Source organism: Paenibacillus sp. 23TSA30-6 (assembly GCF_014858585.1).
Lineage (GTDB): Bacteria > Bacillota > Bacilli > Paenibacillales > Paenibacillaceae > Paenibacillus.
On sequence record NZ_SLTL01000011.1, the window covers coordinates 57,672 to 115,342 of the forward strand.

50 protein-coding genes, 4 pseudogenes and 1 CRISPR repeat array (2 of these 55 cut by a window edge) are annotated in these 57,671 nt (G+C 46.1%); of the genes and pseudogenes, 16 read left to right on the plus strand and 38 right to left on the minus strand.

The window, feature by feature from the left end; translation table 11 throughout:
• The 6 genes from E0698_RS12325 to E0698_RS12350 form a co-directional block, all read right to left on the minus strand.
• Positions 1 to 381, minus strand: partial view of a hypothetical protein gene (locus E0698_RS12325; RefSeq protein ID WP_134914512.1) — the 5' portion only. 297 nt of this gene lie to the left of the window's left edge; the window shows 381 of its 678 coding nt (coding positions 1–381); the start codon lies at positions 379 to 381; its stop codon lies beyond the left edge, outside the window.
• A gap of 95 nt (positions 382 to 476) precedes the next feature.
• On the minus strand, positions 477 to 1,700 hold the full coding sequence (locus tag E0698_RS12330; protein ID WP_192511746.1) for a stalk domain-containing protein: 1,224 nt from the start codon (positions 1,698 to 1,700) through the stop codon (positions 477 to 479).
• Positions 1,701 to 2,054: 354 nt separating this feature from the next.
• Positions 2,055 to 2,540 (minus strand): cytochrome c biogenesis protein CcdC, encoded by a 486-nt coding sequence (locus E0698_RS12335; protein ID WP_134911530.1) that lies wholly within the window; start codon positions 2,538 to 2,540, stop codon positions 2,055 to 2,057.
• Positions 2,541 to 2,591: 51 nt separating this feature from the next.
• Positions 2,592 to 3,359, minus strand: coding sequence for an ABC-2 transporter permease (locus tag E0698_RS12340; RefSeq protein ID WP_192511747.1), 768 nt, complete (start codon positions 3,357 to 3,359; stop codon positions 2,592 to 2,594).
• Complete coding sequence (locus E0698_RS12345; RefSeq protein WP_192511748.1) at positions 3,356 to 4,069, minus strand: ABC transporter ATP-binding protein; 714 nt, start codon at positions 4,067 to 4,069, stop codon at positions 3,356 to 3,358. Before E0698_RS12345 ends, E0698_RS12340 begins: the two co-directional genes overlap by 4 nt.
• Positions 4,066 to 4,479, minus strand: a complete 414-nt coding sequence (locus E0698_RS12350; protein ID WP_134911533.1) for a GntR family transcriptional regulator — start codon at positions 4,477 to 4,479, stop codon at positions 4,066 to 4,068. The genes E0698_RS12345 and E0698_RS12350 overlap by 4 nt, the downstream gene beginning before the upstream one ends.
• A 213-nt stretch (positions 4,480 to 4,692) precedes the next feature.
• Between E0698_RS12350 and E0698_RS12355 the strand changes: the two genes are divergently transcribed.
• Both E0698_RS12355 and E0698_RS12360 read left to right on the plus strand, forming a co-directional pair.
• Complete coding sequence (locus tag E0698_RS12355; protein ID WP_192511749.1) at positions 4,693 to 5,232, plus strand: hypothetical protein; 540 nt, start codon at positions 4,693 to 4,695, stop codon at positions 5,230 to 5,232.
• 215 nt (positions 5,233 to 5,447) lie between these two features.
• Positions 5,448 to 5,930, plus strand: a pseudogene (locus E0698_RS12360) (GNAT family N-acetyltransferase); the annotation flags it as partial.
• Positions 5,931 to 6,015: 85 nt separating this feature from the next.
• Here the strand turns inward: E0698_RS12360 and E0698_RS12365 are convergent.
• On the minus strand, positions 6,016 to 6,330 hold the full coding sequence (locus E0698_RS12365; RefSeq protein ID WP_134911535.1) for a hypothetical protein: 315 nt from the start codon (positions 6,328 to 6,330) through the stop codon (positions 6,016 to 6,018).
• A 187-nt stretch (positions 6,331 to 6,517) separates the two neighbouring features.
• On the opposite strand from E0698_RS12365, the gene E0698_RS12370 reads away from it, so the two are divergent.
• On the plus strand, positions 6,518 to 7,339 hold the full coding sequence (locus tag E0698_RS12370) for an alpha/beta fold hydrolase (protein WP_192511751.1): 822 nt from the start codon (positions 6,518 to 6,520) through the stop codon (positions 7,337 to 7,339).
• Positions 7,340 to 7,467: 128 nt separating this feature from the next.
• On the opposite strand, the gene E0698_RS12375 is transcribed toward E0698_RS12370, so the two are convergent.
• The 5 genes from E0698_RS12375 to E0698_RS12395 all read right to left on the minus strand — a co-directional run bounded on the left by E0698_RS12375 (position 7,468) and on the right by E0698_RS12395 (position 12,906).
• A complete protein-coding gene (locus E0698_RS12375; RefSeq protein WP_044646459.1) occupies positions 7,468 to 7,683 on the minus strand; it encodes a cold-shock protein in 216 nt (71 codons plus the stop codon).
• Between the two features lie 131 nt (positions 7,684 to 7,814).
• Positions 7,815 to 8,015 carry a cold-shock protein CspD gene (gene cspD / locus E0698_RS12380; RefSeq protein ID WP_013308356.1) on the minus strand — a complete coding sequence of 67 codons (201 nt, stop codon included), beginning with the start codon at positions 8,013 to 8,015 and terminating at the stop codon, positions 7,815 to 7,817.
• A gap of 403 nt (positions 8,016 to 8,418) precedes the next feature.
• Positions 8,419 to 10,857 carry a family 43 glycosylhydrolase gene (locus E0698_RS12385; protein WP_192511752.1) on the minus strand — a complete coding sequence of 813 codons (2,439 nt, stop codon included), beginning with the start codon at positions 10,855 to 10,857 and terminating at the stop codon, positions 8,419 to 8,421.
• Positions 10,858 to 11,379: 522 nt separating this feature from the next.
• Positions 11,380 to 11,838, minus strand: a complete 459-nt coding sequence (locus tag E0698_RS12390) for an SRPBCC domain-containing protein (protein WP_192511753.1) — start codon at positions 11,836 to 11,838, stop codon at positions 11,380 to 11,382.
• A 111-nt stretch (positions 11,839 to 11,949) separates the two neighbouring features.
• Complete coding sequence (locus tag E0698_RS12395; RefSeq protein ID WP_192511754.1) at positions 11,950 to 12,906, minus strand: helix-turn-helix transcriptional regulator; 957 nt, start codon at positions 12,904 to 12,906, stop codon at positions 11,950 to 11,952.
• A gap of 212 nt (positions 12,907 to 13,118) precedes the next feature.
• On the opposite strand from E0698_RS12395, the gene E0698_RS12400 reads away from it, so the two are divergent.
• From E0698_RS12400 to E0698_RS12425, 6 genes are all read left to right on the plus strand, one after another.
• Positions 13,119 to 13,463: a DUF805 domain-containing protein gene (locus E0698_RS12400; RefSeq protein WP_192511755.1), complete on the plus strand. Its 345-nt coding sequence runs from the start codon at positions 13,119 to 13,121 to the stop codon at positions 13,461 to 13,463.
• A 153-nt stretch (positions 13,464 to 13,616) separates the two neighbouring features.
• Positions 13,617 to 15,212, plus strand: a complete 1,596-nt coding sequence (locus E0698_RS12405) for a spore germination protein (RefSeq protein ID WP_192511756.1) — start codon at positions 13,617 to 13,619, stop codon at positions 15,210 to 15,212.
• Between the two features lie 38 nt (positions 15,213 to 15,250).
• On the plus strand, positions 15,251 to 16,453 hold the full coding sequence (locus E0698_RS12410; protein ID WP_192511757.1) for a Ger(x)C family spore germination protein: 1,203 nt from the start codon (positions 15,251 to 15,253) through the stop codon (positions 16,451 to 16,453).
• Between the two features lie 290 nt (positions 16,454 to 16,743).
• A complete protein-coding gene (locus E0698_RS12415; protein WP_192511758.1) occupies positions 16,744 to 17,895 on the plus strand; it encodes an endospore germination permease in 1,152 nt (383 codons plus the stop codon).
• Positions 17,885 to 19,006, plus strand: coding sequence for a GerAB/ArcD/ProY family transporter (locus E0698_RS12420; protein WP_202894879.1), 1,122 nt, complete (start codon positions 17,885 to 17,887; stop codon positions 19,004 to 19,006). The genes E0698_RS12415 and E0698_RS12420 overlap by 11 nt, the downstream gene beginning before the upstream one ends.
• A 256-nt stretch (positions 19,007 to 19,262) precedes the next feature.
• Complete coding sequence (locus E0698_RS12425; protein ID WP_134911545.1) at positions 19,263 to 19,661, plus strand: hypothetical protein; 399 nt, start codon at positions 19,263 to 19,265, stop codon at positions 19,659 to 19,661.
• Between the two features lie 293 nt (positions 19,662 to 19,954).
• Here E0698_RS12425 and E0698_RS12430 read toward each other — a convergent pair whose 3' ends face one another.
• Together E0698_RS12430 and pyk are read right to left on the minus strand one after the other, a co-directional pair.
• Positions 19,955 to 21,529, minus strand: a complete 1,575-nt coding sequence (locus tag E0698_RS12430) for a GmrSD restriction endonuclease domain-containing protein (protein WP_192511759.1) — start codon at positions 21,527 to 21,529, stop codon at positions 19,955 to 19,957.
• Positions 21,530 to 22,071: 542 nt separating this feature from the next.
• On the minus strand, positions 22,072 to 23,487 hold the full coding sequence (gene pyk, locus E0698_RS12435; protein ID WP_044646452.1) for a pyruvate kinase: 1,416 nt from the start codon (positions 23,485 to 23,487) through the stop codon (positions 22,072 to 22,074).
• A gap of 202 nt (positions 23,488 to 23,689) precedes the next feature.
• On the opposite strand from pyk, the gene E0698_RS12440 reads away from it, so the two are divergent.
• From E0698_RS12440 to E0698_RS12450, 3 genes are all read left to right on the plus strand, one after another.
• Entirely contained in the window at positions 23,690 to 24,478 is a 789-nt protein-coding gene (locus tag E0698_RS12440; protein WP_192511760.1) for a helix-turn-helix domain-containing protein, read from the plus strand.
• 296 nt (positions 24,479 to 24,774) lie between these two features.
• Positions 24,775 to 26,020: direct repeats of the CRISPR family, unit length 32 nt; unit sequence GTCGCACTCTATATGAGTGCGTGGATTGAAAT.
• Between the two features lie 235 nt (positions 26,021 to 26,255).
• Positions 26,256 to 27,674 (plus strand): tetratricopeptide repeat protein, encoded by a 1,419-nt coding sequence (locus tag E0698_RS12445; protein ID WP_192511761.1) that lies wholly within the window; start codon positions 26,256 to 26,258, stop codon positions 27,672 to 27,674.
• Between the two features lie 360 nt (positions 27,675 to 28,034).
• Positions 28,035 to 28,346, plus strand: a complete 312-nt coding sequence (locus E0698_RS12450; protein ID WP_192511819.1) for a hypothetical protein — start codon at positions 28,035 to 28,037, stop codon at positions 28,344 to 28,346.
• Positions 28,347 to 28,399: 53 nt separating this feature from the next.
• Here the strand turns inward: E0698_RS12450 and E0698_RS12455 are convergent.
• The 8 genes and pseudogenes from E0698_RS12455 to E0698_RS12490 all read right to left on the minus strand — a co-directional run.
• Positions 28,400 to 29,221, minus strand: a pseudogene (locus E0698_RS12455) (PTS transporter subunit EIIC); the annotation flags it as partial.
• Between the two features lie 245 nt (positions 29,222 to 29,466).
• Positions 29,467 to 29,823: a hypothetical protein gene (locus E0698_RS12460; protein WP_192511762.1), complete on the minus strand. Its 357-nt coding sequence runs from the start codon at positions 29,821 to 29,823 to the stop codon at positions 29,467 to 29,469.
• 41 nt (positions 29,824 to 29,864) lie between these two features.
• A complete protein-coding gene (locus tag E0698_RS12465; RefSeq protein WP_192511763.1) occupies positions 29,865 to 30,449 on the minus strand; it encodes a hypothetical protein in 585 nt (194 codons plus the stop codon).
• Positions 30,450 to 30,959: 510 nt separating this feature from the next.
• On the minus strand, positions 30,960 to 32,378 hold the full coding sequence (locus E0698_RS12470; RefSeq protein ID WP_192511764.1) for a sucrose-specific PTS transporter subunit IIBC: 1,419 nt from the start codon (positions 32,376 to 32,378) through the stop codon (positions 30,960 to 30,962).
• Between the two features lie 69 nt (positions 32,379 to 32,447).
• Complete coding sequence (locus tag E0698_RS12475; RefSeq protein ID WP_192511765.1) at positions 32,448 to 33,923, minus strand: glycoside hydrolase family 32 protein; 1,476 nt, start codon at positions 33,921 to 33,923, stop codon at positions 32,448 to 32,450.
• A 184-nt stretch (positions 33,924 to 34,107) separates the two neighbouring features.
• Positions 34,108 to 35,139 carry a LacI family DNA-binding transcriptional regulator gene (locus E0698_RS12480; protein ID WP_192511766.1) on the minus strand — a complete coding sequence of 344 codons (1,032 nt, stop codon included), beginning with the start codon at positions 35,137 to 35,139 and terminating at the stop codon, positions 34,108 to 34,110.
• A 169-nt stretch (positions 35,140 to 35,308) separates the two neighbouring features.
• Complete coding sequence (locus tag E0698_RS12485; protein WP_192511767.1) at positions 35,309 to 36,151, minus strand: aldo/keto reductase; 843 nt, start codon at positions 36,149 to 36,151, stop codon at positions 35,309 to 35,311.
• A gap of 24 nt (positions 36,152 to 36,175) precedes the next feature.
• Positions 36,176 to 37,381, minus strand: a complete 1,206-nt coding sequence (locus E0698_RS12490) for an MFS transporter (protein ID WP_192511768.1) — start codon at positions 37,379 to 37,381, stop codon at positions 36,176 to 36,178.
• Between the two features lie 145 nt (positions 37,382 to 37,526).
• Here E0698_RS12490 and E0698_RS12495 point away from each other — a divergent pair, with 145 nt between their 5' ends.
• Entirely contained in the window at positions 37,527 to 37,892 is a 366-nt protein-coding gene (locus E0698_RS12495) for a winged helix-turn-helix transcriptional regulator (RefSeq protein ID WP_044644945.1), read from the plus strand.
• Positions 37,893 to 38,010: 118 nt separating this feature from the next.
• Entirely contained in the window at positions 38,011 to 38,853 is an 843-nt protein-coding gene (locus E0698_RS12500) for a carbonic anhydrase (protein WP_192511769.1), read from the plus strand.
• 123 nt (positions 38,854 to 38,976) lie between these two features.
• Here the strand turns inward: E0698_RS12500 and E0698_RS12505 are convergent, their stop codons facing one another.
• Positions 38,977 to 40,263 (minus strand): Gfo/Idh/MocA family protein, encoded by a 1,287-nt coding sequence (locus tag E0698_RS12505; protein WP_192511770.1) that lies wholly within the window; start codon positions 40,261 to 40,263, stop codon positions 38,977 to 38,979.
• A 137-nt stretch (positions 40,264 to 40,400) separates the two neighbouring features.
• On the opposite strand from E0698_RS12505, the gene E0698_RS12510 reads away from it, so the two are divergent.
• The gene (locus E0698_RS12510) at positions 40,401 to 41,258 is read left to right on the plus strand and encodes a helix-turn-helix domain-containing protein (RefSeq protein WP_192511771.1); all 858 of its coding nucleotides are present in this window, start codon (positions 40,401 to 40,403) and stop codon (positions 41,256 to 41,258) included.
• On the opposite strand, the pseudogene E0698_RS27670 reads toward E0698_RS12510, so the two are convergent.
• The 8 genes and pseudogenes from E0698_RS27670 to E0698_RS12545 all read right to left on the minus strand — a co-directional run.
• Positions 41,248 to 41,358: pseudogene (locus tag E0698_RS27670) on the minus strand (carbohydrate ABC transporter permease); the annotation flags it as partial. The gene E0698_RS12510 and the pseudogene E0698_RS27670 overlap by 11 nt on opposite strands.
• 18 nt (positions 41,359 to 41,376) lie before the next feature.
• Positions 41,377 to 42,480, minus strand: a complete 1,104-nt coding sequence (locus E0698_RS12515; protein ID WP_192511772.1) for a hypothetical protein — start codon at positions 42,478 to 42,480, stop codon at positions 41,377 to 41,379.
• Between the two features lie 301 nt (positions 42,481 to 42,781).
• Positions 42,782 to 43,510, minus strand: a complete 729-nt coding sequence (locus E0698_RS27470) for a LytTR family transcriptional regulator DNA-binding domain-containing protein (RefSeq protein WP_192511773.1) — start codon at positions 43,508 to 43,510, stop codon at positions 42,782 to 42,784.
• 318 nt (positions 43,511 to 43,828) lie between these two features.
• Positions 43,829 to 43,975: pseudogene (locus E0698_RS12525) on the minus strand (sugar ABC transporter permease); the annotation flags it as partial.
• Between the two features lie 39 nt (positions 43,976 to 44,014).
• On the minus strand, positions 44,015 to 45,313 hold the full coding sequence (locus E0698_RS12530; protein ID WP_192511774.1) for an extracellular solute-binding protein: 1,299 nt from the start codon (positions 45,311 to 45,313) through the stop codon (positions 44,015 to 44,017).
• 241 nt (positions 45,314 to 45,554) lie between these two features.
• On the minus strand, positions 45,555 to 48,227 hold the full coding sequence (gene ppdK / locus E0698_RS12535) for a pyruvate, phosphate dikinase (protein WP_192511775.1): 2,673 nt from the start codon (positions 48,225 to 48,227) through the stop codon (positions 45,555 to 45,557).
• Positions 48,228 to 48,497: 270 nt separating this feature from the next.
• On the minus strand, positions 48,498 to 49,055 hold the full coding sequence (locus E0698_RS12540; protein ID WP_192511776.1) for a GNAT family N-acetyltransferase: 558 nt from the start codon (positions 49,053 to 49,055) through the stop codon (positions 48,498 to 48,500).
• Between the two features lie 119 nt (positions 49,056 to 49,174).
• The gene (locus tag E0698_RS12545) at positions 49,175 to 50,209 is read right to left on the minus strand and encodes an iron chelate uptake ABC transporter family permease subunit (protein ID WP_192511777.1); all 1,035 of its coding nucleotides are present in this window, start codon (positions 50,207 to 50,209) and stop codon (positions 49,175 to 49,177) included.
• Between the two features lie 118 nt (positions 50,210 to 50,327).
• On the opposite strand from E0698_RS12545, the gene E0698_RS12555 reads away from it, so the two are divergent.
• On the plus strand, positions 50,328 to 51,056 hold the full coding sequence (locus E0698_RS12555; protein WP_238353977.1) for a hypothetical protein: 729 nt from the start codon (positions 50,328 to 50,330) through the stop codon (positions 51,054 to 51,056).
• A 70-nt stretch (positions 51,057 to 51,126) separates the two neighbouring features.
• Here E0698_RS12555 and E0698_RS12560 read toward each other — a convergent pair whose 3' ends face one another.
• The 7 genes from E0698_RS12560 to E0698_RS12590 all read right to left on the minus strand — a co-directional run.
• A complete protein-coding gene (locus tag E0698_RS12560) occupies positions 51,127 to 51,582 on the minus strand; it encodes a hypothetical protein (protein ID WP_192511778.1) in 456 nt (151 codons plus the stop codon).
• Between the two features lie 48 nt (positions 51,583 to 51,630).
• A complete protein-coding gene (locus E0698_RS12565; protein WP_149095464.1) occupies positions 51,631 to 52,614 on the minus strand; it encodes an ABC transporter ATP-binding protein in 984 nt (327 codons plus the stop codon).
• Positions 52,595 to 53,623, minus strand: a complete 1,029-nt coding sequence (locus E0698_RS12570; protein WP_192511779.1) for an ABC transporter ATP-binding protein — start codon at positions 53,621 to 53,623, stop codon at positions 52,595 to 52,597. The genes E0698_RS12565 and E0698_RS12570 overlap by 20 nt, the downstream gene beginning before the upstream one ends.
• Before the next feature lie 68 nt (positions 53,624 to 53,691).
• Entirely contained in the window at positions 53,692 to 54,537 is an 846-nt protein-coding gene (locus E0698_RS12575; protein ID WP_149095463.1) for an ABC transporter permease, read from the minus strand.
• 4 nt (positions 54,538 to 54,541) lie between these two features.
• A complete protein-coding gene (locus tag E0698_RS12580; RefSeq protein WP_192511780.1) occupies positions 54,542 to 55,492 on the minus strand; it encodes an ABC transporter permease in 951 nt (316 codons plus the stop codon).
• Between the two features lie 73 nt (positions 55,493 to 55,565).
• Positions 55,566 to 57,185 (minus strand): ABC transporter substrate-binding protein, encoded by a 1,620-nt coding sequence (locus tag E0698_RS12585; RefSeq protein WP_192511781.1) that lies wholly within the window; start codon positions 57,183 to 57,185, stop codon positions 55,566 to 55,568.
• A gap of 159 nt (positions 57,186 to 57,344) precedes the next feature.
• Positions 57,345 to 57,671, minus strand: the 3' portion of a protein-coding gene (locus E0698_RS12590; RefSeq protein ID WP_192511782.1) for a DUF1304 domain-containing protein. It continues 36 nt past the right edge of the window; only the last 327 of its 363 coding nucleotides appear in the window; its start codon lies off the right edge, out of view; the stop codon is at positions 57,345 to 57,347.

A 57,671-nucleotide genomic window follows, 5' to 3' on the forward strand; every position in this document is an offset into this window, starting at 1 on the left:
CGTTCCCTCTACAGTAGCCGGATTCGTAAATACCAAGGTCCGTGGCAACAGATCATCGCATATCTCATGGAAAAAGGGCTCATCCAGCGTTATCACGGGTGTAGGTATTGTCAATTGAACCTTTTCCGCCAAGACTATATAATTCGTGCACGTAATCAAAATTACATCTACGCCGCTTTGGCCCATCCATTCCAGCTGCTCTTCTACCTTCCGACTGGCATCCGCTGCCGAGAAGTCTGGATCAGATGAAACTCTGTACATGAGTGCAGGGTCCACAAAATGCTCCAGCTCCACCTCATAAAGGGCAAAAGCCCGTTCCACATAGGCAATGTTCGAGTGATGCGCATGCAGGCAGCCTACCCTCTGTTTAAAACTTCCCATCATCCCATCCCCACTCATCATGTTTCCATCATTTTAGCAGGGATAGGGTAGTTGGGGAACCACCTTAAGTATCAGTCATGCCGTGAATGTCGTTTTTAAAATTTTCCGTTCGTATTTTTCCACTCTGCTTTAGCCGGAATGTCCTGAACTACATCCCAATGCTCTGCTACTTTGCCGTTCTCTACACGCCACATATCATAGACAGCAGTCATGTTCCCCTCAGGCGATTTGGTCTCGCTCACAGCCAGTACGAAGTTCCCTTCTCCAATGACCATATGCACCTTATCGTATCCAGAGGAATTTCCCTGGTTTCCATTTGCTGCGGGGAATAGTTGCTTCAGAACGGAAACACCGTCGCCAAAAAAGGGATTATGCTGAATGTAATGATCACCATTATAATAGCTTTCCAGTGCAGCGCGGTTCTTGCCAACCAGAATATCATCGACAAACTTGCGGATCAACTCTTTGTTCTTCTCGGTTTGGTTGCGATCTGTGATTTGTGTTGCTCCGTCAATCATCGTACGTCCGCTTGGATTGGCTGGAGCCGAATCCTGAATGTTGTCCCAATGCTCAACGATTTTACCATTGCTATCGAAGCGGAAAATATCAAAGACAATGCTCGATTTCCCTGCAATTGTCGTTTTATAATGAACCGCTACAAAATTCCCATCCTGAAGCACACGATGGATTTCAATCTTTGTATTAGCTTCCTTTAATTGGCTTATTCCTTTCAGCAAGGCATCTCTCCCGCTGGCAAAGCTCAGATTGTGCTGAATGTACTGATCCTTGCTGATCCAAGTCTCGGCCGCTTTCGTATCTCCGGTTTCAAAGCTTTTCAGGATTTCAACGACCTTATCCTTATTACTCACCCCGATTTGCACCGTTTGGCTGGCCGGGTCCCAAATCACTTGCTTGCCCCACGCTTCTTTGACAACATCGACCGGAACATAGGTTACCCCTTGTTTCGTCAAGATGGTCGAGGTGGACAGCGGTACCTTAATCCCATTGATCTGCGCTTCCGGACTGCCCGACACCAGTACAACCGTCGCCTGATCATACCGAATGGTCGTGCTTTGACGGGCCGTATTGAACGTAATATGCTTGGAATCCAGCGGAATCCCCAAACTGGAGGCCAATTGTCTCAAAGGAATTAAGACCTGCTTATTTCTCACGATAGGCGCAATTTTGTAAGCCTCCTTCTTGCCATCTACCCAAACCTGAATACCTGTAGCGGGTTTTGCTTCGGCCGCCAAGGTCGGTACAGCAGAAGATAGCACGAGCAAGCCAGCGAGTGCGGCAGTAACCGTATGTTTTTTCATGAATGTAAGCCCCTCTCAACATAAAAAAATAGAATATTGAAAACAATTTTCCTTTTATGTAACTAATTAAGTTACACCTAATCACAAAAAATGAACTTTTTATGTCCCGCCTTATCTTTAACCCTCATCTGAATCTCTTGAAACTTCAATGCCCCTCCTTTCAAAATTTTATATGCATAGCCCGTTATGCAGCAAGCTACAGCCTTAGAATAAAGGATATGGGGACTAATAACAATGTATGCTTATGGTCTTACAAATGAATTTATGATGAAACCACAAAAAAAGCGGCTCCTATCGCCAAGCGAATGAACGCTTTTGAACAGAAAACCCGCTTCTTTACACGACATATACCCTTTAGACCGATAACGTTCTCCGAAACTTAATGAAGCTCCCAATTCGCCAGATGGAGATATAGACGAGCGCCATCGTAATCGCCAATACACTAATCTCGGACGTACCTAAGCTGCTGAGATACTGGGTCAAAATAATGCGAATCAAGATAATGGCAATAATAATGTATTTAAAATATTTGTTCGGCTTGGGATAAATATGGCCGTCGTCCCGTCTCTCATATGCCGTATGCATCAGAATGACGTAACCAAACACCGCACCTAACAGCCCGGCAGCCAATAGCTCCCAAAAGGCGGGAAGCGCATGCGTTTGGCCGGGAATATGCATCAATTGGTACACAGACATCATCATGAGTGGGAATGCGATAAATAAGGGTAGCAAAAGACGGACTCCGTTTCCTTTTACCGGTCCCCCTCGTCTTTTGGTTCTCAACCAGATCATCAGCCCCACCAAAACAGCCAACAATGCATAGATGAATATCGTCGTCATGATGAAACTCCTTTCCTATATATATATATATATATATCTTTTGAGACGATGCTAAATCGACAGTTTTTTCTCCAGCAAATAAGCGTTCAGCCGGATTATTGCATATGCAGCAACCCAACTGATCAACACTGCAACCGGGAAATGCCAAGTAAAAGGAAACCATTGTCCTGTCTGAACATGGTCAAACTGCTTATAAATCCCTTGATCGCTTGACCAATAAAAGACGCTCCCTCCACCCATCAACACAATCCAGAGAATCGGGCTGATCGGTCTCCATGTGCTGAATTTTGTACTAACTGTAAGCAGACCAAGCGCAATAACAAACGGGGTGAACGCGATAATCATCACAAACCAGTTAAATCCGGCGATGACAAAGGACGCTGCATCCGCAAACGTGTAAGGCTGTATGGTCGATGAGATGAACAGCGCGTACAGGGAACCCACCACAAACAGGAGCAATATCACGACAATAGTTTGTAAAATAGTAGCAATCCATTTGGCGCTAATCAGCCACATGCGCGGATAGGGCAGGGTTAGCCACCATCCGTAGGTGTCATTTTCCCATTCTCTTCTCAGACTTCCCACACCCATGAAAATGATCATATACGGCAAGCCCAGGGTGACATACCACAGCCTTGTCAATTCGAGTTGGTTGTGAAGCGCGAAATACAAGGAAATAACGAACGCCACAATTAGAAATAGTGAGAAATATACAAGTCTCCACGGTCTGGGCAGTCGATTGCGGCTCTGCTTTCTCCAGCTTCCTTTATTTCGAAATTCATGGCGTATCAAATCTTTGAACAGCCCTGTTGAATTCACGCCTTCCACTCCTTTTTGTACAAATTGCGGAACACCTGATTCAGTGATCCATGCTCTCCACGTAGATCATCCGAATCACCGGACCATATCACCCGCCCGCGGTCCATCATCACCGTGTAATCAAATAAGCCTTCCACTTCCTGAATATCATGCGTACTCATAAGTATGGATTGCTGTCGATCCTCCAAATAATCAATAATACCAGCCACGATTGCTTCTCTGGAAAGGACATCAATGCCGGCAAACGGTTCATCCAGAATCATAAGCGGAACCTCACGCGCCAGACACAGAATCAGCAGCACACGTGCCTCCTGCCCGCGGCTCATCCCGGCCATTTTCAACTCCAGCTCCACGTCCATATGATCAGCCAGCTTATGCGCATCCTTCATATTAAAGCCGGGCAAAAAGGACTGTCCCCACTCCAACGTCTGCTGAACCGTATGATTGGGGTACCAGCGAGCCCGGTCAGGCAGGTAGGATATGCCACGGTTGGTTTCCCAGCCGGGCTTTTGCCCCAGCACCTCAAGACTGCCCCCATCTGGCTGAATCAATCCGGTGATCGCCCGAAAAAAGCTGGACTTACCGCAGCCATTGGGCCCAAGCACCCCTACAATACGTCCTGCCGGAATGACGACATCTAATTGATCCAGTGCTTTTTTACTGCCGTATTGCTTCACCAGATGATTCGCAACCACAACAGACTCCGTCATGCCTTATCGCCTCCTTCCTTGTCATTTCCGTTCTGTTTGCTTGCTATATACCGCTGTACATCCTTCCATGACAGCCCCAGACTGCTCATCTGTCCCAGGAACTGATCTATATACGTCAGGGCCAGTTGTTCCCGAAAATTGTCTACCCGCTCACTGGACGACGTAACATAGGTTCCCAAGCCGCGCCGCTTCTCGGTCAGTCCGTCCCGCTCCAGCTCCTGATAAGCCCGCATCACTGTATTCGGATTCATACGCAATTCCTGTGCCAGATCACGAACGGACGGCATTTTGCTTCCCATTTCAATCTCCCCTTTGGCAATGGAGCTTCGTACCTGATTTAATATCTGTTCATATAATGGCTGGCTAAAATCAATTAAAAACCGAAGCGAGCCAACCCGTTGCTCTTCCATGGGTGTTTCCCCCTAATCCGCTGCATCTATCGTGCATTCAGTGTATTATATCACTTAATACACATAATACAAGTATATTTTTAGTTGAAATTTTAGTCATGCCGTTCAAAACCTATTCAGCAAATGCTCAGCTTGCGCTCAGACAGCATTCAAGTTCATATCTTATGATAAGTCTCGTACCAAACAAACCATAACCGAAGGTGGAAAATGAAGATGAAGAACACCAAGAAAGCGATTTTGGCAGGAACGATGGCATTGGCATTTTTAGGAGGTGGAGCACTGTACTCCACTGGCGCAGCCCATGCTGCTTCAACTACACCTGAGAAGGCTCCAATTGTAGACAAAACTCAGGCACCTAAAGGTAACCCTGGCGACGCTAACGGTCCTGCCATCGTAGGGGGAAATTTTGCTGAGAACAAGGCTCTTCTGAAAGTGTTGAAATTGTTCTCCAGCGAGTTGAATACACAGTTAAAATCAGGCAAGACACTCGCAGCAATTGCTAAAGCACAAGGCGTAAGCGTAGAATCTGTTATTGATGTGCTTGTTTCGGATCTGAAAGCGAAACTGGCCACTGAAAAACAAAACAGCAAAATTACAGCAACTGAATATGACCCACGTGTCTCCAACCTGAAGAAAATGGTTACGGATTTGGTAAACGGCGTTAAGCCGTCCAAGCCACCAGTAGAAGCAGGTAAAACAGATGCAGCCAAAGCTCCTGTTAAAGCTGAAGCTAACAAGGCTCCAGTTTTCTAAAAGGCTTTAGCTCAATAATTCACATTCATAGAACCCATTTGTTAATCAAACATAGCCACCCCATGTTAAATAAATCTCCATCCGGCTTCCCTGTACGGATAGAGGAGTAGATAAGCCTGTCCCCCTGCTGCTATGCGGCAGAAGGGGACAGGCTTATTTTTCTTTTACCAAGACAATATGTGGTAGACTAGCTTGGTCAAGAGGTAGCATTACAGGAATTTGATGTGAAGAGTTTGTCTGAAATCCGGTTGCAGATTGATGGAGAGACTGAAAATTTAGACAGAGAACAAGGCGAGGCCTTCATAGATACACCCGGTTTTGAACGGCTCATTGAAACAGATACCCGGAATAGCCGAAATCTTTTTTTAGTCGCTGTAGTTCATGATAAAATCGTTGGATTTTCAAGATGTGAAGGACATTCTCTGAGCAGAACCTCTCATAAAGTAGAATTTGGAGTATGCGTTCTAAAGGATTATTGGGGTTACGGGATTGGGAGAAATCTTTTAAAGAAATCTATAGCTTGGGCTGACTCCAACGACATCAAGAAAATAAGCCTACATGTTTTAGAAACCAATGATAAAGCTATTGAACTCTATAAAAGGTTTGGTTTTGAAATCGAAGGTATATTAAAAAATGATAAATTTCTTGCTGACGGTAAATACTACAACACCATCATCATGGGGAGATTTAGGGAGTGAGATTCGGTTCCAATAACAGGGTGTGCATAATAAAAAAAGATCCTGTATTATCAGGATCTTTCATCATTTCATTGCCGGGTGTAACTTAGTAGCGATAATCATCATAGGAGTTACGGTCTTGTTGAGCTGCTGTAACCATCAAAAATATACCTGAAAGCAAATGCATCAACCATCCCACGAACGGAATCCATCCGACAACAGAGGTCACAATGCCCAAGATAGATCCATAATAGGCCTCCTTGTTTACCACAGATAGCACTAATGTAACGATATGGAAAATCATCATAAAGAACAACACGGTATACACGGAGTTTACGACGATGAGTCCGCCCAAAACAGGAATAGCTAAAAATAGCTCTAAACCGCCTGTAATCCATTTTAAAGTTTTTGATGGTGCCATGGTTCCACTCTCCCGTTACTATTTCATCCCATCATTATATCTTATCGCTATGCGGGATGACATACATTTTTTAACAATCAATATGTTTAAATCGCGACTGCTGCTATCCCATTTTCGAATGAGCTAAGCCCTGATCACATATATGTGAGAAAGAACGAATTTTTGTGACTCCAAAGGGGTGAACGCATTGGGATATTATATCGAGGTGGAACGAGGCGTCAATCTGTATGTGGAAGATACAGGAGCCGGCATCCCCGTTCTAATGGTGCATGGCTGGCCGCTGGATCATCGAATGTACGAATATCAGGTAGCTCTGCTGCCTTCCTACGGGTATCGCTGTATTCAGGTGGATCTTAGGGGATTCGGCAGGTCCGACCGACCATGGCAAGGCTACAACTATGATCGACTAGCAGACGATCTGTTGGCTGTCATTCAGGCGCTCCAGCTAAGACAGATACGACTGATTGGTTTTTCCATGGGGGGAGCTATTGTTGTACGCTATATGAGCAGGCACCGGGGATTTGGCGTCGATCAGCTTATTCTGCTGGGAGCGGCTACGCCCCGTTTCACTCCATCCAGCGGCTTTCCTCAAGGCACTCCGGTCACGGAAGTGGATAAGCTCATCAAGCAAGCCTATACAGATCGACCGCAACTGGTCACTTCATTTGGCGAGCTATTGTTTGCCAACCCCGTCAGCCAGAGCTTTCGCGACTGGATACGTGATCAGGGCTTTGCAGCCTCTGTCCATAGCATGGCCTTCACTTTATATTCACTGCGTGATTCTGATTTACGCCCGGATCTTCCGCATATCCGTGTACCTACCTGGATTTTACACGGGAAGCTTGATCAGGTCTGCCCTTTCCCACTGGCTGTAGAAACCCAAAAAGGAATTGCTGGGTCAAGGCTTATTCCTTTTGAACGAAGCGGTCATGCTGTATTTTACGATGCGCTCCCCGAATTTAATTCCACCTTACTGAGCATACTATCTCAACCTTCCCCCATGCCATAATCGGAGAACCAGGACATTCATATGCGCAAAAAAATAGCACCTTGCGGTGCGTTCTCCAAAAAAACAAAAAAGACGCCTCAGCGCCGTTAGCGGCTATGGGGCATCCTTCACTACAAACATATATCCAATTAGGATTGTTTGGTATGATTAAAGCTCGTATTATTCAAAACGGACAGCTTTTTCTCGCCCTTCACCATGGCAGAACCGCAAATGGGGCATGTCGGCTCGACAGAAAAAGCGAAGTTATCCCGCATCCATCCGTTGCACGTATCGCTGGCGCAATTCCAGACAGTTGTAATTTCCTCAGGAATCTCATCCATTGGCTTTTTCCGTGAATTGTACATAAACATCCCTCTTTCTTCATGATTTATAAAGCGATAAGATGTAATCAGTTCAAAAACGGCCTTGTGAACAGATAAAAACAAATGCCCCAAACGCTATGTTCGGGGCATCTGAAGCAGGCTGTAATTTTAAATTACAGTTTTACAACGTTCTCAGCTTGTGGTCCACGGTTTCCTTCAACTACGTTGAATTCTACGCGTTGGCCTTCGTCCAAAGATTTGAAGCCGTCGCCTTGGATTGCGGAGAAGTGTACGAATACGTCGCTTCCACCTTCAACCTCGATGAAACCAAAACCTTTTTCTGCGTTAAACCATTTTACTGTACCTGTTTGCATGGAATTACCTCCAAAATGTATTTATATGACCTTTATTTTTTACAAATAAAAATTCACATATTGCACAAGGTTATTTCAACCTAAAACAATAGCCCTCTACAATATGCGAATCTCAGGTCACAATTTCAATATACTCATATTACCATAAGTGTATTGAAAACGCAAGCACTGGTGAATTTAAATTATGCAGAGTGTGCTCTTGTCCTCTATTTATGTGTCCAAGCTGTATTCATCAGGCGAAAGTCAATCATCAACGCCTACCTAAAACAGTATATCCGCAACTGCTTCTTATTATACCAGCAAATGAAAAATAAATATACAAAACATTATACAGAAGACGAACTTTTTTCTAAAATATGCCCGTCTTCTGCATCCACTCTGTTGCGTTACCTTTTAACCAGCATCAAAGACCTGCCAATGCCTTAATTTCATCTGTTGTCAGCGCTTTGTTATACAATTGAACCTCATCCAGACTGCCATTAAAGTTGGCATCGGCAGCAAAGCGGCTTTTACCGAGATAAGCCTCGCTCGTCAGCAGTTCTCTCGGGTTAAAGGTAACGCTATCATTAACAGCTACCTCTTCACCGTTTACATACAGCTTTCCGGTGTTCCCCTCCAGTGTAACCGCTACATGCGTCCACTGGTTCAAGGGCAGCGGTGCTTTGGAAAGCAAGCTTTGATCTGTACCTTCATGGATCGTAAACTGTAGCACACCGCTTCCTTGGGATGGGGTCAGAAACATATGGCGGCTCTGTCCATTTCCAAAGTCAAAAATCCGCTGCCAGGCTGCGCCGCCCTTCCAGTTTACCCAAGCGGAAAAAGTAAAGTCCTCCGCATCTGTTACCGTACCCGGCAGCTGCACGTAACCATCCTTGCCGTTCAAAACAAGAGCTCCGCCGGACTTCCCATCCTTGTCCCATGTGGCTCCCCCAAATGCCTTGCCATCATAGTTGTTGTATGTGCTGTCCACGACCGTTGTCCCTAGATCCTCACTCCATGAATAGAGTGCGAGCTGCGGACCCTGAGCCTGCTCGGGAACTGTGGCTATAAAGCTTTTCATCGCTGTTGCTTTGTCTTTTTTTATGGTCGCGGTCAATGTGACCGTTGCAGGCTGGGAGCCCGCTTCTGGACGGTACACTTCACCTGTCACGGAAATGTTTCCGGGACGTGAGGACTCCCACGAAATGGTGGTATCTTGTGTTCCCTGAGTAGGAAGCGTCAGATTATAAAAAACGTTGCTCGTATCGCCCAAGCTCAAATCCTTCTGCACCGCTGCTACAATTTTGCTGGCCTTCTGCTCAGGCTTTAGCGTACCCCATACCGCAATACCCTTGGAGGATAGCGCAGTGAAAGCAAACGTCTTGGTGCCCGTATCTGGATCAAGGTGCCGAAGGAAAACACCTTTGTACTTTGTACCATCCACTGTAATCTCCAGCTGGTTACCTGTGCCAAGCTTCCATGTACCGCTCGCGCCGCCAGACAGTTTGCCGCCGCTTTCCAAACTGACGGTCACGGCTTGCTTAATATTGGCCGAAATTTCTTTTCCGTGATTTACATACGAGTATTGACCAAGGACATCCTTTTCCGACAACTTTTTAAGAGAATCCTCATCTCCCGAATAACGATAAGGAGCAACTACGGGCCAACCGTCAGCGTTCATGAACATTTCATGCACGCGTACCTCAAATTGCTCGCCCCGTCCCGGAAAACGGGAATGGAAGATCAGAAAATGCTTCTTGGTCTTGGGATCGTAATAAGCCGAGTTATGTCCGGGAGAAACATAGCCTGTACCCAGTCCTGTACCCGGATCACCGACTTCCCTTGGAATCAGGTAATTCCCTATCAGCTTGACACCGTATGGCTCAATGGAAGCGTCATCAAAAAGAGGTTTGTCAGGGTTCGCCTTGACCTTGATCATGTCGTTGCCCTCAGCATCGTAAAAAGGACCATCCGGTGTTTTGGAGCGAGCCACACGAAGGTTGTATCCGCCATCTGCCGACAAGCCGCCATAAGACAGGAACAGGTAATAATAGTCTGTTTGCGGACTGTACTGTATGTACGGCCCTTCCATACGGGCATGGTTACCGCCTGTCAGCTTTTTCCCGTAGCCTTGTCCGGGCAGCGGCTTCCCTGTTTTCTCATCCATTTTCAGAATAAAGATGCCTCCTGAATAGGACCCGTATACCATCCACAGCTTGCCGTTCTTATCATAAAAAGTATCCGGGTCCACGGCATTCGGATGCTTGGTCGCATCATAGACGGCTCCGTCCTCACTCGGTTGTCCCCACATGCCGGATTTCAGGAAAATCCCTTTGTTCTTGTAGGGTCCTTCGATTTTGTCAGCCACCGCTACACCCATCGCAGAGCGCGGAGAGTCACCTTTGCAGGCATTATAGTACATATAAAACTTGCCGTCCGCCAGTTGAATGACATCCGCTGCCCACAGCGTGTCCGTCTGTGCCCAATCGAGAGCCTCTTTTAGTTCCACTTTGACGTTCGGGATCAATACGTTACCGTTCGCTACTCCTGTAGCAATCGTATCCCAATTCATTAGATCCTTGGACTTGGCAGCCGCCAAATGAGAGCCAAATATATAAAAGGTATCGTTCACCTTCAGAATGGAAGGATCATGCACGGAGGTTTCCTTGAAAGAAGCTGTCACCTTTTTGCTCTGAATTGTAACGTTCTCCAGACTCTGATCTTGAAGTGTAATCTGTCCCGGGTTTTGAACTTCATCTGTACCCGGATGGAGCGTTTGCTCCGCGCCTGCAAAAGAGGCAGGTAACAGCAAAGCACCTGCCAGAGAAACAGTCGTTACTTTGCGGAAAAATAATCGTTTCATTAACTAATCTCCTCTCGATTTGAACAAACCTGGTTAATCAGCGGTCAGGCTTCTATTGTATTTTGATTCGTTTATTTTCCTCTTGAAATAGATACTCATCATCACCCCCGGCAGATATTAAAGCGCTTTCAATTTGTTCAAAAAATAAAAGCCCTTCTCTTAAGAAGGCAGGTTCAAACCTGACGGTGAACCGTACCTCTATATTATGCAATCAATATGGAAAATTCAATACTTAATTTTATATTTTTATGAATTCTTTAATAAAATTATTAATTATATCAATTCATCTATTTGCGTAGTCTCTTCTTCCTCTTATCCCACCTGTAAATTCAATGCTTCCACATGAGTTAATTTCAACTAACTGTTAAAGCAACAAAGGCAGGATGCGCTGAAGCACATCCTGCCTTTGTTATATAAATCTAATGTATTTATGAATCCGGCAATTGAAATCCATACGCTGTTATTCCAGCCAAATTCAAAAAGTACCGACTGCTTCTATTCCTGTTTTCCGTGTTGTCTTTGTTATTTGTTGCCTTCGAAATCAAGCGTGTTTCCAGTCTCTACTAACGTTTTTGTATTACTTAGAATATGCCACCAAGCATTGTCACTCGGTCCATAGGAAGGATCGTCAGGATGCCACTCATCATGGATAAGAGACAACTTCGTGCATCCGCCCACTGGCTCTATCAGCCAGGAAATCCGGGATTCATAGTTCTCTCGCCCTTTCAGGTATGAGGGGCCTACCTTATGCGTAAAACGCAGGGCCTTCAAGGGAGCATACTCCAGCAGCGTCCCGTACACATGAACGGTTTCTTCGCCCTCAGCGCCCGGTCCAACATACTCCAGCAATTCCCCCTCCTTGAAGCTGGAACGGATTATGCTTCCGTAATAGATTTGCTGAACGTACTCCGGAGAGACGAGGCATGCCCATACCTGTTCGGGCGCCCCCCCAATGTAGACCTCATATTTCAGTTCTTTCATGTTTTGTTCCTCCTTAATAATATGTGCTTGTACTTTCTTATACTTAAGACTCGTTTACACTATACAAAAAGGACACTGACAGCTACAGTCAGTGTTCCCAAAGAGACAAAATTAATTTTCGTAATGGCGAGCCATTTCCGAGGCAACCACCATCATCCGCTGCTTCAACGCCGCTGGCTCCCGAATATACAGCGTTTTCCCATAAGGCAACAAGAAATATGGGACATAAGTGAGCAATGAGCTTTCGTCCAGCAGAAACCGGGCCCATCCCTCCTCCCGCTGATCCAAGGTATGCCCGAATAGCCAATGACCGCAAAGATCATTTAATATCATCTCGGATGACTCAATTACCACGGCAACCAACTCCTCTGCTCTTTCCCGGGCAGGAAGCAAGCTCTGCAGGAGAAAATCGCGCGCAGAGAAATCGGCAGGACGTATGAAGCTCGCGCCACTACACCGGAGTCCGATAATTCTGTCGACACGGAAGTTACGGATCTCCTGCCGCTGGTGGCAATACGCGATGCTGTACCACTGCCCCTTCCAAAGTACAAGCCCATAAGGATCAATGGAACGTGAGGAGACCGTTTCTTCATTCCCCTTGCGGTATTCCATGTCCAGAGTGTCTCCGTTGGCTATGCCTGATTCAAGCTCTTGCAGAATTTCTGCCATTGCCCCATTAGACGTATGGAGCGTTTCAATCCCGCGCTCATGGCTCTCCATCCGTTCGATTTGTTGGACGTTGCTGTATCGCTTCAGCTTATCCAGCGCCCGTTCAAGCGCTTGGACATACGGATATCCCGTCCCACGGACGAAGGCGGCTGCTTGGACAAGCGCCTTCTGCTCTTCGGCGTCGAAGAACAACGGTGCTTCGACGAAGTTATCAGGCAGACAGTAGCCGCCACCAGGTCCGGCATCGGCAATAACCGGAACCCCACTGACGCACAACGCATCTATATAACGGTATACCGAACGAACGCTGATTTCCAGCGCATCCGCTAATTCGCCTGCGGTTCGTCTACGCTGCTTTAACATCCAGAGGATGGATAGCATATGGTCTGCTTTGGACATCAAACAATCTCCTCCCTGAACAGTTCAATTACAAGCAGTGTACAGCGAAAACTTTGTATCGCCAACTTACGTGTCGGCAGGGAGTGCAAGTAATGGCAAATAGTATGAAATAAATGTATTACATATCCTACCTTTCCTGCCGATATACCTAAAAGAACAATTTTGAATTACCTTAAAGTAAACCTTTAAATTTTTTGGGGAGGTGAAAATATATGCAATGGTATTTAAATGGATTAAAAAACTATGTAGGATTCCAAGGTAGAGCACGACGTACAGAATACTGGATGTTTGTTCTGTTCAGTACGATCGCCACTTTTATAATCGGTTTGATCGATGGTCTTGTGGGCTTAACTCCGATCTTGACGTACCTTTATTCTTTGGCTGTCCTGTTGCCGTCTCTGGCCGTTATAGCCCGTAGACTGCACGACACAGGCAGAACCGGATGGTGGATTTTGATCGGTTTAATCCCTCTTGTCGGTTCTATTATCCTGATTGTATTCTTATGCCAAGACAGTCAACCCGCTGAGAACAAATATGGAAAAAATCCTAAATTGTAATTGGTGCAGATACCTGAGAACCTCTTTCACTCTTGTGAAAGAGGTTTTTTCATATTCCCCCTCCAATCATCGAAATTCCAATAGTAAGTTTATGGGAAGCCCACTGCGTCCATACTGGATTAAAAAGCATCCGCAAGGAGAGGGCGAACATTCATGCATTTTCGGAAAAGAAGCAGCCACAACAAGTTTAAAAAGCCACCTGTCCAGCACACCGAGAGTAAGCCTGCACATTCAGAGGCGCAGCTCAGTGCAAATATCGGGTCAAATCTTCAGCGGATCAGACAAGCACTCGGTAACAGCACCGACATCATCATAAGAGAAGTTCGTATCGGCAAGGATGGTGAACAAATCATTGCGATCCTCTATACCGACGGTTTGGCGGATAAAAACGTAGTCTCCGACTTCATCATGGAGTCGATGATGCTGGATAGCAGCTTGTCCAGCGACGTGGAGAGTAGTATTCAAACCTCCTCCCATGTTCTGCAGATTTTAAAAGATTACGCCCTGACCATCGGGGGCATCCGGGATGTAACCGACTTTGAAACCTTATATAACGCTCTGTTGTCCGGAGATGCAATCATTTTGGTTGACGGTGAGACGCAGGGAATCGTGGCCAGCGCACGAGGATGGAAAGATCGCGGGGTTACCGAGCCCGCTTCGGAAAATGTCGTCCGTGGGCCACGAGAGGGATTTTCTGAAACACTGCGCACGAATACGGCCTTGATCCGACGTAAGATTAAAGATCCGAACCTGTGGCTGGAAACAAAACAAATTGGCCGCGTGACCCAAACCGATGTCGCAGTCATGTATATCAAGGGAATCGTGGACCATAAATTGGTCGAAGAAGTGCATGAACGACTGAATCGCATTGATGTAGACGGCATTCTTGAAAGCGGGTATATCGAGGAGTTAATTCAGGACGAAACATTTACCCCTTTTCCAACAGTATACAACTCCGAACGCCCGGATGTCATCGCCGCCGAGCTGTTGGAAGGAAAGATCGCGATCCTGGTGGATGGAACCCCGTTTGTGCTTGTCGTACCCGCGCTGTTTGTTTCCTTCCTGCATGCGGCGGAGGATTATTATCAGCGTGCCGATATCAGCAGCTTCATTCGGGTTCTTCGTTACACCGGAGTCTTTATTTCCCTGCTTGGTCCGTCCTTATATGTTGCCATCACTACGTTTCATCAGGAAATGCTGCCAACCTCACTGCTGATCGGTCTGGCGGCACAGCGGGAAGCCGTCCCCTTCCCTGCCTTTATTGAAGCACTCATGATGGAACTAACTTTTGAAATATTGCGGGAAGCCGGCGTCCGTATGCCCAAGTATATTGGAGCGGCCGTCTCTATCGTAGGCACACTTGTGATCGGACAAGCGGCTGTCCAGGCTGGGATCATATCAGCGGCGATGGTTATTGTCGTATCCATTACTGCGATTTCCAGCTTTGTTCTTCCTGCCTATAATATGTCCATTGCTTTCCGTATGCTGCGATTCCCTTTGATGGGGCTTGCCGCTTCATTCGGACTATTCGGGATTTTCGTCGGCGGCATTGCTCTCATCCTGCATATGTGCAGCCTTCGTTCGTTTGGCATTCCCTATATGGCTCCTTTTGCCCCTCTAATACCGTCGGACACCAAGGATACCATCTTTCGGCTTCCTCACTGGATGATGATTACACGTCCCAGATTACTCAATCAGAAGAACGTGAATCGCCGAAACAGCACCCCGCCCCGGAAACCACGGGAATGAAATAGAGAGGACTGGCACAAATGGAAAGGAGGAGCATCGTGAATCGGAAGGCCGCCTGTCTGTTCCTGATTCTTACAATGACCTTGCTTCTGACGGGCTGTTGGAGCCGCAGAGAGTTGAATGATCTGGCCATCGCCGTCGGTATGGGGATTGATAAACAAGGGGATCAATTCCGGGTCTCCGTCCAGGTTGTAGACCCTAGGGCCGTATCGGCCCAAAAAGGGGCAGGCGAGGCTCCAGCCACATTGTATACAGAGGAAGCCGATACCGTACTTGAAGCGATCCGAAAAATAACAACGCTGAGTCCTCGGAAAATGTATTTTTCTCACCTGCGTATATGCGTAATCGGTGAGTCGATAGCGACCGAAGGGATGGCAAAAGCTCTGGATTTACTCTCCAGGGATCATGAGTTCCGCACCGATTTTTATATTGTGGTGTCCAAAGGCACCAGCGCGGAGGATACGCTGAAAATTATGACACCCTTAGATCCGATTCCGGCAAATAAACTGTTCTCCTCCCTGGAATCTTCGGAGAAAAACTGGTCACCCAGTATGACCGTAACCTTGGATGAATTAATTAAAGCTATCACGAGTGAAGGAATGCAGCCTGTCTTGACCGGACTTCGGATCGTTGGCAATAAAGAAATGGGAGAAATGAACAGCAATGTCCAAAAAATCGACCCGCCTGTCCGTTTACAGTATTCCGGGCTTGCTGTATTCAAAAAAGACAGATTGATCGGGTGGCTAAATGAAACGGAAAGCAGAGGCTACAACTTCATTCTCGGCAAAGTGCAAAGCTCTGTCGGCTTTGTAGGCTGCCCCGGAGGCGGCAAAGTTGTCACAGAAATCATTCGGACCCAAACCGCCATAAAAGGGAGCGTTAACAGGGGAGAGCCCCGGATCAATGTTAAAATGCAGGTTGAGGCCAACGTAGGAGAAGTCGAGTGTCAGGGCCTGGATTTGACCAAGGTGAGCACGATTTATGAGGTGGAGAAAAAAGAGGAAGAAAAGATCGAAGAGATCATGAAATCAGCCGTCAGAAAAGCTCAAAAATCGTACAAATCTGACATTTTCGGTTTCGGTGAAGCCATTCACCGCGCTGATCCGAAGACCTGGAATTCACTGAAAAAAAATTGGGATCGTGAGCATTTTGCAGAATTACCCGTAGATATCAAGGTCGATTTCAAAATTCGGCGCTTGGGCACGATTGGCAGCTCATTCCTGAATGATATGAAGGAGTAACCTACCAAAGAAGGTGTTAAAAGATGCTGCCTAAAATAGTGAACGTTCTGGGTATATTGCTGGTCGCTGTTGCAATCAGCATGTTTGAGGTCCCGTACATGCGGAAAAAGGGTTTAAAAAAAGAACTTTGGCTGTTTTACATCCTGCTATTTCTTGGGGTCGGAATCAGCAGTGCCAGGGCATTAAGTGGGTTTATTCCCACTCCTCTGGATTGGATCGCAGCCGTGTATAGGCCATTCAGCGATTTCCTGACCCATATCGGTCTAATAAAATAAGACGAGGTGAAATTGGTGCCCGGGCAGATCAGAATCTCAGCACGTCAGCTTATGATCCTGACAACTTTATATACGGTCGGGAGCGCAATCCTCATCATCCCGTCAGGCATGGCGGAGGTAGCCAAGCAGGATGCGTGGATGGCCGCGCTTGTCGGGGTCGTGGCCGGGCTTCTCGTCTTGTATTTGTACATCAAGCTTGCGTCGCTGTATCCGCAGAAGACCCTGATTGGAATTATGGAAGCCCTGCTCGGAAAGTGGCTAGGCAAAGCTGTCGGTCTTCTGTTTTTCGCCACATTTTTCATCAATGCTCCTGTTCCCGTTTTGTTTTACCTGGGGAATTTTATGACCACTCAAATGATACCGGAAACACCGATGCCAGCAGTAAACATTCTTTTTGCGCTTATTATATTGTTGGCTGTCCGGCTGGGACTGGAAGTGATAGCTCGTTCTGCCGAACTGATGTTTCCGTTATTTATTCTGCTTTATATTTCTTTTACGGGTTTGATAGTGTCCAATATTAAATTGGAAAATGTTCAACCTGTACTGGAGGCTGGAGTCGGGCCTATTTGGTCTGCTGCCCTGTCCTTTGTCAGTACAGCGTTTCTGCCTCACATCATTCTGCTCATGATCTTCCCGGCTTCTGTCAATCGTTTCGACCAAGCCCGTAAAGCTATTTTCACAGGAAGCCTGATTGGCGGATTAATGTTGGTCGTGGTCGTTTCATTGGCTATTTTGGTACTAGGTCCTGATCTAACCGCAAGAAATATATATCCAAGCTATGCGTTAGCCAAAAAAATTAGCATCGGCAATTTTCTACAGCGTATCGAAGCGATCATGGCTACCATGTGGTTTATTTCGCTCTTCTTCAGGATCACGCTGTATATGCACTCTACCGTGACAGCCATAGCGCAAATCTTTCGCTTGAAAAACGACCGCCAGTTAGTGCTTCCTCTCGGCATTCTTTTAGTCGCCTTGTCAACCATCGTATATCCCAATGTGCCTTATCAACAAGCCTATGATACCAAGACGTGGATTCCCTATATATTATCGTTGGGGTTGTTTTTTCCCTTACTGCTGCTCAGTATACATGCCCTGAAAAGGTTGGTGACAAAGAAGAATAACAAGCCGGATGATAAACGTGAAAATAGAGGTGAGGATGGTGCATAAGCAAGTCAAAATCTCCACACGGCAATTATTGATCTTAACGATATTATTTACAGTCGGCACTGCAATCCTCGTCATCCCTTCCGTTATGGCCGCCACTGCTAAACAGGATGCATGGATCGCAGCACTCGTCGGAGTGGGCGCCGGGCTGCTGTTGATATGGCTGTACAACACGATTACCATCCTGTATCCACAGATGACCCTGATTGAAATCATGGAGACCCTTTTGGGCAAATGGTTGGGGAAATCTATTGCTCTGCTGTTTATGATTACGTTTTTTATCAGTGGCCCTGCTGCGGTGTTGTATGATTTGGGGAATTTTTTGACTACTCAAATGATGCCGGATACGCCGATTCAAGCGGTCAACATCCTTTTCGCGCTTATTGTATTGATGGGCGTGCGCCTTGGACTTGAAACGTTGGCCCGTTCTGCTGAGCTATTGTTTCCGTTGTTCCTTCTGCTGTACACGGCTTTTGTCGTTTTAGTAGTATCCAATATCAAACTGGAGAACGCTCAACCGATGCTGGAGAAGGGAGTTGGACCCATTTGGCCTGCCGCTTTATCCTTTATCAGTATTGCATTTCTGAGCCATATTGTTTTGCTCATGATTTTTCCGTTTGTAGATCGCCCCGTTCAAGCCCGTAAAGCCTTTTTAACAGGAGGCCTGATTGGCGGGTTGGTTCTGGTTGTACTCATTGTATTGACCGTTTTAGTTTTTGGCCCTGATTTAACAGCAAGAAATATATATCCAAGCTATTCATTAGCCAAAAAAATAAACATTGGGAATTTTCTTCAACGTATTGAAGCGATCATGGCCGCCATGTGGTTTATTTCGCTCTTTTTCAGGCTGGCTCTGTATATGCAATCGATTATGATAGCGATAAGCCAAATCTTTAATCTGAAAGATGATCGTCCGCTGATCTTCCCTATCGGGATGATCTTGATCGTTATGTCCGTAATCATTTATCCGAATGTCCCGTACCAGCAATCCTGGGATGCAAAAATATGGACATCCTTTGTCTTATCCATGGGCCTTTTTTTGCCTCTACTGCTGCTCTGTATTCACGGGATACGAAAACTCTGGTCAAAGAAAAAAACAGGGTCCGAAGGATAGGTCTTATTCATCCTGTGAGCCATTATGAGCCTCAGTGAAATTTTTTTGCTGTAACCTGTTTACAATGTGCACTTTTAGTTTATTTTAAACGAGTATTAAGCTGGCGCTAAGATTGGGCGTGTATGATGTATTTAAGAATCTGGTAACTACATAAAAACCGGATGTGCTAAAGGCAAGAATATTACTCCCGTTGGATATCCATATACCGTTCCACCCTGTCAGAATTTTAAAGAAATCAAAAGGAGACTTTACTCTTATGAATCGAAAACGAATCATGGTTATCTGCACCTTGTTGCTAGCGTTGTCTATTGGGCAGTCCTCTACATGGGGAAGTCGGGCCAATGCTTCTGCACTAGCTCCAGAGAGAGCCCTTCAGCTACAGGATAGTGAGGCTTCCAAGGATGATGAGTTGCTGGAAACACTGGGTGTATCCTCGGATGAGCAATTGTATGATGCGTTGTATAACGGTCAAACCTTGGCAGATATTGCACAATATAATGAACGGGACGCTCAAGCTGTCGTTGATTTGCAGGTGGCTCAGTTGACAGAGCAGTTAGATCAGCGGCTGGCCAACAAGAGTATTACGCCTGAACAGTACCAAGCCCATAAGGCAGAATTGACGCAGGTCGTTGCCAAGAGTGTGTTTGGACTGTAAAATTGCCTACGACAGGCGAACTTAAAAGCTACCTCTAGTGCCACTGCACAGACGGATGGTGCTTTCCATCGCCACCGCCCCCGGATTTCTGGAATAAAGCCTGTGATCAGCGTAGAAATTCGGGGACAAAAGCGACCGCTTCGCTTGTACAGCACCATTCCGCCTACTCCGTTTTTATGCACAACTTTCGAGTTCAGCTTATAGCAGAAAATTACCACTCATTCATATTTCTCCATTAAAGAAGGGACTGTTCCATAAGTCATAAAGTTAATTATGGAACAGTCCCTTCTATTTTATGATATTAATTCCCCTGCCCTTTTTAATAACAATTTACTTCTTTCACTAACAAACTTATTGAAAGGGAGCTCAAAAGAATTAAGCGGACAAAGCGCTGACTTTAGTACGCTCTCTTTATCGTTAATCAAACTTTGATAATCAAAGGGAGCTTTATCGCTAATTTTTAAATTATCAGCTTTACTTAGAAAACAAAAATTTGCTAAAGCAAAAATATCTTTCTTTTGAATTCCTTTCTTCTCTAAAAACTTATGAGGAAATATATGGTGGAATTCAGTCTTGTATGATTTTCTCAACGTCTTATCTAAATCTACTGTCGTTCCTGATATAAATGAACGGGGATTAGAATTAGCAAGCATTGTTATAAAAGTTTTGGTTGCTATAGTTTGAGGATTAAACTGATTAGATATAAAGAAATCTTTAGAAATATTAGACTCAAACACAAATACAGAAGCATCTGGATCGTTCTTAAGTCTTTCCATATCTCTAATGTCTCTTGGATATTTTGTGTCTATAGCGCTTGAATATCTCTTAGAGAAGCAAGTCTTCCAAAACCATTTAACTAGTTTACTTCTCTGCTTATCATTATAAGAATCCCCCATCTCTCTTTCACTCTCAAAGAACTTTGTTAATGGAATTAACATTGCTGGATAAGGAACATATTTAATGTGATAAATATGAAGTTCCTTTTTCAAAAATTCAATTGCTGATTTAATCCCATTCTCAATTGCATTAAAACGATTACGCACTTCAATTCCGTCTAAGTTAATAATAGCATTGGTTGAAGCCTCTTTTTTAATTACGCTTGTACAGCACTTGAGAAGCAAGTCAATATGTTGAGAGTTTGAACTATCTATTCCAAACGACTCAAGTTCATCAGCAAGTTGTGAAAAGCGATCCTGCAATACAAAATCCTCGCTCCAACTCCAAGCAGAAAGCAACTGGTAATGGTCTAACTCAGTTCCTGCTGTATTTACCCTCTCAAAAACGATTGCAACATGATTCATATTGTCTGTCTTCATTTTTTCAATAGGGATAACAGTTGTTGAAAGATTACGCATGACAATATCAAGTTTAACTGCCTTGTCTTCGTCCAAATCCCTTGTTGCCTTTCTATATTCGACTGAATCCATAATCTTATAAACAGGGAAATGACGGTTAGTAATAACTTCTTCTAATTTTAAAGGACTAAAAAGGCTAGTCTGCCCGTTTTCAGTGCCTTCAAGATCAAAATATATATCAATCCAATCAGCATTGTCTTTGGCAAGTATTTCTCTATTAAATAATGCGCATAAAGATGTGAGTCTTTGCTGACCATCTAAAACATATTGGACTGTTATTTTGCCATCAATATCAGGCAAAGCCATACTTCCTATATTTTTTTCAGACTTTAATTGTCTTGTAGTCTCCCATAAAAGTAAATTACCAATTGGAAAGCCTTTATAAATACTGTCATATAGAAATGCAACTTGATCTGGATTCCAAACAAACCCTCTTTGGAAAGATGGGATACGTATATTACCTGACTTAACATCATTGTATAATGAATCTATAGTTATATGACCTTGTTCCATGATAAATCCCTCTCTTTTAAAAAAGCATGTCTATATAAGCTAAACTCGAAAAGTGTACATAAAAACAGAGTAGGCGGAATGATGCTGTACAAGCGAAGCGATCCCTTTTGTCCTCGGATTTCTACCCTGATCACAGGCTTTATTCCGGAAATCTGGGGCGGGGGCAATGGGAAGCACCATCCGTCTACGTAGTCGCACTAGAGGTAACTTTTAAGTCCAGCTTATATATTGAATTTATTATTCTAAATTAACCATAATCTACTAATTTAATCATGTGATTATACAAACTCTATATCCTTTAAAAAAATGGCTGTTAGATAAAAATTAAATTTCATGGGGAAATCTTCATATTCCTGTAGGATTCACGAAACTAATAAACCTTCGCAAATAAATGCCCGAATAAATTATACTCTGATTTTGGAAAATTATCACTCATTTTATCGAAATACCTTAACATGTATTCAGATACTTATCCTGAATACATGTTAAAAAGGCGCTGAGCCCGTTGGGGATCAGCGCCTTTCTGCTGTCTGTATCTACGCTTACACTTGATGTACTCGAATCAGGTTGGTGGCACCGGCCTCGGCGACAGGAACGCCTGCCGACACGACAACGGTGTCTCCTTTTTGAATATACCCTGCATTCAGGGCGTTGCGGATGGAGGATTCGAACATTTCATCCGTCGTCACTACCTTATCGCCTTTGACCGGGAATACCCCGGATAACAGACAAATTTTAGCGAACACCGTATTGTTCGGAGTAACTGCAATAATTGGAGCCTTCGGACGATATTTGGACACCATACGGGCCGTGAAGCCGCTGGCCGTAGAAGTAATAATCGCTTTGGCATCCAGCTCCAGGGATGAACTAACCGCACCTTGACTGATGACCTCGGTAATGTTCGTGCTTTGGCGTGCTCTGCGCTTATCGAACTGCTCTTGATAATCAAATTGAGATTCAGCTCTGGCAGCTACGGCAGCCATCGTCCGCACGGACTCGACAGGGTATTTACCCGCAGCGGATTCGCCCGACAGCATAACCACATCGGCTCCTTGCATAACAGCGTTAAACACGTCACTAACTTCGGCTCTCGTCGGACGCGGGTTTACCTGCATGGATTCCAGCATGTGTGTAGCCACGATCACCGGCTTGCCAACCAGGTTGCACTTGTCGATCATTTCCTTTTGCATCACAGGTACGTCTTGAATCGGCACTTCGACGCCCAGATCACCACGGGCTACCATAATACCGTCCGAAGCCTTGATAATATCATCGAGGTTTTCCATACCTTCGGCATTTTCAATTTTAGAATAAATTTGTACATGCTCGGCGTTGTGGCCCTTCAAAATCTCACGGATCTCACGAATATCATCGCCTTTACGCACAAAAGAAGCCGCAATAAGCTCGATACGCTGCTCCACTCCGAATTGGATGTGCTTCACATCGCGCTCTGTTACGCCCGGAAGGGTCGTATGAATCCCTGGCAGGTTCACACCTTTTCTCGGTTTCAAAATACCGCCGCTTACAATGGTACAAATCATTTCGGTTCCCTCAATAGAGGCTACAGTCAGATCGACCAAGCCATCATCAATGAGAATACGGTCGCCAGCTTTGATATCCTTTGGCATATCCGGGTAGTTGACCGAAATACGATGCTCGTCCCCCAAAATTTCTTCCGTGGTCAAAATAAGCTGGCTACCTGGCTTCAGCAGACAGGATGCTTCTTTCAGCTTGCCAATCCGTATTTCCGGTCCCTTGATATCCATCATGACGGGAATAAAGGTGTTCAGTTCCTTCGCAGCCTGTCGCACATTTTCAATACGTTTAACGTGATCTTCCAGCTCCCCGTGAGCCATGTTCAAGCGAGCTACTGTCATACCAGCCTGGATCATTTCTTTTAGCAAATGAATGGAGTCGCAGGCAGGTCCCATAGTACAGATAATTTTCGTTTTAAGCATAGTAATGTCATCCTCCTGAATGTCTTTACTGTTTGGTTTCTATTCCACTTTCACTTCAGAATTTTTGCAAAATCCTCAGTTCTCTATCTATTAAACTTCTATGGTTCTATTTTACTTGCACCCGTGCACCAAGACTATGAACTATAGTATGATGAAGGTACTACAGTACAATACATTTTTAAGACATCGGAGAGTGGGCCTCGTGATTACAATGAAGGACATGCGACAGGACCATGGTATAGACTGGTACGAAAAGGCTGGCCCGAATAACAGCGACGATGTCTTACTGTTCATTTTGGTTACCTTTGGAAAATGTGTATATTGGGTGAACGGTTGCAAGTTTATTCTCGGCAAGGGAGAAGCGCTGATTCTGCCCGGACATTTGCCTTACTACGGCAAGAGCATTCCTACACTTTTTCATACCAAGTATGTGATACATTGCCACAAAACATGTACGAACCACGCACTTCCCCTACTGAATACAGATCAGCCGTTGCTGATCAAGCTGGGATGCTACGATATGCTGCATGAACGGATCAAGTCGGTGTACTACCAATGGACGGAGCGTCCGAGCTACTATGCAATGATGGCTGACTGCTTGCTGACCGAGGCGATGATTTATATCAATCAGGAATGGGACAAGGGTGCCGTTTCTTGCGATAAAGAGAAGCATGTAGAGCATATGAAGCAGTATATTCAAAATCATTATCGGGAAAAGGTGACGAAGGAGGAGCTGGGAGACGCCATTCGTAAAACACCCAACTACGCAGCCACACTGCTGCGCGAGGTAACACGCCAAACGATCAGCGAGCATGTACATACGCAACGTATTAAAACCGCCATCTACATGCTGACCGAATCCCGACTGACGATTCGTGAAATTTCAGAGTATGTGGGGTATAGTGATGTTTCCTATTTTCATCGGATATTCAAACGACTGACAGGCTGCTCTCCATCCGAATTTCTGGATGAACGGTCTTCAATTGTCTAGCGTGTCTTGTACAGTGGAAAGAGAAGGCGGAAAAAGACTGGAAAAAGTTGCGAAACTCCGTATTTAAATGTATGTTGGATTCAACTGGATAGACAACAAATATCTCATTTTATAAAGTGCGAATGTGAAGCTCACATAAAAACCCCGGTTCCTTCGCACCTCGAAATTTGTCGAAAAAGGCTTGGATGGGTTGTAATGGGTGAATGTCAATGCTTGATTCAAGCCTTTTCGGCATCGTTTATTGCGAAAATGTATGATATTGATACCATTAGGGTATAAATCACTACATTTTCGCTGTCGCACTCTATATGAGTGCGTGGATTGAAATACGTGGATATGACGCAGGGTATGGCGTGGGCTATGCGGTCGCACTCTATATGAGTGCGTGGATTGAAATTCAGGCTCTTACGCAGCCAACGAAAAGACGCTTTTAGGTCGCACTCTATATGAGTGCGTGGATTGAAATCGCAAGGCTTGACACATCCGAAGCTGCGACAGTAGTCGCACTCTATATGAGTGCGTGGATTGAAATCGTTTGATGTGCCGTATTACTCACCTCCTTTACGTAAGTCGCACTCTATATGAGTGCGTGGATTGAAATCCGACGAATCCCTCGGCGGAATCGACCGTGAATACGTCGCACTCTATATGAGTGCGTGGATTGAAATTTCGTCCACATAACCGTTAATTTTTTCGAGGACCATGTCGCACTCTATATGAGTGCGTGGATTGAAATCAGCAAAGGCGGGATAAGCACAAAGCGTTTTTTGACGTCGCACTCTATATGAGTGCGTGGATTGAAATCACGGTGCAGCTCTCCCACACGGTTATAAGCTTGGGTCGCACTCTATATGAGTGCGTGGATTGAAATTAGCGCAGCCTGAGCCATTGTGAGGGATGCCAGCAGTCGCACTCTATATGAGTGCGTGGATTGAAATTTACCCAACTTGACGGAGGTGGTTACTGACGAAGTCGCACTCTATATGAGTGCGTGGATTGAAATATGGAATACTTGGGGTCTAGGATGATGTCTGTACTGGTCGCACTCTATATGAGTGCGTGGATTGAAATCGGTAGGCTCAAAACTACCTTCCCCGATGAACGTAGTCGCACTCTATATGAGTGCGTGGATTGAAATTATTGCGCATTCGGCGCTGGCAGGGTGAACAGTACGTCGCACTCTATATGAGTGCGTGGATTGAAATTCTAATGCCACCAGCTTACGCATAACCCAAGTTAGTCGCACTCTATATGAGTGCGTGGATTGAAATCTGATACAACGTCGATCTTGGCTAAATGGTCCCTGGTCGCACTCTATATGAGTGCGTGGATTGAAATTTGCCAATTGCCCGCCGTAGCGGCTGCCTGTGCTGTCGCACTCTATATGAGTGCGTGGATTGAAATAATGTATCCATCCACCGATACAAATACAATATTTTCGGTCGCACTCTATATGAGTGCGTGGATTGAAATGGCTTACTCTTGTGAGCGTACTTGTTAGCTGGATCGGGTCGCACTCCATGTGAGTGCGTGGATTGAGATCAATTACCGATGCCCCAGCGCTTCGATCACAAGTCGCACTCTGTATGGAGTGCGTTTTTCACCCCCTTACTCTCCGCTTCCATCGCTCGTCCTTTCCATTTCCATATGCATTAATATTCCAAACTTTACCTTTATGCATTAGTTGCATATAATATTGACAGATGGTTAATTTTGGAGAACAATAGAATGAAAGAATATAAAATTATGGAATTTTTATGTGAAGGGTGGTTTATGTATGGAAATCACACCTACGATAAGAGCTGAATTGGAAAAATATCTAAAACAACAAGATTTAAGCATGACCGAGTTTGGGCATATTGCAGGCATTAATAGGGGGATAGTAAGTGGCATTGTAACTGGTAATAGTCCTATATCTGTTAACCAGCTTGACCGAATCACTGAGGCTATGGGTTTACCGGAAGGCTACTTCTACGACTTATATGTAGAAAACTACATCATCGAACGCTCCCCCAATATGCGTCGAATTGAGCGGTTGCTATATCGTTGTGCAGAACTGGACAAGCTGGATGCGATCAGTCGAATCGTTAGACAAATCATGGACAATCTACTCTATTCACCTAAACTATTTGACATTGCAGAAGCGCTATTAGCACAAGGACGACATGCTGCTGCGTTGCTGCTCTATGAGAATGTAGCAGAGGCGGAGAAGTACCAGCACTCCGAACGCTTGGCAATCTGTCAATACCGTATATTCACGATTCAGATTGGAGACGATCAAAGCAAAAATCTCAGAGCAGCAGCGGTATTTGAAGCTTTTGTTGAGCGCCTAGATGAAATAGATCAGCTTGACGCATTGAAGGATTTAGCTAACGTGTACAGGTCTTTGCGTAAATGGGACAAGGTCGATGAAATGGCGAGAAAAATGAGAGATAAAGCGGAAATCCAATATACTTTGAAACACCAACAGAAGAGCCGAGAGCGTAATGAATCTACTAAGAAGTTAAGTCGTCCCATGTTTGTGTACATCACCTATGCCAATTTACTATGTGCAAGTGTCTGCGAAGCCCAAGGCGAATATCAACAAGCTTTACAATATACATACGCCTACGCTAATTTAGATTGGGTCAAGGAGACGGACGAGGATACTCTACATTGGATCAAACTGTATAAAGATTGGGCGGTATGTAATACTTACGTTAATAAACTCCTATCAGGAGATATAAGTGTGCTTCAAGATTATGTTGAATATATTGCAGCAACATCAAGCTCTAATGAACAAGAGGAAATCTCCAAATTGTTGAATGTTATAATTGCAGCAAACCGATTTGAATTGGAAGTGGATGATATACTTCAACGGTTTGAAACGGAGATTAATTCGTTTTCTGAACAACCTCCATCCGATGATATGTATACCCAACAGGTGATACCGGACTATATCGCGTGGTTTGGTTACGAGTTAGCTAATTATTATTTACATCGAGGTTCTTACATTGATGGTTTTAAACATTTGATGTATTCAATGGTAAGTTATCATACACTAAATAATGAGACTTATTTTATAAATTGTATGGGTCTATTTTTACACTTTCAAGATTATGCGGTTCCAGTAACTAAAGCAGCATTTTTAAATCTTATTGAAAAGGTGTGGATGAACAATGTTAAAAAAAATGGTACTGCTGATCATCGCAGCTAGCTTTTTGTTTATTGTTACTGTACCTGTTCACTCGCATGATATACGCCCTCAAGTACAGGTTGGAGGTTCTTAAACGGATAGGAAAAATGAACTCCCTGCTAACCTTAACTGGTCGCCGGGGATTGTTTCTACTGTTGAACTAAATTGAACCACACTTAGCAACCTAGCCTATTCCATCATATTACCACTTTATAAGATTCCTGTTTAAGATATACGTTTACTCCAAGATTCATCACTTGCTAAGTTTCCGCATTTAATTCAGTGGCTTTGTCAGTTTGAGCGGTGTTAATCCCTTGTGCTGATAGGGACTTTTTACTTTGCGATTCCAATCCAAATTCATTTTTTAGGTGAGGTGTTTTTTTGGCTTTTGATTTAATCCCGTTTATACTTAATATGTTAATTATCCTACTTTCTATTGCTGGTGGAGTACTATTAATTGGAACATTGTACAGAGGATATAGACTGCTAGGTTTACTTATTGCTGAGAAAAAGCATAATTCCGAAAAAAAACATAAAATCAAAATCCTCACTAACCTAATGGTCAGTGAGGATTTTTTTGATTTAGCTATTAACATGAATAATTTTTTTGTTCAATTTTACATTATCTGTTATCAAGAACACCTAGAGCGATCGCGTGAAATACGTGATAAATCATCAAAATTCACTAAATAACTTCCTTTGAATTTATGGACTCTATCCACATTCCACTTGCCACCTGGGCGGTGTTAATTGGAGGAACCTGCTGTTTTGACTTCCTCCAGCATTTTGTCGTTATAGCCAAACATCCATGTCAGGACAAAAGCTACTGCCATAGCAGCCACGTTCGCCAAAATGTAAAGCGGAAGCTGATGATTCATGTAGAGCAATGTACCCGGAATGACCGTAATGGCCATACCTGTAGCCGCCAAATGGAAGACCGAAGCGATAAAGCCACCGACCGCTCCGCCGATCAGGCCCATGACAAAAGGCTTCATATATCTCAGGTTGACCCCGAAAATAGCCGGCTCCGTAATCCCCAGAAAAGCAGACAACGAGGAAGGAAGCGCTAACGCTTTCAGCTTGCCGTTCTTCGTTTTCAGTCCAACCGCCAGACAAGCCGCACCTTGGGCAGCCATAGCGCAAGTAATGATGGCGTTGAAGGCGTTTACGCCATTCTTTTCGAGTAGTTGAATTTCCAGAAAATTAAATATATGATGCACACCCGTAACGACGATAATCTGATGCAGAAAACCGATGACAATCCCTGCGATACCGAAAGGCAAATCCAGTACAAACGTTGTTCCTTGCAGTACCCATTCTTCAAGTGAATGGAAAACTGGACCGATGGCAAACAGCCCCAGTATAATCATGATCAACAGGGTTAAAAACGGTGTAAGAATCAAATCCAGCGCTTCGGGTACCCGTTTGCGCAGCGCCCGCTCCAGCTTGGCTCCGATCAAACCCACGAAGAAGGCTGGCAATACCGAGCCCTGATAACCCACCACAGGGATGAAGCCGAACATCGTCAAGGGATGAGCTGAGCCGTCCGCAACAGTCCTCGTGTCTGGACAGTTTATTGGATTTTGCCTTGTTTTGCAGGCTCATCCCACTTTGGATGCCTGATGCGGTTCGTGTTCCTCAGGTCGGAATTTTGCCGCCAGCTTCCTTCAGATTCCGCCTCACGGCGGACACCCTTGCTCTTGGCTAATGGTTGGCAACTGTCAGCCCCCATAGCGGACTTTTACCGCTTAGTTACGCGCCATGCATGGCGCACAAAAAAGAACGCTCATTTTTACAAGCGTTCCGGAAAAAATTAGTTTTTTTTCTCTTTTTTTTCGTAAAAGAAATTATTATAGATAATTTGCTTTGTCTGTGCTGCTATCTGCTCTTGATTGTCCCAATTTGCGACTTGATCGCTTGGATACTTATTCGGAACTTCAACAGGGAAAAAATCTCCATATTTTGAGTGTATAATTTCTGCTTGTGAAGATAACACTTTCTCGTTTATCTCCTTCTTTTTCTCAGGTGTGAGCCAGTCAGGATCATTGGTAGTTTGGGTTTGAAGCTTACTGCTGTTCGCAAAGGTCTGACTTTTGATAACGGCCACCGCCCCTCCGACAACGACAATTAGACTTAAAATAATAACAACTGTTCTGAGTCGCTTATTCACACTCACTTCCTCCCTTCCAAAAGTAATCCATTTAAAAAGATTTAATAACCCATGAATCCATTCCCGGAAATGGTATAGTCATTTAAATTATTTACTAACATTTGGTATTGTCCGGCTTCTGGTACCTTGATTTCAAATTTTGTATTCGTGCCTGTATATCTTCCGGAAACCATGCGAACCTTGCCCAAATAATCTCTACTCACAAGTGTATAACCTACATTGGGTTGAGACCAAGAACTATCATCTCCCCACTGCACCACACTTACAGGCACATACCCTGCATAACCAATTGAAAACTTATCTGACCAAAATCCATCGTTACGACTTAGGTGGCTAAATGACCAAGATGGCACAGCCATAGGGGAAATTTTTTCAATGGATTGAGTTTTATCGCTTTTTACAATTACCGACTCCAGTGGCACTGCATTGGCTATAGCTTCATTATACTCTTCAAGCGTCAAACCGCTCAAGAGCGTATCCGAATTAACAATTGAAGAGTAGGGTGGGAATAGGGACTGGTTAGAAGAGTCTTTAGCCGATGATGATGAATCTGCATAAGAGCTTGCAGGATTCAGCCCGATTGCTACCAACATAACAACTAGCATAGTTACAAGAAATTTTTTCACAAATAATTGCCTCCCAATGCTAAATTTTAACAACGTTTGTATATTAACACAATAAAAACCTATTGAACATATATTTTTTAAAAAAATTTATACATAATTGTTACATTTTTTTGAATATTTTAGTTTCTGGCGATACAATCGACACTCAATTCCACATATAAGCAATACTCACTCCAAACTATCAGTTGTTCGCCAGACATAGTGCTAAAAGCGAATTCCTGCCCCCAACAGGTGTTTCATCTATTTAACTTATAAAATTATCAAACAGGAGATGAAGAATAAAATTGGGTGAAATCTATACATCCACAATCGGATGATGCAGCACTACTGCATTGCAATAAAAGGCCTAATGGGAATAACCATCCATGCTTAATGGAAAAACGGCCGTCCCATCTGGATGCCGTCTCTAGCAGCCCTTTTACAACAAGGGCCAAGAGCGCTCCAAAGTAGGGCGACCGTTACAGTTCATTAATACACGTATGCGTACTTATTCGTGCCACCTGGGTGATGTTAATTGGAGGAACCTGCTGTTTTGACTTCCTCCAGCATTTTATCGTTATAACCAAACATCCAGGTCAGGACAAAAGCTACAGCCATAGCAGCCACGTTCGCCAAAATATAAAGCGGAAGCTGATGATTCATGTAGAGCAATGTACCCGGAATGACCGTAATGGCCATACCTGTAGCCGCCAAATGGAAGACCGAAGCGATAAAGCCACCGACCGCTCCGCCGATCAGGCCCATGACAAAAGGCTTCATATATCTCAGGTTGACCCCGAAAATAGCCGGCTCCGTAATCCCCAGAAAAGCAGACAACGAGGAAGGAAGCGCTAACGCTTTCAGCTTGCCGTTCTTCGTTTTCAGTCCAACCGCCAGACAAGCCGCACCTTGGGCAGCCATAGCGCAAGTAATGATGGCGTTGAAGGCGTTTACGCCATTCTTTTCGAGTAGTTGAATTTCCAGAAAATTAAATATATGATGCACACCCGTAACGACGATAATCTGATGCAGAAAACCGATGACAATCCCTGCGATACCGAAAGGCAAATCCAGTACAAACGTTGTTCCTTGCAGTACCCATTCTTCAAGTGAATGGAAAACTGGACCGATGGCAAACAGCCCCAGTATAATCATGATCAACAGGGTTAAAAACGGTGTAAGAATCAAATCCAGCGCTTCGGGCACCCGTTTGCGCAGCCCCCGTTCCAGCTTGGCTCCGATCAAACCCACGAAGAAGGCTGGCAATACCGAGCCCTGATAGCCTACCACAGGGATGAAGCCGAACATCGTCAAGGGATGAGCTGAGCCGTCCGCAACAGCATAGGCGTTGGGCAAGGCCGGATTCACCAGCATCAGACCGAGAACGATACCGAGCACCGGGCTGCCGCCGAATACTCTAAAGGCTGACCACGCGACCAGCGCAGGTAGAAAAGCAAAAGCTGTATCTGTCAATACTTGGGTAAACAATAGGAAATTCGGTGAAATATCCTGCGGCGTCATGCCGAACAGGGCCAGAATTTGCGGCTGGGTAAGCAAGCCGCGCAATCCCATGAACAGCCCCGTAGCAACCAGCACCGGAATGATCGGTACAAATACGTCGCCAAAGGTACGAATGGAGCGTTGGAAGACGTTGCCTTCCTTTTTCGCCTGACTCTTCACTTCTTCTTTAGATGTACCGGTCACTCCGAGCTTCTCGACCTCTTCAAAAATCCGATTGACCGTACCTGTACCAAAAATAACCTGATACTGACCCGAGTTGAAAAAAGCTCCTTTGACCTTGTCGATTTCTTCGACCTTTTTCTGATCAATCTTCTCCTTGTCATGCACCATAATCCGCAAGCGTGTCGCGCAGTGAGCAAAGGACGCAATATTATCCTGCCCACCGATTGCTTGGATCACTTCTTTGGCTATTTCCCGGTTCTCCGCCATGATGTTCATCCTCTCGTTCATTCCGTTATGTTATTGATGATTAACGATCCACTTGATGATGTTGAATATTCATGTAAAATCCCATTTTACCGCTTGGAAGAGAGCCTCTCCCTTGTCGGCAAAAAAGCGTATTTCGTCACTCTCTGGGTGCGGAAAAATACGACCGGTGAACACCTCTTCCCCATCATTGACGAAAATTTCCACCGAAGACGTATCCACGAACAGATGAAGCTTGATACGGTCCCCATTCATGGCGCACTGTCTTATCTCACCATACGAAGCAGCGACAGGCTCACCCGATTGCGAACGGTCCATCACAAGTTTGCGGCTGACGGCATCATATCGGATCACCGTTTTCTCGGTCGCACTTGCGCGGAATTCAATACCGCATGCCTTGGCGCTCAAAAGATCATACTCACAAATCAGCTCATAAGCCGTACCCTTGAAGCCCGTATAGGTTTTGCTCTCCGACGTTAATGTGTCGGCTACCCGCTCCTCACGCTTTCTACGCAGCGTGGTTAGCTCAGATATTGGCCTTTGTATGAGTTTGCCCTCATGAAGCGTAAGCTCCCTCGGCAGCGTCAGGCAATGTGCCCATCCGTTCGGATCTGTCGGATAATCGATATCCGGTAATCCCATCCACGCCACCATAATACGCCGCCCCTGCGGGTCGATCATCGTCTGCGGTGCATAAAAGTCAAAGCCACGGTCCAGCTCGCGGAATGCCCCATGCTCCAATATTCTGGTCCCGGTATCCAGCGGTTTGCCGATCACATAGCCCGACTGATAAATGTTGTGATACTCATCCCCGGAAGGCTCCAGGCCCTGAGGAGAAAATACCAATACACCCGAGCCGTCCAGTTCAAAATAATCCGGGCATTCCCACATGTAGCCAAACGTCTCCAGCCCTGTCCGCAGTTCCCCCGCAAACTGCCACGTATGGAGGTCGGTTGACCGATAAAGGACGGCACAGCCTGTTGCATTCGCTCTCTGGGCACCGATCACACAATAAAAGCTATCTCCGTCCTTCCACAGCTTGGGATCACGAAAATGATCCGTATATCCTTCCGGCACGTTCGGAATAACGGGATGCTCCCATTTTGTAATGAGACCGCTCTCATCCATAACGGCCATACATTGATAAGGATGTCTGATCCAGTCCTCGTCACGTGTATTTCCCGTATATAGCATATACAGCTTGCCCTCATGCTCCATCGCGCTACCTGAATAAGCACCATGTGAATCAAAATAATCTCCCGGTGCGATACCGATGCCTGCGTCGTCCCATGTGACCAAATCTCTGGACTTCAAATGATACCAGTATTTCATTCCATGATCGGTTCCAAACGGGAACCACTGATAGAACAAATGGTATTCACCCTGATAATACGAAAAGCCATTGGGATCATTGAGCAAGCCTGTCGGTGGCTGAATATGAAACTCCTGCCGCCAGTGACATTGCTCCACCTTTTTCTCCAAGCTGGCTATTTCACCGGGCTCTGCCTGCTCAATCAGTCGATACTTTTGTTCTTTTGTCATTTTCATAGGTGTACCTCATTCTGTATTAAAACTTCCGTCTCAGGAACCGGTTCCAATTTGACGAAAAAATAATATATAGGAACCGGTTCCTGTACGATTAAAAAAATATACTCATCCATGGATTTGCAACCGATTCCACTTATGCCCGAGTGCCGTGGAACCGGTTTCGAAGAAATTATAATCCACCTGTTCAGCGTTTGTCAACGCTTTCTCTCTCTATCAGAGAATAATTCATAACGGTCACTTTCTCTACCGGTTTGTGTTCTACCAGCCTTACAATATTTTGCGCCGCTACGCGTCCTGCTTCCATGTACGGATATTGCACGGTTGTCAGCGCAGGATGAATCACCTCTGTAATATCGTATCCCCCGAAGCCAGTCACCGACAATTCCGACGGAATGGCAATTCCTCTGGAATACGCCGCGTTGATCACGCCAAGCGCAATATTATCCGTAGCACACACCATTAAGGATGGCTTGAATCCATCTAAAATCGCAGACGCAGCCACCCGTGCATCAGACATTTTAAATCCGGTTTCATAGTATCTGATATCGTACCCGGCGGATCGCTCTAGTTGCTTCACATCGTCCATATGAGCTTGATCAGTCAATGCATCCCGAACAGCCTGCTTAAAGCCCTCCTTGCGCTGCACACCGACAGCGACATCCTTTTCCGTAACGCCGACGTAGGCAATTTCACGGTGGCCCTGTGACAGAACATATGCGCCGATATCATATCCCGCCCGGTAGTCATCATGGATAAGGCTGTGAAGCTGCGTGTGCTGCTGCCCCACCAGCAAAACCGGAATCGCAATGTCGCGGATCGCGGTCAGATGCTCATCGGTAATTTCAGCAGCCAGTAAAATAATACCGGAAATCTTTTGCCGACCCAGCTCGTAAATGGCTTCGATTTCACGCTTCACATCCTGGCTTGTATTCGAGATCAGCATCTGATAATGCTGGGCCCGCAGCTCTTGATCTATACCCATCAGCGTATGGGATGTCGCGAAGGAATCCAGACGTGGCACAACGGTTCCGATAATGTTAGTCCGCTTCGCTTTCAGGCTCTGGGCAAAGGTATTAGGGACATAACCCGTGGCCTTGACCACCTTTTCAATTTTACGTCTAGTATCTACACTGACAGCCCCGCCGTTCAAAAAACGGGATACCGTACTCTTGGATACGCCAGCCATTTGGGCTATATCTGCAATCGTCTTATTCATGAGGTCCCCCGGATTGTCTTCATTTTCACAAGCTTCCATAACGTCTCTTTTATCATAACCCTATAATACCATATGGCGGGATTGGAATGCTGTGGCTCCAGGCCCATCATGGATAAAAAACGCCGCTCCCTTCAATGAAGAAAGGAACGGCGTATCATGGAAATAGAGTTTAAAAATCAAAGTTATCCGGATCGGGCCCTACCCGATGATTCGCATTTAACGCCTGAATTCGATCCATATCCTCTTGCGTCAATTCAAAATCAAAAATGTCGGCATTTTCGACAATCCGATGCGCCTTGGTAGACTTGGGAATGGTGACAACTCCCTGCTGCACATCCCAGCGCAAAATCACTTGTGCCACCGATTTGCCATACTTGGTCGCTATGTCTTGCAGTACCGCATGATCAAGCAATTGGCCTTGCATTAACGGGGACCAGGCTTCCATTTGAATGTTGTTCTTTTGACAGAATTGCAGTAGCTCGGTTTGTGTTAATTGTGGATGAAATTCCACCTGATTCACCATTGGTGTGATTTCAGCATCCTTCATAAGGTCCTCCAAATGATGAATCTGGAAGTTGCTGACTCCGATAGCCTTGATCCGCCCTTCTTTATATAAGGACTCCAAAGCTCTCCAGGCTTCTTTATACTTGCCTTGAACCGGCCAATGAATCAGATACAGATCCAGATAGTCCAGACCCAGCTTGTCCAGACTTACTTCATAGGCTGCCCGTGTCTCTTCATACCCCAGATCGGCATTCCACACTTTGGACGTTACGAAAAGGTCTTCTCTGGACAGGTTATTTTCCTGAAGAGCCTCGCGGATGGCTTGTCCTACACTGTTTTCGTTAGCATAAGCTGCGGCTGTATCTATACTGCGATAACCATGCTTCACAGCCGCTTTGATGGCATCGACCAGTTCTGAGCCTTCCTCCACTTTAAATACCCCGATTCCGAACCAAGGCATGTGAACTCCGTTGTGCAATGTTGTTGTGCTTTGTAAGTTTTGAGTCATTGTTTATCTTCCTCTCTGCATTTATTAAGATTGTAAACCTATATCGGTGAGTGTATCCCTTTTTTCTAGCGTGCGACTCCAGCCTGTGAGTAGAACCGCAGCGAAAACCATAATTGCCCCGATCCAGGTCGTATGAATGAGACCCAGAGCATCCGTCACAATTCCACCTACATAAGCTCCAATCGCAATCCCCGCGTTGAAAGCAGCGATATTGACGGCAGAAGCGACATCTACGGCTTTGGGGGCAAAACGTTCAGCCAACATCACCACATATACCTGTAAGCCGGGCACGTTCATGAACGCAAGCAATCCCATGAAGAAAATCGTAATCAGTCCGGCGGTTTTAAAAGGAGCGGTGAACAGCAGGACGAGCAGGACAACAGCTTGAATCAGGAACATGTAAAATAAAGCTGAAAGCGGCTTGCGGTTCGCAGCTTTTCCACCAATGACATTCCCTATGGCAATCGCGATTCCATACAGCAAAAGAATGAACGTTACCGTACTTTGCTTAAATCCGGTTATGTCGTGAAGTAATGGAGATAAATAAGTAAACACGACAAACGTGCCTCCATACCCCAATGCTGTAATGATAAAGGCGAGTAGCAAGCGACCATTGGTAACCAGTTTGACCTGCTCGCGGAAGGGGGTTCTGTTCCCTTTGCGCAGATTGGATGGCAGCAAAATCAGATTCGCAATGAGTGCCACCACACCGACGATCACAATCGCCATGAATGCCGCTCGCCAGCCCCATTGCTGCCCGATAAAGGTTCCCAAGGGTACACCCGTGACCGTGGCTACGGTCAGCCCGGAGAACATAATGGAAATGGCACTGGCTCGGCGGTCATTGGGTACAAGATCGGCTGCGATGGTGGAGCCGATGGACATGAACACCCCATGGGAGAACGCCGAGACCACACGTGCAATCAGCAGCATGACAATTCCACTGGAGAACGCAGCGAGGCTGTTGCCTGCAATAAATACAATCATGATCCACAGCAGCAGCGTTTTACGGGGAATACTGGATGTTAACGAGGTCAAAACGGGAGCCCCGATGGTTACCCCTAAGGCATACAACGTGACGGTTAAGGCCGACATGGTTACGGATATGTGCAAGTCCTCAGCGATCAGGGGAAGCAGTCCCACGCTGATGAACTCGGTTGTCCCAATGGCAAAGGCACTTACGGCTAAAGCCAGTAATGGCCAAATACTTCGTTTTGAGTCTGACGACATGTCTTTCACTCCTATATATAGAAATCTTCGACCAGCAGATGTTATTATGAGTTATTCAAGCAATTATGAACAGTACGTACTTTTTAGTGATATAGGTACCAAAAAGTACCCTAAACAAAAGGTGAAACACACGGAGGGATCGACATTGGGTCAGAAAAAATACAACATCTCGGTTGAGGCGACTTTAGAGGTTATCGGTGGGAAGTGGAAGTGTGTGATCCTGTGTCATTTGACACATGGAAAAATGCGGACAAGCGAATTGAAACGCATCATGCCTTCGATTACACAAAAAATGCTGACGCAGCAGCTTCGGGAATTAGAGGAAGACGGCATCGTCAATCGAATTAGCTACAATCAGGTGCCTCCCAAAGTGGAGTACGAGCTTAGTGAATATGGTTGCAGTCTGACGGGCATTTTGGATTCTCTGTGCGCCTGGGGAGAAAAGCATATTATTAAGGAGTACGGGGATAAATCCGTTGTACTGGAGGATAACATTCTGAATAAGCTGTAAAAAAAGAGTACACCCATTCCTTCTTTCTAAGTCCTTGTACCCTTGATGGAACTTTGTACAATAATTTACAATGTAAAAAGTTTCACATACTCTACTTTGGGAAGAAGGATCATGCACAATGAAAAAAAACTGGAGAGTTTGCTTGTCCAGCATGTTTGCTATTTTCCTGGTTGTGTCGGCAACCGGATGTAATGCTCAGCCCGCCACTTCCAAATCTACGATTACTTCGTCTTCACCGACTGGTAGCGCCGCCCATGCGGTTGTTCAGAAAAATCCACACTGGTCCTATGAGGGAGAGGAGGGACCGGAACATTGGGGAGAGCTGGAAAAGGATTTCGCCGCTTGTGGTAATGGCCACGAACAATCCCCTGTCAACATAGAACACACCCATCTGGAAGCTTCACATACGCAACAACCGTTGCAGGTTCACTACACCACCGCCAAAGCATCCATTCTGAATAACGGACATACCATTCAAATCAATACTGCAGGCCCCGGCAATACTATTGTGGTGGACGGCACTCGTTATACTTTAAAGCAGTTTCATTTCCATCATCCCAGCGAACACCAGATTGATGGTAAAAATGCCGAGATGGAGCTTCACTTTGTTCATCAGAGCGACAACGGCCGCACAGCAGTTTTAGGCGTACTCATTCAAAGGGGCAAGGAAAATAAAGCCTTCAACAGCATTTGGTCTAAACTGCCGAGAGATACTACCACCCAAGAATCGGCTTTGGAGGAAGGAATTAACCTTGCTTCCCTTCTGCCGAAGGATCTGCATTCGGTTCGCTACAATGGCTCTCTGACTACCCCGCCATGTACGGAGCATGTGAACTGGACGATACTGGAACAGCCTATCGAAATGTCGGCAGACCAAATCAGCCGGTTCGCTACCATTTTTCCCGATAACCATCGCCCTGTGCAACAGCTTGGAGCCCGTGAACTGACTGCCGATAAATAATGAAATAAAGCGCTATATAACAGCAATAGAAACTCTGCCGCCACTGACAGTAAAATACCAAGAAGCCCCTCTGTCCATAAGCTAAACAGGGAGCTTCTTGGTTATTTTAGTGGTTGCCAGTCTTTACAAACGCACCAGTTCCTCCACCTTCACTGGCTGGCCCGTACGGATGGAGCGATTGGCGGCAATGCCCGTTAAAATAGACCAAGCTCCATCTATATGGGAGGCTGCACGCTGAAACCGATCATCCGCCGGCTTATCAAAAATATCCCGCAGCATGACCGGATCACCACCGCCATGACCACCTACGCCTTCCTCTACCTCCACCTCATAAGGTGCTGCAAAGTGGGGATAGATCGTGATAGTTTTTTCTTTTAACGCCCCCTCGTCTGCCTTACTGCCCCCGGAATTAACGTAGGATTGCTCGGATACCCGTACCTCCATCCGCCCCTTGGTGCCGTTGAACACGATGATAAATCCCTCCCAAGGCATGTAAGCATTCAGCGAGTAGTTCATGACTGTCTTGTTCTTGTACTTCACCATGACACTAAGCGTGTCCTCAATGCTAATATTGTCGCCAAATACGCTTTGATCCCGCACATAGCCATCCTCATGCTCGGCATCCAGGTACATGCTTTTCAGGTGCTCGTTACGGTCCAGATGCAGCGCAAACGGGTCATTTTCCGCTACCTTGCTGCCGTAAGCCCGTTGATAGAACTCAGTCACACCACGCTGTTCCGCATTTTCCCGGCCATAAAATTTCAGATCGCCCATCGCATATACCGTCTCCGGCTTCGAGCCGAGCCAAAAGTTCATCAGATCAAAATGATGCGTCGATTTATGCACCAACAGACCGCCACTGTTGCGCTTATCCCGGTGCCAGCGACGGAAATAATCCGCGCCATGCTGCGTATTCAGCAGCCATTCAAAGTTGACGGACAGCACCTCACCCAACGTCCCGTCCAGGATCACCTCGCGTATTTTCGTATTATGGGGCGCATAACGATAATTAAAGGTGACACGCAGCTTCTGTCCTGTGCGATCTATGGCATTCAAAATGTCTTGACATTTGTCCTCATCCACCGTCATCGGCTTCTCGGAAATAACATCACAGCCCAATTCCATCGCCCGGATAATATACTGATGATGCACACGGTCGATGGTCGTGACGATCACGATATCGGGCTTCGTTTCCGCGATCATCCGTTCAAATTCATGAGCTTTATAGGTCGGAATCGGTTCGTGCTCATATTTCTCCTGCAACAGCCGATTGGCATAGTCCATTCTCGTCTGATTGACGTCACAGAACGCGATCAGCTCCGAGGTATCCTTGAAAACGGTAACAACTTCACCGTAAAAAAATTCGGCTCTTCCTCCAGTACCTACAAGTGCATATTTGATTTTAGCCAATTGGCACACACCCTTTGCATGAATTACTTTTATTTTATAGTATAAGAAAGAGCGAATTCTTCGCATTTATTGTGAATTTGTCCTTAAAGTATACATATATTATCCATTTGAATTTTCTCGTAAAGGAGACCGTTGATGTGATCGCCACACCCCGTTTTGCCATCGAGCAAGCGCTACGGACAGAGCCGTTCAGCATGTCCGCTGACCATGTTCACCAAGCACATGAAATCTATTATCTACTGGCAGGAGAGCGCTACTATTACATTAATCAGCGGGTATATGCGCTACAGAAGGGCGATCTGATCTGGATCAGCAAACACGATTTCCACCGTACGAGTAACAAGGGCAACGGCAGTCATGAACGGATTTTGATCAACTTTGATGAGCAATTTGCCGCCACATTACTAAACACTGTCCCTTACGGCGATCAGAAGCAGCCCCTCCTGCCGGAGAAAAGCTTTCTGCTTCGCCCTTCGGCGGAGGAACAGCGCGAGCTGGAGCATCTGTTCCAGCAAATGCTGGATGAGTACCACCAAGACCATATCTACCGCCATATGTACCTCCAAAGCTTGCTGCTCCAACTGCTTATTCGAATCGGACGCATACAATCGGCCACCCCCGACACCATTGCGCCTGAACGCAGCGGGAAGCAGCAGCGAGTGTATGCGGTCATCGAATATCTGCATGTACACTATGCGGAGAAGCTGACTCTGGATCAACTGGCAAGGCATTTTTATATCAGCAGTACGTATTTGTGCCGGATTTTCAAGCAGACCACAGGCTTTACCTTAATAGAGTATCTTCAGGATGTCCGGGTCCAGCAAGCTCGGGCGTATCTGAGAGAAACGAGCTGGAAAGTGACCGCCATTGCTGAAAAAACAGGCTTTGACAGCATTGCCCACTTTGGCCGTGTGTTCAAGCAATGCACCGGGTATACCCCGTTACAGTATCGAAAAGAACAGAAAAAGGAGCAGGGAAACGCCCCTACCCCTTGATACCCGTCAAGGTAATGCCTTCGATAATTTGTTTTTGAGCAATTATATAGACGAGCAGCACCGGAACCGTGAATTTCTCTGGTGTATTGAGATAGATAAGCAGTAGGTTATTTTCGCTTTAAGAAATTTTTTGTAGCTTGGTAAGCGAATAAGTGCGGCCACCGTCTGAAGTATAATGATAATTAAATGGACTTAAGAACTCACAAACTTGGAATGTGTCCAAATTAATAACGATGTAATTAGGACCATACGAAAAATCGGTATGCTCTGTTCCAAAGGTTCTCGGAGTTTTAAGACCAGAAAGATCGAAGTAATCCATAATGTGCGTTACATCTCCCTCTACATTACGATAATAGCTGTTCATATAGAGCCATGATCCCTTACTGATATCAATCAGTAATGCATTTGGAGCGGAATATGGTACACTACTGGAGAATGACCCCAAATATACCCCCTTTACTTCAGCTACTGACATGCTCATATCTCTAGCGGAATACCCATTCGGGGTATACCATGTTTCGGAATTTTCCCATTTGAGTCCTGTCAAGATATTATCTCCGTTACTGCGGATTGTTGAAAGATTATAATACAAGACGACTCTGGAAAGGTCCGCTGTACAATTGATAATGGAAGAAGCACCCGATGGATTTGAAGCATTCCACATCAATTTATAGTTACCTCTTTCTTCACCTGTTGCAGAACCAATTACAATCGCATATTTCCCTGCTGGGATATTAATGTATGAGTGACTTCCGTTTGCTTTAACACCCCATCCAGTAGAACTGCCTAACGAGCCGTTGGCATTGACATTGTACAGAATAGCCAACAAATTTGAATTGCTGGAATCCAGCTTTAGGAATGAAAGCTGCTTTGCAGTGAGAGAAACCCCATAACTATCAAATGATTCACTGAGAGTGCCATCTCCTACAAATACAGGTTCGGAGATACCCCATGCGCTTTGCGGTTTAACGATTCTGCTCTGGGTAGAATCTGTGGAAATCTTTTTCGCTTCGTTCGGAGATATTTCATCTAGATTATCAAATTTTTGAGTATCCATTGCAGAATACGGTATCGAGGGCATGGATTGAATTTCTGCATTCTTCGCCTCTTCCTTAGCCACTTGCGGTGTTGTTTCACTTGCCGCGAAAGAGGGAACTACTAAAACACCGTACATGAGCAGTACTGCCAAAATATAACTAACGCTTTTTTTGACAAATTTCATATTGTACTCCTTTCACGATTTAGATACTTTATTTTTCAAAATTGCCGCCATATAAGCATCGTTCTGGGCAAGCCACGAAGCATGATAATCTCTAAGATGCATAACGTAAAAGTCTATTTCACTCGCATTCTCCTTTCGTAGTTTTGAATATGAGTCAATCGTTTCTTCTGTTGTGTCTAGATTATCAAACAGTACAGAAGAAATTTCAATGGACTGGCGTAGATAGTATGTTGATGACGTAAGCAGCATGAAATACGAGTAAATTTCCGTTTTACAAGAAGGCATACTGTATTCATAATATTCACTGCAATACATCATCTGAGTATGCCTCAAGCAGGTTATTAATATAATTTCTGCTCACGGGAAGATTGGTAATCTCATGACCATTGAAAATATCGACGGAATATGGATAAGTTATTTTTACTCTGTAGATTTTAGATTTTGCAATCACATATGACCTATGTATCTGGATAAAATTCTCACAGCCTAATAACTGCATCACTTTATTTAATGTTCCTCTAAGATAGATTTCCTCTTTTGTTGTATGATAGATTATTGTATGATTATTCACTTCCACAAAAACTAAATCACTTTGACGAACACAATTTATCGTGGACTCTGCTATGATAGTAAACACTCGTTCCGGTTTTTTTTGCTTCACTACTCTATCCAAAAATAGCGAAAGTCGCTTCTCGTCAATAGGTTTTTTCAAGAAGCCCATTGCTTCAACTAAATATCCGTCAATAGCACGAGCAGAATCAACGGTAACAAAAATGATAGGTACCCGATTCCCCATTTTCCGGATATGCTTTGCTGTAGTCATCCCATCAATATCTTCTTCACTACTTAGCGAAATATCGAGCAATACTACGTCTATATCTATGTGAGCGTTAAGATATTGAATTAATTTCTGGGACGAATAAAAATCAGCACATTGCAACTCTATATTTTTATTTAAAGCCCACTGAGATATAGACGCTTTTAACGCATCGCGCCAATAACATTCGTCTTCACAAATTACGACTTTCACGGCATACCACTTCCTTCATTTGTACAGTTAAGATACAAGTGTTGAAAATCCACGGTCGGTGGCTACAGCCTGCGGTGCTTTGACACCTCAAAATAGGATTTTGAAGTACCTTGTAGAATTGTTACATTTAAGGAATTCAGAGCGCCTCGATGAAGCTTTTGTCGCCTCGACAACAACTTCTACATGGACGACTCGAATTCCTTGCTTGTTTTTAAGGCAAAATTCCGACTTTTTAAGAGGTAACTAATCAGAACCTGGAAAACAGATTTTAGCAAAAGCATACGCCGTCATAAACGCGCTAATCAGCATTGCTGTCACAACGATCACCGTAATGCCAAAGCCATCCCAATTCACAAAGCTTAAATAGAACGCATACAGCAGCGGCAATAGCGAAAAACATAACAGACCCAGAAACTGGGGGCTAATGAATAGGTAGCCCCACAGCGCTTGATGCTTTTTCTGCATCTTGTCACCTTCCTCCCCGGATGCAATCCCATCCGACGCTTATTTGACCGCCTTGGATATGATCTGATTCAGCTTCTCAATCGTTGCCACGGCATCCTGCTTACCCAGGAACATCAGGTCAATCGTCTCCGTGATATCCGAGTTTAATCCCGGTATCTGAGCATCATAGGCCAGTGCAGAGCCGTGGGCATGCCCCTTATCGCGTCCTTCGGTCAAATAGCTTGAATGCCCAATCTTCGCCGTTTTCATAATGCTCTCATCTGCGGCGGCAAGTGTACCCATGGCGTTCCCACCTTCAACCAGTCGCGCCTCCTGCCCTTTCACAGAGACATAGAATGCTGCCAGCTTCATGGCCTCTTGCAGATGCGGACTGTTTTTGTTCACGGCTACGTAAGCAACCGGAATGGCGACAGGTTCATTTTTGCCTGTATTGGAAGGCCAGTAAATATAATCAAAGTCGAGACTTTTATTTTGACTGAACAAGGGCTCCAGCCATCTTCCCGCCGCCAGCATACCGACCTGGTTAGACATAAACATTGCGTCAGCCCCTTGCCCCTTGGGAAGTGAGCCGAGATATACCGCATTTCCCTTTTTCACCATATCGTACATGAAGCCAAAGGCTTCCTTACCCTTTTCATTGTGGTCCAGCACATACTTGCCTTGTTCATCAAAAATCCGTCCGCCATTCGACCACACCCATGAATACCAGTGAGCCCACCAGTTTTCTGCGATATAGCCCTGTTTTCCGGCAGCTTTCAGCTTCGATGTGACTTCCTCAAAGGCGTCCCAGTTCCATTTGCCCTCGTCATAATATTCCTGCGGTGTCTTCACACTGGCATCCTTAAAGACCTTTTTGTTGTAATACATCACCATGGGATTCGAGTCAGGAGTGACCCCGTAAATTTCCCCATCGCGTTTGGCTGGACCCCACAATCCCTCCGGAAAATCTTCGGCCTTCACATCACTGGCATCACTTTTTAAAAATTCACCCAACGGCTGCACCTGCTTCGCTCCAATCAAACGTGCAATCGTTGGCTCATACGAATAAAACACGTCCGGCCCGCGGCTTCCCTGAAGCTGTGTCAGCAGCTTTTGCTCATACTGATCTCCTGGTACAGGCACCAGCTTGACCTCAATATTCGGGTTTTCCTTCTCAAAGGCATCGAGCGCCCGCTGGTACACCTTCACCTCAGCGGGATTACCCCAAGCTTGCATCGTGAGCCGCACCTTTTGCCCATCGGTGTTCTCCAGCTTGGGAGAGGTACTGCATGCTGCTGCAAGTAAAAACAGAACGATGAGAAAAAATCCAATTTTTATCCAGTTCATGTAATTGTCCACCTTATCCGCCTCCTGTAGCTTCGCATGGTTGTATGTCATTCTTTTATTAAAGCGCTTACAAAAATGTTCCCTATCATCATATGTAGGAGGAGGGAACACGATATCACCATTTTCATATTTATATAAATTTTTTTCTTCCCGACGAGATATGTGTATGTAAAATGTGGTGCAAAACGAACAAGGCAGCCCTTGGATCAAGGCTGCCTTAAATGTGTTATTGAAATGTAGAGACTACTTTCAGCTACATAACGGACAACGCTCCCTCAGGTTGCTCCGCTCTGACAAGCAAAGCTGCTTGGGCGGCGGCAATGCGGGCAAATGGCACCCGGTACGGTGAGCAACTGACATAGTCCAGTCCGCTGCGGTGACAAAAGAGAATAGACTCACTATCCCCGCCATGCTCACCACAGATACCTGTCTCCAGAAAAGGCTTTTTCTCCTTACCCTTGATAACAGCCCATTCGATCAATTTGCCTACGCCATCCTGATCCAACACCTGAAAAGGGTTCGTATCCAGAATATTCTTTTCCATATAGGAGCCGAGGAATTTACCTTCGGCATCATCCCGACTGTAACCAAAGGTCATTTGTGTGAGATCATTGGTTCCAAAAGAGAAAAAGTCGGCGTACTGGGCCACGCTGTCTGCCAGCAGGGCGGCTCTTGGAACCTCAATCATGGTGCCCACCCGATACTTGAACCACTTGAATTCCTCGCTAAGCACCTGAACTGCTACCTCATCAATCAGTTCCCTCATCTGCTTGAGTTCATTCGAATGACCGACCAGCGGAATCATAATCCCTGGTCTCACATCCACGCCCCTGCGCAGTGCTGCTTCCGCGGCCTTAAAGATCGCTTCAACCTGCATATCGTATATCTCCGGAAACAGAATGCCCAGCCGAACACCGCGCAATCCCAGCATAGGGTTAATCTCACGCAGGTCGTGCACCTTGGAGATGGTTCTTTTAAGACGTTGAAGCTCCTCCACATGGCCGCCGGAAAGCTCAAGCTCCCGCTGTTGCTCCTGAAGCTGCTCAAGATTCGGCAGGAACTCATGTAATGGCGGGTCCAGCAGGCGAATCGTCATCGGTAAACCGTCCATCGCACTGAACATAGCCTCAAAGTCGGATTGTTGCATTTGGAGCAGACGATTCAAATGAAGAACCCGCTCCTCCTGGTCCTCGGCCAAAATCATCGCCTGAACGATAGGCAGCCGTTGGCCCAAGAAAAACATATGCTCTGTCCGGCACAGCCCGATGCCCTCAGCTCCAAATTCCCGAGCTTTGGCGGCGTCAAGTGGCGTATCCGCATTGGTGTAGACCTTCAACGTCCGAATTTCATCCGCAATCTCCAGCAGCTTCAGCAGCTCCGGTGTAATGACTGGCTCGTTGAGCAACAAACTGCCTTGATACACCTGCCCGGAGGTCGAATCGATCGAAATATTTTCCCCTTCCTGAAAGGTCAGGGTACCGATGCTAACGCTCCGACTGTACAGGTCAATGCTCAACGCGTCGCAGCCGCAAATGCAGGGTTTACCCATGCCTCTCGCAACCACAGCGGCATGGCTGGTCATCCCACCTCGACTTGTCAGCACGCCTTCGGCGGCAATGATCCCGTGAACATCATCGGGTGAGGTCTCCACACTGACCAGGATGACTTTCTGCCCGTCCTTCGTCCAGTTCTCTGCCGTATCGGCGTCGAATACAATGCGCCCACTCGCTGCGCCGGGCGAGGCAGGCAAACCTTGGGCAATCGCAACCAGCGGTGTGGAAACATCAATGGAGCGATGCAGCAGTTGATCCATGTGGGACGGCTCAATCCGTTGGATAGCCTCTTCTTTGCTGATAATCCCTTCCTCCACCAGATCCACAGCTATTTTCACAGCCGCCTGCGCCGTTCTTTTGCCGCTCCGCGTCTGTAACAGATACAGATTTCCTTTTTCAATCGTGAATTCGATATCCTGCATATCCCGATAATGACGCTCTAACAAGGAAGCCAGCTCTTCCAGACGACCATAGACTAGTGGCTGCTCTTCCAAAAGTTGAGGAATAGGGTTAGGCGTTCTTATTCCTGCCACGACGTCCTCTCCCTGAGCATTTACCATGTACTCGCCATACAGTTCATTCATACCTGTGGAGGGATTGCGGGTGAAGAGCACCCCGGTTCCACTTTCGTTGCCGAGATTGCCAAATACCATGGCCTGAATGTTCACTGCTGTTCCTTGTTCATCTGGAATACCGTAAGCCTTCCTGTACACCTTGGCACGCATATTGTTCCAGCTGCAAAATACAGCCTCTACCGCCATTTGCAGCTGCTTATACACATCCTGTGGAAACGGCTGTCCGCTCTGCTCTGCGACAAGATCCTTATAATGTCCGATCAGTTCCTTCCATTCTTCCGCGCTAACCTCCTGGTCACTGCCACGCCCATGGGTCTGCTTGCTCTGCTCCTGAAGCTGGTCAAAATGATTGGATTCGATACCCAGCACCACTTCGCCAAACATTTGAATAAATCTGCGGTAGCAGTCGTAGGCGAAGGTTTCATTTCCCGTCTGCTCGGCCAATCCACGCACGGTTTCATCATTCAGACCCAGGTTCAGAATCGTATCCATCATACCGGGCATCGAGGTTACTGATCCTGAACGAACAGATACCAGCAAAGGCCGCTCCGTATCTCCGAATATAGCCGACTGGGCTTCCTCAACGTCGTGCAGGGCAATGACGATTTCTCCCAACAAACCCTCCGGGAGCTTGCCGCCGGAAGTAAAATAGGCTTTACACGCCTCGGTAGTCACCGTAAAGCCGGGAGGGATCGGGAGACCCAGTGTCGTCATTTCCGCGAGGTTTGCGCCTTTTCCACCTAACAGCGCTTTCATCCCTAACCTGCCTTCATTAAATGAATACACTCTTTTCAGCATTGAATTCATTCCCTCCACTTATCGAGATACATGCCTGAACTGATCTATAGGTTTACTTAAAGTTGTAACACAAAGTAAGTGGTTATTTCAATATATAATACGTAATATATATTTATTATATTTATTTATGACGTTTTAAATAGCGATAAACCTCATTTATAAAACACTTTAATTCGGGGTTAGACGTATATCGGGATAGAATGCCACGACTCAAAAAGCAAAAAGGACATCTGTTTAGACGTCCCTTTGCTCAGCTCAGATTTTATTTTTCTACATCTCTGTTAGCATCTTTTCAAAAATATTATAGCCGTTCGTTTCGCCTATATACGTATAACCGCATTGTCTGTAAAACTCGCTAAGCTTGTCATTTCCCGCAATACAGTCTAATCGGATTCGATCCTTGCCTGTGAAGTGAATGCCTTGTTCAATCCATTGCATCAGCTCACGGCCTAGCCCCTTCCCGGTGCTATCGCGATCTACAACCAAACGATGCAGGTATACTGCCGTTCCCGGCTCGGAATCCGCTTCATTTAATCCCCACAACTTACGGTCCCATGCACTGGGCTGCTGTTGCAGAATCATGGAGCCTGCCAAGGGTAGCCCCTCTGATTTTCGGAAAATGATCACTTCTCCGCGCGAAATAGCGTCTCCCAGATTATGATCATCCTTCCCTTTCAATAACCTGCCCCATTGAGTGGAACCCTTGCTGTGCAGCCATCTGGCAGTCTGTAAAATTAACTCCTGAACCTCAGCCTGATCTTCAGTACTTGCCTGAAAAGCCATTAATCCTGGTTTAACGGATGATTCGACAATAGTCATTGTTGCCATGCTGCACCTCAACTCTCTGATTTTCCTTATGTATAAAATATAGCATAAAAAAAGAGCGTCTGATGATCTAGCAGAGCACCTATGATAACAGTCCAGTGATCTGGAAAAAGTTTTCTCGTTCAAAATCTACTGCTTTCAAGCAGAGAGCTTCTTTTCCATTCTATCCACACCATAAAGATCAAAAAGGGTATGCCGATACAGGCCAGCACCGGGGTTACGGGAAACCCAACCGGCTCGTTAATTTTAGCGGAAATGACTTTGGCCAGCATTAACAGACCTCCCCCCCAAAAGACGGAGCCCAAAATGAGAAGCCGTGGACGGTTTCCTATCATACAACGCATGAAATAAGGCACAATAAGTCCTATATATCCGATGGTACCACATGCCCACACGGTAACGGCGGTCAACACAATCGCGAAGGGAATGTATAACGGACTAAGCTGCTTGGGGAAAGCAAAGACAGAGCCCGCAACGAGAATTGTAAGCACTGCAAGCCAAAACGTGAATGATCCTTCTCTTATTCCCCACCCTCCCTGAGAGATTGCCCACTCTTGCTGATTTTCTCCAAGTAGCATAATAACTCCCGACGCTGAACGAAGGACAACATCAATAATGAAACCAATCATGAATAAATGAATCCCCGCAGACCGTCCTCGAATGAAACGGATTTTATTCAATGTAAATACAATGAATCCCCCAAACACCGCTCCTGCAATACAAAGAGCCATACTACCAAAAGAGTCCATGTCCATCCCAAGTAAAAGGACAACACATAGCCCTACCATTGCCCCAGGCATAAGTCCGGTTAAGGTTGGTGATGCAAACCGATTAGCTGTTCGTAATTGTAAAAGAGTTCCTGAAACGGCCAGACATCCTCCAAGCAACAACATATCCAATGCAAATGGCATACGAATATGGTATACAACTTCCACAAATGTGGGATTGGGATTTGAAGAAAAAAACACTTCCAATATCTCTGCATAGCTGATAGGAAATATACCTGTGATTAGCGACAGAAACAAACCAAGGATCAATAAAGCAAATCCTGTAACCAAGGTCAAAACAATTCTTTGTGGACGTGGTGGAGCTGCATTCGGTTCGCCAGCAATCGTCCCACCTCCACATTCACCCACATGTATTTCTTGTTCACTCATCAGATTTAAAAGATCCCCTTTCCTCATTTACCATAAAATATGAATGCTACTATACTCTTATCGGTCATTTATGGTGAAAAATGTAACCTTTCTAATCATATCAACCGATGATATCCGTATGAGAAATGATGGAAAGGTTGTGAATGAGGTGCCAAGCCGTAATCCATATCTCCTCAAAAGGTTATTTGGCATAAACAAAGAACGTATACTCATCTTCGCACTGCTGCTGATCCCGGCTATCGCTGCCTTTATTGGAACACGGCCTATGCCTGCACAGTATATTTTGCAGGGAGAAATGCATCCGGTCAAAGATCTTGGCGTTCAAGGAAGCGTGTTTTTTGCAGTGTATATTTATGCAAATGATTTTTATTACGATCATCTATACGAGCTGGAGCAAAAATTTACAGTTTTTAGCTTTGTTCTGTACTACATGTGTTTTGTAACCTATCTGATCTGGCTAGTTCAAGTACATAAAGCCATCCGGCAAAAGCATTCCGATTATCCGATTCGTACCGTTGGAGCTATGGCTCGCATGATTCCTTTTATTAACTTGTGGGGATTCTCCAATACATTCACCCATATTTATAGGTACTTTGCGCTCCACCCCGAATTGGAGCGCAAAGCTCGTTATATTCAAAAGATGATTGTTCCGCTATATTTTGTCTGGTTTGGTGAAGGGATTATTAACCGAATTCTTATCCGACATTTTTCCCATATGGAATCGATGTCCATGTTGTTGGGAGCCATTATGCAAACTTCCAGAACGGCCTTCTTTTACTGCATGACACGGGTCATTCACAATAGTCTGGTCATGCTGTATAAAAAAGATGAAGAAGGATTGCATTAAAAAAACGAGCTGGCCTCCCCGGTCAGCTCGTTTCAATTTCTGGTAAAGTGTGTTACTCCATACCCAGGATTTAATTCGCCTGTGAAGCAGGCACAATTCGGTACAATCCCGCAGCATCTCCAGTCGCGGGCCGATCTTCCTGTATGACCCAGCCTAACGACAGCACCTGCTCCAGCCGAGCATACTCAACCTTCGTCAGCTCGGATGTAACGGCTTCGCTTCCTTCCTCCAGTGACAGCTCAGGCTCCCGCCCAAACGCAGCAGCAATCCATGAACGGACGCCCCGTATCGTGTTGTACTTGATCTGATATCCGTCTGTTACCGCGCTGACAAACACCTCCGGCTCTTTAGTCGCCAACCCGGTGGCAAGCTCCGCATAATCAAAATCGGACTGTCCGTCCGACGGCAGTTCATTGTGCTGCACCCGACGGATTAGCTCCTCATCAGACCAGCCTAATGCGCGTAAAGATTCCAGCATGAGCGCGTCCCATTGGGAAATACGTACTCTTTTCGTCGATTCAGCCATCATTTTGTGCCTCCTTATTGATCACGTACATCGTACACCAACCTTAACCTAACGGTTAACCGGATACGCTACATAATGGCCGGGACTGATTTCACGCAGCTCAGTGGCACTCTCACCATTTTTGTCCCATGCCAAAGAACCGTCTGGTTGGGCAAAACTCGCCCCTAAATCGTCCCGCCCTCCGGCTGCTCTCGGATCAGGCACCGGGATAGAGGACAGCAACGACTGTGTATACGGATGGGCTGGCTGCTCATACAGCTCATCCGCGTCGGCTACCTCCACCAATCTTCCATGATACATCACACCAATCCGGTCTGAAATATGCCGCACCATCGACAAATCATGGGCAATGAACAGATACGTCAGCCCGAATTCCTGCTGGAGATCCTCCAGCGTATTAATCACCTGCGCCTGAATGGACACATCCAGTGCCGAAATCGGCTCGTCACAGACAATGAACTCCGGATTCACAGATAAGGCACGCGCGATAGATATCCGTTGGCGCTGCCCGCCGCTGAACTCATGCGAGTAGCGGTACAAATGCTCCCGCTTCAGCCCGACCTTTTCAAGTAAAGCCACGACGGCATCCTTACGCTCACTGCCCTGATGCAATCTGTGAATGTCCATCGGCTCGCCAATCAGATCAAGCACATTCATACCGGGGTTAAGCGAGGAATACGGGTCCTGAAAAATGCTCTGAATGCGCCGACGCAGTGGTTTGAGCTGCTTGTCGTTCAGTTTGGAAATATCCTGACCGTCAAAGCGCACCGTGCCTTCCGTATAATCGTATAGCCGCGTCAGGCAGCGTCCAACCGTCGATTTGCCGCTGCCCGACTCGCCGACCAATCCGAACGTCTCACCACGCTTGATCTGGAAGCTCACGCCGTCAACCGCCTTGAGTACCTCGGAGCTGCGTCCCAACAGATCCTTGGCTGTTACAAAATGCTTCTTAAGCTGGTGTACCTCCACCAAGGGATGACTTTCGCCCAATACATTACTCGCTTCACTCACGTTAAACCCTCCCTTCCGCATGACCCGCTTCGGGCGTCTCGTAGACTCCGGCAGGCACAGCGTCCGGCTCGTTCAGCCAGCAGGCCGCCCGTTGATCCGGGCGAAGCTCCACCATCGGCGGCCGCTCTACACAGCGGGCAAAGGCGTGCGGGCACCGTTCCATGAACGGACAGCCGGACGGCGGGTCCAGCAAATCCGGCGGCGTGCCCTCAATCGGCACCAGCCGCTCGCGGAAGCCGTTCGTGCGCTGCGGCACAGAGCGCAGCAGGCCCTGCGTATACGGGTGGGCCGGACGATAGAAGATATCGTCCACGCGACCCTCCTCCATCACCATGCCGCCGTACATCACGATGACACGGCTGCACACCTGGGCGACGACGCCCAGATCATGAGTGATCAGGGCAATCGCCATGTCGGATTGCTGCTTCAACGTCTTGAGCAGCTCCAGAATTTGCGCCTGGATCGTCACGTCCAGCGCCGTGGTCGGCTCGTCAGCAATCAGCAGCTCCGGGCTGCACGAGAGCGCCATCGCGATCATTACCCGCTGACGCATCCCCCCGCTGAATTGATGCGGGTATTGGTTCATCCGGCGTTCCGGCTCGGTAATCCCCACCTGTCGCAGCAGCTCCACAGCAGCTTTCGTGGCCGCTTCCTTGCTCAGTCCCCGGTGTCTGCGAATCACCTCGACCAGATGATAGCCGACCTTCTTGACCGGGTTCAACGAGGTCATCGGGTCCTGAAAGACCATCGCAATCTGGTTCCCGCGTATTTTACGCCATTGCTTTTCCGTTAGAGCCGTCAGACTTTCTCCCCGGTAACGAATGTCGCCATTCAGCCGTTTGCCCGGCGGGGCAATCATGGACATGATCGCTTTAGCTGTAACGCTTTTACCGCTACCGGATTCTCCTACGATTCCTACCGTTTCTCCAGCATCAATATGAAAGCTAACCCCTCGAACCGCCTGATTCTCCCCTTCACGAGTGAAAAAGGAAACCTCCAGCTGTTCGACGGACAGCAGATGTTCAGTCATTGTGGTGTTGTCGCTCCTTTCTGTCGCTCCTGGAGCCATTGGTAATGGTTCTTGTAGCTGGTTGCGAATCATCGTTTCACCAGCTTGGGTTCAAAGCCTACACGCAGCACGTCCCCCAAGACATTAAAGCTCAGCACGGTCAGTAAAATAAGCAGCCCAGGGAATAAGGCCATATATGGAGCCTGTGCAATATACCCTTGAGCATTATTCAGCATACTTCCCCATGTCGCGTTCGGCAGTTGCACACCAAAGCCGAGGAAGCTCAGTGAAGATTCCATCATAATCGCCGAAGCGATATTGTTCGTCGCCCCCACGATAATTACCGGAATCAGGTTCGGGACGATATGCTTCAGGATGATCCCGAATGTGCTTTGTCCCGAAGCTTTGGCATACAGCACATATTCCCGTTCCCGCAGCGTCATCGTCTCTGCCCGAACCACCCGGGCAATGTTCATCCACATGAGCAAGGCGATAATGACAATGATATTGCCGACGCCCGGCTTCAAAAACACACTCAGCAGCAATATAACCAAGAAAGACGGAATCGACATGATCAGCTCCAAAACCCGCATAAGCAGATTGTCGATCCATCCTCCAAAATATCCGCTCACAATACCTACCACTGCACCAATACTGGTCGCAATAATCATGGACGCGAAGCCTACCAACAATGATACACGTCCGCCGTACAGTGCTCTTGTAAAATAGTCCCGCCCATAATCATCCGTCCCAAACCAGTGTGCCGCTCCCGGTGGTTGGAGACGCTCCAGCACGTTCAATTTATTCGGGTCCTGCGGCGATAAAAATGCGAAAATCGCCCCCAGCGAGAATACGATCAATAGTATGAGGGCGACGGCGCCCATTTTGCTCGTCATCAGCTCGATTCCGATGTTGCGCCATTTGCTCCGATTCATGAATTCACCTCGTTGATTTAATTCTCGGGTCCGCAATGCTGTACAAGATATCTGCAAGCAGATTACCCAGGATCAGCAGCAGAGCGGAAAATAAAGTAATCCCCATGATGACGGGATAATCCATCCCTTTCACCGCCGTCATGCCCAGCGAGCCAATGCCCGGCCAGGAAAATACCGTCTCCGTCACAATGGCTCCAGCCACCAGGTCCGCAACCGACATTCCGAGCAGCGTAATGATGGGCAGCAGCACATGCTTGAGCACATGTCGAAACAAAACCAGTCTTTTTCCAGACCCGAACGCGTATTGAATCTGCACATACTCTTCCTTGAGCTGTGTAATCGTGCTGGAACGGATGTACCTCACATACACAGACAGAAAGCCGAAGGCCAGTACAAAACATGGTAAAATTCCATGCTTGATAACATCCAGCGCCGAGTCCGTTCCAATGGTACGCATCCCCGTACTTGGAAGCCAATGCAGATAAATAGCAAACAAATAAATAAGTAAAATGCCAAGCCAAAACAACGGCACAGAAATCCCGATGTATGACATCAGGTTAATCAGCTTGTCGATCAAGCGGTTCCGATTGGCGGCAGCCGTCAAGCCGAGTGGAATCGCAATCAGCACAGCCAGTACAATGGATGCACCCATTAATCCGGCGGTAGCCGGGAGGCGATCCAGAATCTGATCCAGTACCGGCTGGTGATTAATGAGCGAATAGCCCAGATCACCCGTCAGGCTTTTTTTGAGCCACAACATGTACTGCACATAAGCAGGCTGATCCAGCCCCAAGCTATGCCTCATTCGTTCAATATCTTCCAGATGCATATTCGGTGTAACAAAAGAGAGAACCGGATCACCTGGAGCCAGCTTGATCAAGCCGAAGCAGACGATGGATACAAAAAATAGCATCGGTATAACTTGCAGCAATCTTCTGGCGATGAGTTGTCTCATACGTTTCTCTTCCCCTTGCTGTTCTCGAAAAAAATAAGCTGGTTCTCCCAGCTTATTTTTTGAAAACCCTGTCTTATTTGTGATAAATTTTGGACAAATCTTCGAAAATTACGACCGGTTTCAGCACAGCCTGATCAATACCGCCATACTGCTTGTCGAACGCCACTATCGTTTTGGTATAAGCAATCGGGTAGATGACGGCATCATCAGCCAAAAGCTCCTGTACCTTTTTATAGATTTCTCCACGTTTGGTCGTATCCGACTCTCCCGCGCCCTCTTCCAGCAGCTTATCCACTTCCTTGTTGGAATAATGCGAATAGTTGGAGGAAGATCCGGTGTTGTACAAAATACGGTACGCGTCCGGGTCATAACCCATGATATAGCCGCTGATCGCCAGATCGAAGTCCTTGGCATTCGTATCGACGAATTTTTGCGACCAAGCCGAGGAATCCATGCTGTTTACATCCAACTGCACGCCGATATCCTTGAACTTCTGTTGAATGTACAGCGCTTGTGCCTCTTGTACCTTATTACCGCCCGGAATAATAATGCGCAGTTTCAGTCCTTCAGCTCCAGCCGATTTCAGCAGTTCTTTCGCCTTGTTCACATCATTATTAAAAAATGGAACATCGTTCGTGTGATACAACACGTCTTGTGTCAGTGCAGACTTCGCAGTATCCGCATAATCCTTGGAGCCATAAGATACTTGAATCAACTCATCCTGATTCAGCGCATAAGAGAGCGCCTGACGCACTTCTTTTTTGTTCAACTGCTTCGTGTCGCTGTTCTCATTAAACATCAGATAAGCCAAGCGGCCTTCGCTGTATGGGAAAATGTCGAACTTCCCGGTTGCTTTAATCGTCTCCACATTTTGCGGGTCTACATAGTTAACATTGATTTCGCCATTCTGGAGCGCCAAATTCGCAGCATTCGAATCCTTCACAATTCGATACGTTACAGAGTCCAGATGCGGCTTGCCGCCAAAATAGTTATCGAACCGTTCCAGCGAAACGTACTCGCCGGTTTTGTATTCCTTGAATTTGAAAGGGCCCGATCCGACAGGAGTGTTGTTTTTAGTGCTTTTCTCAATATCCGCTTCGTTCTCGAAAATATGCTTTGGAATCGGGGATACCTGTACCAGTGCCGCCTCAAAAGCAGGAGCTGCCTGCGGAAGCTTGAAATCCACCGTGGTATCATCAACCTTGCTCACCTGAACCGGCTTGCCGTTGATCATGAAGTTACTTCTCAAAAAGCTGTGCTGCTTCTCGTCCAAAATTTTATTGATCGTGAACACAACATCGTCAGCCGTCAGCTTTTGACCATCATGCCAGGTCAGATTCTTTTTCAGCTTCAGCGTGTACGTCAGCTTGTCTGCCGAAGGAGACAGGCTATCTGCCAGATAGAATGTCTTCTTGCCGTTGTTCACCTGAAACAAAGGTGCGAATATCGCCTGATCTATCGTCAGACTCACCCGGTCACCCGCATAGTTCGGGTTCAGCACCACCGGATCGGCTTGTACACCGATGATCAGGCTGCCGCCTTCCTTTGGCTGCCCGTTATCAGCTGTTGTAGCATTTGTATTCGCTGCACTATCATTTGTCGCAGACGAAGAACCGGAATTCCCGCCAGAGCAAGCACTTACCACCAACATTAATATGATCAATACAAATACACCAGTCCAATTACGACGCATGTCTCTAGCCTCCGAGTTCTCTAAGTGTGTAATAAAAAATATTATAAATCGGAATAATCGGATTTACAATCAATTAAAAACTACCTATTCCCCTTTTCATTAGAAGTTCAGACATTATGTGATCGAAATTAGCAAAAAAACACCCGATCAGGGTGTCTTTTAGAAGACCAGCAAACTGATTAATGCCAGCAACGCAGGTAAACCTTGTTTCAGTAAAATGGATTTATTGGCCGTCAATGCACCATAAATCGCAGCCACCAGAACACAAATCACAAAGAACAGTTGAATCTGTTGCCCTACCGCAGTATCCGGGTACAGCAGCCCCCATACCAGCCCGGCAGCCAGAAACCCGTTGTACAGCCCTTGATTCGCAGCTAGTGGCTTGGTCACTCCCGCCAGCTCCTTGGAGGTGCCGAACGTGCGAATCGCCCGTGGAGTCGTCCACAAAAACATTTCCAATATTAAAATATACACATGCTCCAGAGC

Bases quoted from the DNA above. Each gene is read 5' to 3' on its own strand.
- E0698_RS12330 (WP_192511746.1), bottom strand. From the start codon at position 1,700: ATGAAAAAACATACGGTTACTGCCGCACTCGCTGGCTTGCTCGTGCTA.
- E0698_RS12335 (WP_134911530.1), bottom strand. From the start codon at position 2,540: ATGACGACGATATTCATCTATGCATTGTTGGCTGTTTTGGTGGGGCTG.
- E0698_RS12345 (WP_192511748.1), bottom strand. From the start codon at position 4,069: ATGACGGAGTCTGTTGTGGTTGCGAATCATCTGGTGAAGCAATACGGC.
- E0698_RS12350 (WP_134911533.1), bottom strand. From the start codon at position 4,479: ATGGAAGAGCAACGGGTTGGCTCGCTTCGGTTTTTAATTGATTTTAGC.
- E0698_RS12355 (WP_192511749.1), top strand. From the start codon at position 4,693: ATGAAGAACACCAAGAAAGCGATTTTGGCAGGAACGATGGCATTGGCA.
- E0698_RS12365 (WP_134911535.1), bottom strand. From the start codon at position 6,330: ATGGCACCATCAAAAACTTTAAAATGGATTACAGGCGGTTTAGAGCTA.
- E0698_RS12375 (WP_044646459.1), bottom strand. From the start codon at position 7,683: ATGTACAATTCACGGAAAAAGCCAATGGATGAGATTCCTGAGGAAATT.
- cspD (WP_013308356.1), bottom strand. From the start codon at position 8,015: ATGCAAACAGGTACAGTAAAATGGTTTAACGCAGAAAAAGGTTTTGGT.
- E0698_RS12385 (WP_192511752.1), bottom strand. From the start codon at position 10,857: ATGAAACGATTATTTTTCCGCAAAGTAACGACTGTTTCTCTGGCAGGT.
- E0698_RS12390 (WP_192511753.1), bottom strand. From the start codon at position 11,838: ATGAAAGAACTGAAATATGAGGTCTACATTGGGGGGGCGCCCGAACAG.
- E0698_RS12395 (WP_192511754.1), bottom strand. From the start codon at position 12,906: ATGTCCAAAGCAGACCATATGCTATCCATCCTCTGGATGTTAAAGCAG.
- E0698_RS12400 (WP_192511755.1), top strand. From the start codon at position 13,119: ATGCAATGGTATTTAAATGGATTAAAAAACTATGTAGGATTCCAAGGT.
- E0698_RS12405 (WP_192511756.1), top strand. From the start codon at position 13,617: ATGCATTTTCGGAAAAGAAGCAGCCACAACAAGTTTAAAAAGCCACCT.
- E0698_RS12420 (WP_202894879.1), top strand. From the start codon at position 17,885: ATGGTGCATAAGCAAGTCAAAATCTCCACACGGCAATTATTGATCTTA.
- E0698_RS12425 (WP_134911545.1), top strand. From the start codon at position 19,263: ATGAATCGAAAACGAATCATGGTTATCTGCACCTTGTTGCTAGCGTTG.
- E0698_RS12430 (WP_192511759.1), bottom strand. From the start codon at position 21,529: ATGGAACAAGGTCATATAACTATAGATTCATTATACAATGATGTTAAG.
- pyk (WP_044646452.1), bottom strand. From the start codon at position 23,487: ATGCTTAAAACGAAAATTATCTGTACTATGGGACCTGCCTGCGACTCC.
- E0698_RS12445 (WP_192511761.1), top strand. From the start codon at position 26,256: ATGGAAATCACACCTACGATAAGAGCTGAATTGGAAAAATATCTAAAA.
- E0698_RS12470 (WP_192511764.1), bottom strand. From the start codon at position 32,378: ATGGCGGAGAACCGGGAAATAGCCAAAGAAGTGATCCAAGCAATCGGT.
- E0698_RS12475 (WP_192511765.1), bottom strand. From the start codon at position 33,923: ATGAAAATGACAAAAGAACAAAAGTATCGACTGATTGAGCAGGCAGAG.
- E0698_RS12480 (WP_192511766.1), bottom strand. From the start codon at position 35,139: ATGAATAAGACGATTGCAGATATAGCCCAAATGGCTGGCGTATCCAAG.
- E0698_RS12485 (WP_192511767.1), bottom strand. From the start codon at position 36,151: ATGACTCAAAACTTACAAAGCACAACAACATTGCACAACGGAGTTCAC.
- E0698_RS12490 (WP_192511768.1), bottom strand. From the start codon at position 37,381: ATGTCGTCAGACTCAAAACGAAGTATTTGGCCATTACTGGCTTTAGCC.
- E0698_RS12500 (WP_192511769.1), top strand. From the start codon at position 38,011: ATGAAAAAAAACTGGAGAGTTTGCTTGTCCAGCATGTTTGCTATTTTC.
- E0698_RS12515 (WP_192511772.1), bottom strand. From the start codon at position 42,480: ATGAAATTTGTCAAAAAAAGCGTTAGTTATATTTTGGCAGTACTGCTC.
- ppdK (WP_192511775.1), bottom strand. From the start codon at position 48,227: ATGCTGAAAAGAGTGTATTCATTTAATGAAGGCAGGTTAGGGATGAAA.
- E0698_RS12540 (WP_192511776.1), bottom strand. From the start codon at position 49,055: ATGGCAACAATGACTATTGTCGAATCATCCGTTAAACCAGGATTAATG.
- E0698_RS12545 (WP_192511777.1), bottom strand. From the start codon at position 50,209: ATGAGTGAACAAGAAATACATGTGGGTGAATGTGGAGGTGGGACGATT.
- E0698_RS12555 (WP_238353977.1), top strand. From the start codon at position 50,328: ATGAGAAATGATGGAAAGGTTGTGAATGAGGTGCCAAGCCGTAATCCA.
- E0698_RS12560 (WP_192511778.1), bottom strand. From the start codon at position 51,582: ATGGCTGAATCGACGAAAAGAGTACGTATTTCCCAATGGGACGCGCTC.
- E0698_RS12565 (WP_149095464.1), bottom strand. From the start codon at position 52,614: ATGCGGAAGGGAGGGTTTAACGTGAGTGAAGCGAGTAATGTATTGGGC.
- E0698_RS12570 (WP_192511779.1), bottom strand. From the start codon at position 53,623: ATGACTGAACATCTGCTGTCCGTCGAACAGCTGGAGGTTTCCTTTTTC.
- E0698_RS12575 (WP_149095463.1), bottom strand. From the start codon at position 54,537: ATGAATCGGAGCAAATGGCGCAACATCGGAATCGAGCTGATGACGAGC.
- E0698_RS12580 (WP_192511780.1), bottom strand. From the start codon at position 55,492: ATGAGACAACTCATCGCCAGAAGATTGCTGCAAGTTATACCGATGCTA.
- E0698_RS12585 (WP_192511781.1), bottom strand. From the start codon at position 57,185: ATGCGTCGTAATTGGACTGGTGTATTTGTATTGATCATATTAATGTTG.